We start from the raw sequence: 55233 nt of genomic DNA on the forward strand, positions 1-55233 counted from the left end.
GCTGTGGGATCCGTCGCAAATCTTTTATTTCAGAGTTTTATGGGCTCTGTTGCAATTTCTGGCGAAACATACAGGGAAGCCAGAGTGCATGGTCGTCGCTTATGCGACGAGCGCCTCGAACTGCTCGGCAAGTGAGAGGTCCGAATGACAGGCGTACTTCGCCTGTTGTTTGCGCATCATGTGGATCATCTCAATCCCGCCCAGGACCACTCGGGCACTCTGCGTTGATTTGAAACCGAGCATCGGACGAATGCGCCGTTTGATAGCGCGATGATCCTGCTCGATGCGATTGTTGAGGTAGGCACTTTGGCGGATCCTGATCGGCCTGAGCCGAGGTCTTGAACGATCCTGCAGACGGCTTTCAGCGTCACACAGCAGGATGGCTTCCCGGTTCGTCTGGCTACCGTCGATCACGATCCGCTCTGGACGACCGTGCCTCTTCAGCGCCTTGCGCAGAAAGCGTTTGGCCGCGGTGAGATTTCGCCTTTCGCTGAACCAGAACTCAATTGTGTCACCGTTGCTGTCGATGGCGCGGTAGAGATAACGCCACTGGCCACGCACCTTGATGTACGTTTCGTCGACGTGCCATCTGTTTGTGACCGGGCGCTTACGCTGGTTGAAGCGCTCCATCAGGAGCGGGGCATAGTGAATGGTCCAGCGATGGACAGTAGTATGATCGACAGAGACGCCGCGCTCGGCCATCATCTCTTCCAGATCCCGCAGGCTCAGGCCGTAAGCCAGATACCCTCGGACGCACAGCAGGATCACCGAGCGATCGAAATGCCTGCCCCTGAACACGCCACCCTCCACCGCTGAGACTTCCGGCAGAGCACCTGCAACTCTGAAACAAACGGTTTGCGACAGAACCGCGGCCACCAGCCCGTTGTTTGGTCCCCATCAGGCGAAAGTTCCCGCTCACTCGCTGGGCATGAACTCACAGCTACGGGAGTCATCGAAGGGAGTTTTCGCATTCAACTGGCCGGATCGGCGCAAGAGTTGGTCTCGGAAGCTGATGTTGTGATTATTGCGGTACCTGGCTATGGGCACCGAACGATTATTGATGCTGTTGTGCCGTTCGCGCGTGGGGATCAGCTTTTTATCATTAGCGCACAACTATCCCTCAGCGGCCTCTATCTGAAGCATAGCCTTACGGCTAGAGGTGTCGAAGCCGATGTCCTGATTTGGGGAACGACGGATTGTGAACATAGGACAATTTACGTGGCCTCTGACAAATAAGGCAACGTGTTTTGCTAGGGCCCGGACTCATAACCAGTAGCTGACGGTCGCCGCGATGCAGACGGCGGCGAGAAAGTTGACGGCGAGGCGGTCGTATCGCGTGGCGACGCGCCTGAAGTCCTTGAGGCGGCAGAACATGCGCTCAATGGCGTTTCGGTCGCGGTAGAGCACCGGTGAAAAGCAACTCTTCCAGCGGCGGTTAGCCTTCGGCGGGATGTTCGGCATCGTGCCATTCTCCTCGACCTGCCGGCGGATGGCGTTGCTGTCATACCCCTTGTCGCCGTGCAGAATGCGGGCGGCCGGCATTTGCTTCAGCAGGGCCGAGCCCGCCGTGCAATCGGCGACCTGGCCGCCGGTGAGCAGAAAGGCGATGGGTCGGCAGTCGCGATCGGTCAGCGCGTGGATCTTGGTCGTGCGCCCGCCGCGCGACCGGCCGATGGCCTGGTTCCGCTCCCCCCTTTTCCGCCCGAGGCCGAGCGGTGCGCCTTTACGGTGGAGGAGTCGATCAGCACCTGTGCCGGAGGCCCGCCTGCGCTCGCCAGGGCATGGAAGAGGTCGATCCAGACGCCCTTGGCGACCCAGCGGACATAGCGGTTGTAGATAGTCTGTACGCAATCGACAAAACGGCTCGCGTTCACCATTGGGGCCGGTTGGGAAGGCGTAGCGGATCTCCACCTCACCGTTGGTGACAACAACGCGATCAACGAGCAACTCGAGAAGAGCCCGCTTGCGGTCGAAGTTGGCCTTGGCCAATCCATCGCAAACGCGCTGGCAGAACTCTTCAGCATTATCCGCCAAACGCGCCGTCTCATGCCGATCGCGTGCATCAGCAAGGAGTTCCTGTTCTTGCCTCTCCAAAGCCTCCAAGCGGCCCTCGGTTTCCCGGCGCCGCCGCTCAAACTCGGCTAAGGGCACGACCCCACTCAAGTAAGCCTCGGTCAGGCGTTCGATCTGCTGGGTCAGGCTTATCCGGCCGCGCCGCAGGTTCTCCCGGCGGGCCTGCCATTCCTGCGGCAGCCAATGACCGCTGCGGGCTCGCCCCATGGCTTGCGCGATAACCTCTGGATGCTGCAGCACCTCACAGAGATCCTGCCAGACCAGCTCCTCCAGAGGCTTGGCCGGAATATAGCGCGCCGGGCAACGCTCACCAGGAACGAGCAGGCGCAACTGGGTCTTCGTGCGGCACAGATAGTAATCATAAGCTGGCGGCAACCGGCGGCCGGTGCAGGCACGCCGACAGCATCCGCAGCTGACAAGCCCGCGCAGAAGATACTGATGCACCCGGTTGTTACGTGGGGCCATCCGGCGGTTATACACCAGCCGTGCGGCGGCCGCATCAAACTGCTCCCGGCTGACGATTGCCGGAACAGAGGCCACCGCGATCCACTCTGCCACTTCGTTAGGCCGGCGCGTTCCTTTTGAGTGGCCGACAGGGCGCAGCGCCGAGTATCGCGTTTGCGGAGGACTGGTGCGCATGCGGTTGGCAAAGATCTGACCCGCATAGGCCGGATTGGTGAGCAGGCAACGCAAGGCCGAGGGGCTCCAAGCTGGACATCCCGTGGGCGAGGCAATGCCAAGTCGGGCCAGGCGCTGGATCAACGCGATCATGGTTGCGCCTTCGATGTACCAGGCGAAAAGATCACGCACGACGGCGGCCTCGGCTTCATCAATGCGCACGCCGGCCGGGTCTCGCGGGCGGCCGGGATCGAGACGGTAGCCGTAAGGTGGACGCGTCCACGGCAAAAGCGTTCCCGCCTTGAGCCGCCGCAGCCGGCCGCGACGCATGCGCTCGGTAATCAAGGTTCGCTCGTACTCGGCCACCGCGCCGCGGATCTGGAGGAGCAATTGATCATGCGGATCCTGGCTCATGGGCCGGTCGAGGAATTCGACCGTGGCACCATGCTTCTGAAGCTCCTCCACCAGCAGAACCTGATGAACGTAGTTGCGAGCCAGGCGGTCGGGACTTGTGATCAGGATGCGGTCCAGGCAGGCGCTTGCGACAGCATCGCGCAACCTGTCGAGCCCGGGGCGTTGCAGGCTGGAGCCACTGTAGCCATCGTCGCGAAAGATGGCCTCGGGGGCCAGATCTGTCCCTTGTGCGAGAGCGTAGGCTCGCAACCGTTCAATCTGCTGTTCAGTCGACTGACTTTGAACCTGGCGCTGTGTGGAGGCGCGGACATAAGCGGCGAGAATTAGCATGGGGGCTCTCCTGTGGGATCGGCTCGCCCCCGCCGTCCGGCTCGGGCTCGGCCAGGCGTGGCGTGTCCAGGAGCAGCTGGAAGGCACGGTCCCAACGCCGCTGCGCATCCGGGTGGTGGGCCCAGTGCCGTACGATCCTCCACGGTGGCTGGCGCATGATCTGCTCCCTGGGGGCGGGATGCCTCGGGAGCAGAACCCTGTTGGGCCGCACGTCGGCGGCAGGGGCTAAATGGAACCCGGCTCCATGTCAGAGCCAAACGGCCAAGCCGGACAAAGCAGAATTTGTCGTTTGTGAATCTACCATCTAAGTACAGCGTCGGAACTCATGTGGGATGTGCGCCAATGATGGTGCGCACTCTGTCCGGACTGTGATTGCAGTGTTCGAAGAAGGCTCTGGTGGCGGTGAGCAGGTCCTCCAGAGTGGCGAACAACTCGCAGTGCGTGACCTCGCGTCGGAACTGACGCCAGAGCATCTCAATCGGGTTGAGCCAGGGACTGTAGGTTGGCAGATATAGCAGCACGAGACGGCCCGCTGCGCCTCGCAGCACCGCCTCCACCTCCTCATCCTCATGCGTGCTGGCGTTGTCCCAGGCCACGTACACGGTCTTGTCAGGATGATGATCGAGCAGAGCCTGGAGCAGTTCCGCGACCTCCCGCCGGCGCTTGTGATGGCGGGTGATGATCAGGGTCTCGCCCGTGTGCCAGTTGACCGCCCCAAGGCCATAGCGGCGCGTCGGCTGCATTGGGGTCGGGATCATCACCTGCTGGCCTTTCGGGCTCCACATCGCCCGCAGGGTTGGATGCCAGCTGATGTTGAACTCATCAGCATAGTAAAACACCGCACTGGGCTTCAGCTCATCGCGAGCGTCTTCGACCGTCTTTTTTTGACGGCATAGTCGGGATCGGGGCTGGTGATGGTATGCTGCGGCCGGCTCAGCGCCATGCCACCGGCCCGCAACAGCCGCTGCACGCTGGGCACGCTCATCCTGAGGCCCGTCTCCTCGGCCAAGTGGTCGGCCAGCCGAGCCGCGGTCCAGAGGGAGAACGGCAGGCCCAAGGCACGTGGGCGTCGGCGCACAAGCTCCAACAGACGGATACGGTAAGCAGGCGTGACCTTGGGCGGCGTGCCCGCGCGCGGAGCGTCGGCCAGGCCGATAATACCTTCCGCCTCATAGCGGGCCAACCAGCGGCGCACCGTCTCCTCGTGCTGACGCACGATGGCGGCGATCTCGGCCGCGACGAGGTGGCGCTCGGCGCACAGCAGAATCATCAGGGCGCGGATGCGCACCCGCGGATCAGGGCTGGTGTGATAGAGGTGATCAAGCTCGCTCAGTTGCTCTGGGCTGAGCGCATCGAGGCGAATGGGACGCATGGCCGCCTCCCAGCTGCCCCCGCACCCCAACATACCACAGAACTTCCGACGCTGTACTTAGAGCGTCTTGCGTGGCCCGTAGTCGGGCGGCGCATCGATCCAGCGCCCGCCAGACTTCAGAACATGGACGATGCCGCTGATCACCCGGCGGTCATCAACGCGCGGCTTGCCCCTTGTATCAGTCGGCAAATGCGGCTCGATCCGCGCGAACTGCGCGTCCGTGAGCCAGAAGCGATCCCGATCCATCCGCGCTTCCTCCCGGAAGCCGTGAATCACACCGATTCGGAAAAGCCAACCGCTTTATGGGTCGGAACCCAAGCTGTGCTCGGCGAGGATTGCATGCTTCAATTGACGATACGTGCTACGTTGACCAAGCCGAGGCTGTTCCGGCTTACGGCCAGCATGTGCAGACCGGGAGGATACGATGACAACTGTCGTGGCAATCCATTCAGTGGGGAGTATGGACCAGTGGCTAAAGGGAAAAGACCGCGAGAAGCTGTTTCCGACTTTCTGCTCCAGTTACCGCCTATTCAAGCACGCTGATGGGAAGCGTGTTGCAATCGTCTGGGAAGGTGTGGACCTTGGCAAAATGAAGGCGACACTTGATAGTCCAGAAGGTGCAGCGGCGAAGGCTGCGGACACAGTGATCGATCCCATCGAGGTCTTCATTGAGGTTGAAGGCGGGAAGTGAAGGGAGCGCGCAATCAGCGCAAAAAGGCTTCAACCTCGCCGGGCTTCATTCCCGCTGCTCTATTCCTGGGGTCATCGCCTCTCCGTTTGTTCCGGTGGCCCTTCCATCTCTCCCTAAAGGCTTTCTCCCGGGGCGTTCCACCAGGAAGCAAGCGATAGCCGCCGATCACCCGGCGGTCATCGACGCGCGGTTTGCCCCTTGTCTCAGCCAGCAAATGCGGCTTGATCCGCGCGAACTGCGCGTCCGTCAGCAAGATCGGAAGCCGTGAACACACCGACCCGGAAGAGCCAACCGCCTAATGGGTCCGAACCCTAATTCCAGGCAGAAACTTTATAGTCTTCGAAGTGGAAAATGGTTTGTACGACTACTGTGGTGGGGGCTTCAGGCTCTACATCAATGGGACGGAATTACGAGGCGTACCAGGATCTGTTCCGGTTAATGAAGAAGAAGTTCGCACGTTGCTTGGCCGCTCGGGTGGGCGACTTTCCAATGCGTTGTGCTCAAGGCGAATTGTGGAAATAGACCTTGGAGCGCCTGTCAAGCCGCTACAACGGTTTCGAGAACTCGTTGGGTTGTGATCTCGAGAGCATGAGGAGTTGTGGGGCAGTTAGGCGGCTGCTCGATTCTAATCCCTGATATTGTCGTTCACCATGCCGGGATACCAGTGCTCGAATGTGGCACGCAGCGAGCCATCCAGGGCCCTGGTTCGCGTCTGCAACAACAGATAAGCTCCGCGCCGGCTCCACTGCATCTGCTGCTTCTTGGCAAAGCGCTTGCTGACAACCGCATTCACCGTCGCCTCGACAAAAGCCGAGGAGATCCGCGCCCCAGACTGGTAGCGCTCACCATAATTGATCAAGCTGGACTCTGTGCTGGCGATGTAGACCTGGAACTCCCGCATGGTCGTCCGGAACTTGCGCAGGTTGGGATAGCGACTGTCGATAGCTTCGAGCTCGAGCCGCAGGTCATCGATAGCCTCCTTTGCCCGGTAGGCGTTGCCGTGCCACAGGAACCACTTGATCCGGCGCAGCTCATCCAGAGCCGCCGTCCCGGCGTCCTTGTCATGGTGCACCAGACCCTGAGCAAACTGGCGCAAGACTGTGATCCGCATGGTGATGTGGAACCAGTCGAGCACGTGTTCGCTGCATGGGCTGATCCGCTCTGCGAGGGCACGCACCTCATCACCGCCGTCGGTGATAAAGGTCAGATCCTGATCGGCTTGGAAGCCCTGACGCCGGAGATGATCGATGATGCGGCGCTGCGGCTTGCCGTCATAGCCATGAACAAAGCCGATGTAGCGGGCCTCTTGTCGCTTTGCTCCTAAAGGCGACATAAGGAACTCAACAAAATCAATGGCAATCCTTTGCCGCTAAATGTGAGACAGCGTTTACAGGGGCGTGCGGCTGGCTGCGATGGAGATGGAACGGGACCTGACAGAGTTCGCCAAGGTCGCCTTGCTCCGGACCTATCACAAGGAAGCCCGTTTGCTCGCCACCGTCGATCGTATCGCGCCAGATACAGCACCGCGTTCACACGCAGGGATCAAAGAGCAGCGAACAAACCTGATCGGCATCTCGCCTTTAAGGGCAAAGAATGTCGCTTTTCGACATCCAACGCGACGAATCTCAAAGTTAAAGGCAAAGTGACACTCAGTTATGCGAGTACGTCGCATTGTAGTCTGCGTACGAGCACTCGACCTGATCCCACGCATGCGCGAGCGACAAGCCGAACTTGCGGGCCACATACAACGCCGCCTGCTCCATCCCGTCCTCGGTCTCCCGGAGGTACCACGAGGTCAGCTTATACGCCTCAATGATGTCGTCCTCAGGCCAGCCCTTGAGTTCGAGCTCAGGCGGCGGATTAACGGGGTTGGCGGCCGCACGGGTGTAGCCCTCCGGGTCTAGGGCCGGGATGTCCTTTGCGAGGCGCAGGGCCTCCAAGCTAATTACGGTCATCTTACTCTCCATTGAACTCACGGATCGCGGCATCGAGATCGGTCCGGGCTTTCTCGATCTCGCGCCTGCGATGCTCGAAGGCGGCCGTGATCCGCTCACGAAGATCGGACGTGACAGGGCGCTTGCCGGACATGATGAGCGACAGCAGGGTATGCGAGACACCCATTGCTGTTGCCATCTGGCGGACCCAGCGAGGGCCGTACATGCGGAGACCCGCCGCACGAATGCGGCGGGCTTCTGGTGAAAGGGCAGGGGCCTTGGTTGGCATCAGGCAGCTTCGTAGTTCCGGACAGCGTGCCCGGCAAGAGCTTCGATCCGGCGCTCGAGACCGTCGATGTAGCGAGCCAAAGCGACCGTGCATCCAAGGTCCGAGGCCATCCGGGCGATCCGCTTTTCCTCCTGAGCAGCGATCCGCGCTGCCTCACGTTCGGCCTCACGCTTGGCATGCCACCGATCCGAATCCCGAGAGATCCTCCGTAGTGCACGTTCGCTGCGAACATCGTTAGCTGCGATCAGGGCCACGGCGCGGATGTCGTAGTCAATAGATTGATCTTCGGAATCCTTATTCGGAGCTTCCGTCGGCTCCGTCGACTTCCGGTCAAACTGCAGCGTCACTTCCTTGGGTTTGCCGTCGACGACGTGGTCGGTGCGGACGGTGACCCGAACGAACTCATCTGCAGCAACATGCACGACTTCGAGATTGCGACGGCTGTTAACGGGGAGACTGGTCATCACCTCCCAAAGGGCGAAGTTTCTGACGGCCTGTTCAGCAAGGTTTGCGACCAAGCGGTCATCGGCAGACGGATATGAACCATCAACGAAGTCGCTAGTCGCGAGATAGTCATCAGCCTTGGCTTCCACCCCGAGCCAGATGACCCGGTCAGCATCGCCGACGGGGAAGGTCGCATCGCTGAGTTCAACAACGAATTCGGTGTCACTCGTACGAGCGACGGTCTCTACAAAGAACTTCTGCATGACAAATCTCCTCTGGCGGCTACTCCGCCTTTTGCTTGAGGGGTTGGAAGGCCCTCTCCAAAGAGCTCGAAAGCCCTTGGGGGAGGGCCGGGGCCGAAGCCACGGGGTATTGCTTAGGAGTTCTGCTCAGCCTCGGCCGTCGTGCAGTGGAGCCTGCGGATCTTGTCGTACCCCCACGATCCCGGCGTGCCGTTGTACCTGACGTAATCGTACAGGGCTTCGGTGCAGGGCTCGGCGACGAGGCCATCTTCCACGCCCTCATCGACCCAGTCCCTGGCATCCTTGAGCGCGACGGCTTCGGTGCGGCCGACGCCATAGATGGCGGTCTGGTTGTTCTTGTCTGCGCTCACGGCAACGAAAAACTGCGACATTGGTCTCTCCTCATCTCTTGGGCGGAACTGCCCACCGCCTGCTCGGCGGTCAAATCTTGAGGCAACAACCAGCTGCCTTGTAACCAATATCGGTTACACGAAAGCAAGTTGCTAGAGGGGTGAGAAAATTTTTCTCCAGACGCACATGTCGCAGATGTCAAATCACCGATTTCAGTTATGGAGATCCGGCACCCGCATAGACGGGTCTGGGGGCAGACAATGCATAGAATTCAAACCAAGCTCGCCGTCTGGCAGGAAGCCAAGGATGACGCCAATAAACTCGGCCAACATAACGAGGCCGTGATCGCTGGGACCATTATTGAGGTCCTCGAGAGGGCTCTCAAAGCAGACGAGACCACAGGGTGGGATCACTTCAACATCGTCCTGGAGGCCGCGTGCCGGGAGGCCAGCAATCCGGCGATCCGCAACTCCGCCAGGCAGCGCGGTCTCTTCAAAGCGATCGGCGAGCTGCAGGAGGTCCTGCCAAATCTGGCGGACACTCGATTCACAGCTGGCGATCTTGCAGATGTCACGCCGATGGTCGTAAAGTCCCCGGCGTGAAAACGCTTCGAGACCTCGCTACAATCTTATTCCGTGTCGACCCACCGCCGTCGGCACGGCTGTCCTATGTGCTCGGCGTCAGACAGCGGCAGACGCAATACTGGCTTTCAGGCCAGCACATTGCTCCGAAAGACGTCATTCAAATTGTCGAACATCAGATACAAGCCGTGAGAGAATTTGGTCTCGACGTGAAGGTCGCCGCCCTTGTTCGAGAAGCGAAGGAAGCCGGCATCAGCCCGCACGTCGTGGCTCATTATCTCGATCAGACTGTGGAAGATTTGAAGGTTCGAGATAACAATCCTTAAAGGAATGTAGTATTAATCTCTGGTGTGCAGTGAGCGCCTTTGCGCTCCTGTCGACGCAACGGAGCGAAAAATGTCTGCCGCCAATTCCGGCCGGCCGCGTGTCTGCGGCCCGATTCCGCCGATCCGACCGATACCCTCGCGCAATTACTCGATTTCTGCGATCGCGCCCGCGATGGCTGGGTACTCGACACCGCCGCTTTGTATGCGACGCTCGCGTTCTCGCGGGGTGATATCGGGACCGACGCCCTTTACTACGCAGAAGACATCCGTCCGCATCTGCCGACCGATTCCCTGCGAGCCGCGGCCGACCGGGTCATCCAGCAGCCAAATCCTGCAAGCGTGCGTCTTTTCGGGAAGGCGTGCCTCGCATGGCTCTATACTGTCGATGCTGCCAAGGCCGACAGGAAGGGTGTCGCCGTCGTCCCTGACGCTATTCAGCGGGTAGACCTGTATTCAGCTGCATGCGGGAATGTCGACGCGTGCCGGAGCGCGGCGGTCCACGCCTACGAGCACGCTCGGGTGGACAAGAATTCAGTCATGGTCGCGCGCTACGGTGCAGTCGCGATCGGTCTACTCGCACAAGCGCAAGCTATCGCAGACGGAGATCAGCCGATCAGATCAATGACGGGCACGGGATGGCTGCTGAAGTCGATCACCCGACTACGGCTTATCTCCGACGCGCTTGACGAGCATCGCGACGCCGCGAGGGCACTTTCGGGAACGCAGGACGACGATCCGGTCGCCGATCTGCTATCGGATATGCCAGATGCAGATCAGCCGCGGGCCCCGGACGTCCACGTGCAAGCCGACCTCGACGCCTTGCTTGACGCAGCGGCGGCCAGTCGTCCGGTCATTGAGCAGCAGCCCTTGCCGACGATCGTCGTCCTTGAGTCGCTTAGCCATCTACCCGAGAGCAAGAGCTCAAGCTCGCCGAACCCGCGCCTGGAGTTCGCGCCTATGGCTGGTATCTTTATGCCGCTCGCGGAGACGCCCGATCTGCAATCGGTGTCGCAGCAGCTGGTAGCAGAGATGCCTTGGGCTGAGGACGTGATCACGACGCTGCTGATGGATTCCGTCGGCTCAGCCGTGAGCCGTGTCCGAAATACGCTTCTCCTCGGCAAGCCAGGCTCTGGAAAGACCCGGCTTGCCCGCCGGGTCGGAGAGATCCTCGGCATGCAGCCGACAATCGTCCCGGCTGCTGGTGCTGCGGATGCGAGCTTTGGCGGGACAAATCGTCAATGGTCGACATCAAGGGCTTCGGTTCCGCTGCAGACGATCAAGAGAACCGGAATCGCCAATCCGCTCATTGTTCTCGACGAGATCGAGAAGGCGGGTGACGGCACACATAATGGCAACATGCTCGATGTCTTGATTCCGTTCTTAGAGACTGAGAGCGCGAAGCGGCACCACGACCCTTATCTCGAGTGTGCGGTCGATTTGTCCATGGCATGCTACATCGCAACGGCGAACGCCTCTTTTCGCCTCAGCGGCCCGCTGCTCGACCGCCTGAGAACTATCGAGGTCCCGCAGCTTCGGCGGCAGGACCTGCCAGTCGTCGCGAAGACAATCCTAAGCGAAATCCGGCAGGAGAGAGGCGAGGACGAGATTTGGTGTCCAGATCTCGACGGCGATGAGCTCGACATCCTTGCTAAGCAATGGCGAGGCGGCTCGCTGCGGCCGCTCCGCCGCATGATCGATGTCCTGCTCGCCGGACGCATGTCACTCGCGCCGAGGCACTAGGGAGGCCACGATGACCAATGATGCATACTATCATCGCGGTCCGGTCACAGTCTGCATGCCAGTGAGCTTCTTCTTTGATCGTGTCTTCAAGGAGATTGTCGGACCTATCGAGCGGCCATTCCGCGTCCTCGGCGTGACGTACGATCACGATCGCGACGAAGCAACCGTAGGTTACGAGCACCCGCCGACGGGGCCTCGGTCGTCGACGTGGCCGGAGCAGGTCATCGGCTATGCAGTCGATCGAACGATCGTCATCGAAGCGATTGCCAGGACGACCCGCGTCTACTCTCGGCGGATCAACCGAGCGACCGGACAAGTCATGCCAGTCCGTGATGACTGGGCGTCTGAGCTGCGGCACGATTTCCCGGCGTGGTTTGACCTGGAATTCGAGTGCTATGCCGGGTGGGCGGATCTCATTCGAGCGATGGCTGAGTGGGTCCACGAAATCGGTGTGCCACCGCGCTTTCGGTTTACACAGATCAAAGAAAAATTCGCTGGGTTGCGAGCGTATTCGTCGGGCATCGGAATGTCGCATGACGAGATCATACGTGCCCGGGGCGTGATCGCTGCTTGTGAAGTGGTCTCGTTCGGTCTCTGCGAGAAATGCGGCGAGCCGGGCAAGGTCAGAAAAACCGACCGCGGCTGGTTTTACACGGCCTGCGATCGCCACGTCTGATCTCTCTCGATCCTTGCATCCATTCAATCCATCCTCGATTCCTGAGGAGCATGACTCATGCGTATCTGGTTTATGTCCGACCTTCATAATCACTCGAGCTGGCCTTTTGTGCCGCCGGATCCCGCCCCTGATTGCGATGTTATCGTGATTGCCGGCGACGCTGGCGAGCAAATGTCACGCAAGTCCATTCCGTGGGTTGCCGAGACCTTCGGCCGATATGGTCTGCCGACCATCTACGTGCCCGGAAACCACGATTTCTATGGCAGCCACTTGATCCACGAGGTCCGCAAGGCCCAGCTGGTCGCAGAGCATTACGGCATCCATCTTCTCGCCACCGGGCAATCCGTAGTCATCGGCGACACTCGTTTTGTCGGTGCCACGCTTTGGACTGACTTCGACCTGGGCGGCTACGGTCACTTTGCTGAGCTCGAAGCAATGAAGTATCTAAATGACTACCGCTATATACGGACGGAGGCATATAGAAAGACTCTGCCAAAGGACACGGCCGCTCAGCACGTCGCTCAGAGATATCGCATCGAGCAGGTACTCGCTCAGCCATTCGAGGGGCCTACGGTCGTGGTTACGCATCACGCCCCGCTTGAGCGGTCATTGCAGCACGGGCGGGTCGAGAGCGAGCTGGATGCGGCCTATGCGTCCAATTTATCTCAGACGATCGAGCAGTATGCTCCCGAGCTCTGGATCCATGGGCACATCCATAGAAATCGTGACTACACGCACGATCGGACACGTGTGGTCGCAAATCCTCGAGGCTACCTGATTAACAGGCAGATGCGCGGCCGAGGCGAGAACAGGCCGGAAAACCCGGACTTCGATTCCGCGCTGGTCATCAAGGTCTAGCGGCCTGTCTGGCTGCCTGGGGCTCCACCCATCCCCTTTTGAGATCATTCAGGTGGGCGACGGACTCTGGGTAGTCATTCACGCTGGCTCGATCGTCGATGAGTGTTCCGGCATTCGCCGCATCCATCACGATCGAGCAGCCGGCGGCAATGTGAGCCCAGTGTGGCAGTTTGGATTCCGGGTCACGATCTTCGCCTGCTTTGAGAGCATTGAAATGACGCTCAATTGGGGCAAAGGTAATCCCGCAAGCGGATCGGCTTCTCACGCCAGTTGTGTCGGCCATACTTGATGGCATCGAAGTTCATGGCGGCCGCGATGTACAACTGAGCGATCGCGGGGACAGCCGAGAAGTCGATCTTCTGCCGACCCATCGCGGCTTTCGGGTTCTCTTCATTCATTTTCGATTCCGTATGCATGGACGCCCGTGAGATCCAACCGAACCTCTCGGGCCCGGTGGACAGGCTGGCCGTCGGACGTCGTGAACGTGGAATGCTGTTGGGGGTAATAGTTGACCAGAATCCCATCCCCGTTACCAGGCAGGTCTGGTCCATCGACGAATGTACCCCTCAAAGACATGAACGTATCGCTTGTTCTCCCGCAAGCCTCGTTCCTGGTCGCCCTGACAGACAACGAATTCAACGTCCCTCAGGAGGACCTCATCGGAATACCCGACGACGCGCTGACGATGGCGGATGCGGTAGCCGCCGCGGCTGAGATTGCGATGGGCGTCGATACGCATGTGGGTGAAATCCAGTTTTGGGCTACTTGGGAGGGCTAAGCGGGCGAAACACCGATCGCGTCAGACATTCTGAATTCCTCGAATTGCAAGGCTCTCAGGAACTTCACCCCGAACTTCCCCCAGCGCAGGGTAAAGTTTGTGGGGAAGGTCTGGGCAATCCGTGGGGATGTCGACGCAGCCGGTCGACGGCGACATCGATGGCGTCCTGGAGGTCGCACTCGCTCGCGATCCAGCCATCGTACCATGACGCCCGCTTGTGCTCGCCGCGGGCTTTGGCGAAATCGCGTTGGCGCGTGAAGCGGGCGACACGGTCCTCGGCTTCTTTGGACAATCTCAGCAGCTCAACGACGGCTTCACGATCGCTCATGCCACCCTCACGAAATCAGGAATGACATTGACTCGGTGGCGGCCGATCAGGATCCTGCGGTGTCGAGCCGCGACTACATCGGCATCAACGCCGACCTGCTCCGGAGCCAGCTACAAAATATCTCGGCAGCGTTCTGGAAGCCGGCCGCGCAGAAATCCTCTCCCAATTGGACGCGAGATGTGCCGAACGAAGGCCGGAGCGACTGACCTGGCCTCGAAAGTAGCTGTCTTTGGTTGATAGTGCCGGCGCTCGATCAGGAATACATCTTGCGCTGCCCCATGATGCTCGAAACAGATGCGGATTATTCAAAATTTCGCTTCGCCTTTATCCGCCAAATAGGCCCGCTAGTCTGGGCGTCAGCACCACTACAGCCGTGAGGATCAGTCCCAAGAATGCCGATACGGCTAATCTGTCGAGCAGCTTCAACTCCGAGTACCACAGGATAAGATTTATCAGCATTGACGCCTTCTCTAGGCTAATCGATAGGCCCTGGCGGAATCTGCTTCTGTCAAGCTGGCTCCATCCGACGTGCGCGCGGGCTCACCAGTCATCTATCGCCACTGACCGCTGGGTTCAAGCGATCCAAACTCTGCCCGCGGGGAAGGGGGAGGGGCTCAAGAAGGTCGAGGGCTTCTGCCAAGTCGTGGAGGAAGCCGTCGCGATCGGCCACAAGGATCTCGACCGGCTGATCCTCGCCCGCGAGCTGATGGATCGGGTGACGCGCACCGGCCGCGCGAACGCCAAGTTGTCGGAACTGGTGGATCTCTTCCTGTCCCGCCCGTCGGTGACGGTTCCGCTCGGGGCTAAGGTCCTCAAGATGACCCCCAAGGCCGTGGACTTGATGCTCGCTCAGCTCGGAGGCGCACTGCCGCGTGAACTCACCGGCCGCACCCGCTACCGCGCCTGGGGTATCGTATGATGGGGTTAGGGTAGCGCTTCCTGTCAATTGGCCCGTTTGGGAACTGGCCGATGCCAACAACATCTTGCCGGCTTGCATCAGGCGGATGGCGATTGAGGGCGGGACATCGGTGCGTACGGAGCCTGTGGAGGCGGTCGCACGGGCTTTTGACCCCATTGGGCTTCAGCCGCCGCGCAGTCCAGACGGTGCGGCCGGGGTGTCGCAGAAGGCAGAAGCAATCGGGAGTGGAATCTCCAGAGGCCCGGAGACCTTCATAATTACTGCGCGACAAGGCGAACCCCGCCACAGGTCATGATGAGAGGAGATCGATGCCGGCGTTCCGGTAATCCAACGCCGGGTCCTTGCGGGATCGATGGCTGAGCCTGGCATTCTCTTCCTTGAGGATCCATACGATCCTCGCCGTCTTTAGGATGTTCGCGATCGTCTCGAGCGTCGGCGTTCTGATCTGAAGGAGGCCATCGACGAGATTTGAGACAGGGGTGTAGTGCTCCCAATGAAAGATCGACCGGTCCGGGTCCTTCATTTTCTTTGGCTGGTCTCTCCATCGAAACTGCCGCAAGTCCGGAAGGCCCATTTGATCGGCACGTGCTTGTGCTGCGGCAGACACCATCGGCAGGACGAAGTTCTCCAGGTCCCGAGCCATCCATTTCAGGACCGTTCGGTAATGTGCGCGAATGGGCTCTGGGCAGTCTGACCTATGATACTGTTTGAGGATTTCTAGGATCGGGCCGGCCAAGTAGTCGGCAGCCGCATCGATGGGGAGAAAACTATCGCGCCCGGTAAGATTGATACGAGGGTTCATGTTCATGCAGGTCTCCGGATTGGCTGGGTGACACGTCTGAGCGACGCCAGTTTGAATTGTTCGGGAAGTGCGTTGGCTCTCGTGTTCGGCACGCAGCGCCAACACCGAGGAATTCGGCGGATCAGGTCAGCCCAGGGAGCGTTACAGATCACCCTTCCGCTGCTGGTAACGGTAGTGGAGCTCCCAGAAGTCAGCGTACAGGTCGTGTAGTCCATCATCGCGGACACTGTTTTTGAAGTTCGGATAGTCGATCTCATTGATCCGCCGCGTCACCAGCTCGGCAAATTCCTTCTTAGAGACGAAGACCCGGCAGGCGTAGTCGCGGTTCGGAATTTCAATGATCTCCGCGTCTGGGAGAAGTCGCTGCAGGTGCTCCCGCTTACGAGCGCGAACGCAAAGGCGGTTCGGATCGTCGCGATGCTGGACGGCGGAAACAAAGGCGTCGTTAAAACAGATCCACATGGACTGACTCCACTTATCATGAATGGGTTCTGGAATTTTGAGACGACAGCGAGCTGTCAGAGCTCATGCGAATAGCTCGCCTCGATCACGCGGCTGGTCCATGACATTTTATAACAACGACCACGCCACTTTTTGTTTCGGGCCTCCCGGCGTGACTCAAAGACGATTTCGTATCCGTCTTCGATTTCGTTTCCGATCCTTTTCGTCGGAATGACATTGAGAATGAGCCCGCCAAATTCGCTGAGTTCCGCCTTAGTGGGGTGCAGGTAGACCCAGCCACCGACGAGCTCGGCAGCGTCCTCATCAGAGATGATCCAGCATGAGGACCGGTGGGTGTGAGGTCGGTTTGGATCGCGGCTAAGACCCTTCAGACGGTTATTCTCGTCGCGCTTATTAATTAGGTGAATTGCTCTGGTCATGAATGTCTCTCTTAAAAATGGGTGGAGAGTTGAAAAGGGCACGAGTTTTGTCTCAGGCGGACGCGCCCATTTTCAAAGGGTTCAGGTAGGCGGAATCCGGCAGGTGGGATTATGCTTTATCCAACTCGGTCCTGACGAAATCGTCTGCTTCTTTATATGCGCGTGCACTCAAGCGTATGAGGATCGCTAGATTCCATCTTGTGAAGATTATGATGATTGGCACCAAGGCGACTGTGCCGAGGATCCAGGCAATAGCCCAACTGTCTGGTGGCGTAGTCCTTCCCGGGCCGCCGACGAGGCAGAGGAGCCCAGAGAAAAGCCAGACGCCGAACAGAGTGAAATATGCGGCCACGCGAGAAACAATAAACCAGAGCAATCTTGCAGTGATGATCAACCTAATACTCCACAAGCTGTTTGAAGAGATCGATTAGTCTCTGAGAGAATATTACCTCTCAGGACCCGCGATCATCGACGATCTCAAGTTCATCTGGGGAGCACCAGCAGAACCGCCGGCTCCGGTCCGTGTCGCGTTCAAATCCACCGTGGGATTGGTCAGGAGCAGGGCGGTCGCGGTTGATAGCCGGCGTGGTCGGCTTGCATGCACTCTCGGCATCGGTAGAGTGCGAGATCGTGTCTCCCTTGGGAGAGATGGGCTGGTTGTGTGTCATCAGAGGCGCCTCCGCTTGGTATGCTCAGGACCTACCCTAACTCCGAGGAGCCGGCACCTGGCGCTCGGACTTGTCCCAGCCAGCCGTGAGAGATTGAGGAACCCGATGCGGGAAAAATATGTCGGCTTCTATTGGACCCTTCCGATACATTGGAAGGGGTTCACGTCGCTATCCGCCGATGCAGAGGAAGCCGCAACTCAAAGCCGAACCATCCGGTATCAGCGCATTTGGATTCATAAGTGGGTAAAGGAAGAAGTGATCCGCCCCCATGGAGAGGTCCGGTTGGAATGTTAATGGAGTGATGGCCTTTCCGCCAGCACGGATGACGCAGTTGGTTGAGGGTTTGGCGCTGCTCGCACCGACATGGCCGGGACGAACACCTCTGGGGCCGGCGGCTTGTACCCGATGGATCCATGAGGCCTCAGAGTATTGTAGTGCCGTCGCCAACTCTCGATCACGATCTTCGCCTCCTTGAGCGAATAGAAGATCTCACCATCGAGCAACTCATCCCTGAGCCACCTCCGTCACGCCGATCGCGCGAACGGCATCGGCCACGGATTGGCCTTGTGAGACCATGACATCGACCTGGCGCAACTTGGCGACGATTTCTTCCGGCTTGTGGCGCTTCCTGGGCATTGTGGTCCTCCTGTCTGCCTCAAGACATACTTCAAGGTGGACCAGTTCAATGGGGGTGGATCAGTGCAGAGTAGGCCTGGAACCAGGACCAATGCACTAGGCATAGTCCTGACTCTTTGCCACTTGGGCTAGGATGAGCTGCGCCTTTGCCACAAGTGGGGGATCGACCATCGCGCCATCTACTCGAACTGCTCCCTCTGCTGCACCCGCAGCCGCTGCAACGACCTTCTCCGCCCACAGCCGCACCTGCGCATCGGGTAAGAAACCCTGTCGGATCGGCACGATCTGCGTTGGGTGAATCGCAAGCTTGCCCCCATAGCCGAGATCCGCAGCGCGACGGGCCTCCGTCTCCACCACGGCCGGATCGTCAAGGAATGTGGTTACACCATCCAGGGGCGAGGGTAGCCCCGCCAGCCGCGAACGCAGAACAATCTCGCTGCGGGCCAGCAGCAGCGCTTCCCAAGAAGATGAGCATCCGAGATCCACGCTGAAGTCTAGCGAGCCGAATGCCGCCACCGAAACACGTTGGGCCGATAGCAGTGATGGCAGTTCGGCAATCCCTCGCGCCGTTTCAACCAGCGGTATTACGGGAATATCTCTGCCGAGGCTCGTGTGGATCGCAGTAATGTCAGTCTCATTCTCGGCCTTCGCCAACATGACAGCAGATACCGACACACCCGAGAGCGCCGCAAGGTCGTCCGCGAACCAGGGGGTACTCCGCGCATTGACCCGAACGATCACTGGGACGGCCGTAATGCCGTGGGACTGAATGGCCTTGCGGGCCGAGTCCTTGAGATCCGGTGCAACGGCGTCCTCAAGATCAAGGATGACCGCATCGGCGCCGCTGGATGCGGCTTTGCCGAAGCGCTCAGGTCGACTAGCTGGAACGAAAAGGGGCGCTATCGGCGGTTGAATGTAGGATTTCATTTGGAAACTCTTTGCTTTTCCTGCCGCGATGACCTGGATCGCGAAAGCGCCGGACCTTCAGCAGCGTTGGCCGCCGAGGAATGCACCTCGTCAAACCTATTCATGGCTCCCGGCGGGATCGGGCACGGACGGGAGAGGGAGGCGCCGGAGCATCCGCGGGCTGAATTCCTGCCTCTGCGCTAAGCAGGCTGCTGATAGTCGCCGCCGTGTGCTTCAACGCTGGTAGCACGGCTGCGAGCTGCCGTTTGCGGTCGCCAGCATTCCTTAGGATGAGGCTGCTCATCGCCGCCTCAACACGACCGCCGACGAAGATCGGGACGGCGACAGCCCAAATGCGTGATTGATACACATCATCAAGATAGGATTCGTCGGCGAAGGCATACCCGGTCTTGCGGGCCGCGCTGATCCGGTCATGCAGGGATGTCCAGAGTGCATCCTCGGTGTCCCACCGGTCCTTGCTCTTCCGTAACCGGGAGAGGATCGTGTCCAGTTCGTCCTTGGGAAGATGGGCGAGATAAGCGATGCCGACACCAGTCGCCAGAAGTGGGATGCGGGCGCCAAGCCGACCCGGAATCGACATGCCGTTCGCACTACGATTCGTGTAAGCGATGACCATGGCGTCGCGCTCAAAGACGGCAATATTGGACGGCCAGCCGATTTCAGCGCGTAGGGCTTCGACATGGGGCTGAGCCAGCTGGACGAGACGGGAGGTGGCATCGAAGCCACGGCTCAGCGACTTGGTCCTAGCCGTGACGCCGAAAGCGGCGTCATCCGTCTGCCGATAGACATATCCGGCCTCGATCAGAGTTTCGATAATCCGGACGACCGTAGGCTGAGGCAGCTTCAGCCGCTTGGCAATATCAGCTGCCGAGATTGGGCCGCTCTCACTCACGACCTGCAGGACGTTGAGGCCGCGGATGATGGCTCTGACCGGCTCGAAAGAGGGCATGGGACCACTACTAGGTTTCTACACGGCGCGCTTCGCGCAGAGGCCCTAAAGCATACCTTACAATTTCTGCCTGCTCCATGTCATGTCTATCGATGGACCCGCCAGCCGGCACCGGCATCGCCGGACGCCCGGCGAAGCGGAGAGCTGACGCACAGGGAAATGCGTGGCGGACCAGTTGGTCTCGGACGAAAAGCCATCCGCCCTGGTTTTCCGGCTCCTCTTGGCACCAGACCCAGTCCCGAACCTTTGGAAAGCGGGCAAGTGCCGATCTGAGCTCATTGGCCGGGAACGGATAGAGCTGCTCGATCCGGACGAGGGCGATATCGTCCCCGAGCCCCAAGCTGTCGCGGCTCTGTTTCAGATCATAGAAGATCTTGCCCGAGCAGAGGACCACCTTCCTGACGCGCATTGGATTGGCGTCACTGTCAGGCATTACGGCACAGAAGCGTGTGTTACCTGTCATCTCGGCAAGCGATGAGGCGCAGGCCTTCTGGCGTAGGAGAGACTTGGGAGCAATGACGAACAGGGGCTTACGCCAAGGGGCGCGGATCTGCCGCCGCAGCAAATGAAAATAGTTCGCAGGGGTCGAAGGGTTGGCAACGATGATGTTGCCGTTTGCGCAGAGCTGCAGCAGCCGCTCGATGCGGGCGGACGAATGATCGGGACCTTGCCCCTCCAAGCCATGAGGCAGGAGCATGACAAGACCCGACATCATCTGCCACTTCGCTTCGGCCGAGACGATGAACTGGTCTACCGCGATCTGGGCACCATTCAGAAAATCGCCAAATTGCGCCTCCCATACCACCAGCCGGCCCGGGTCGGCGAGGCTGTGCCCGTATTCAAACGCGAGCACACCATACTCCGAAAGCGGGCTGTTGATAGCCTCGAAGGTTGCCCCATTGCGAGTCGCCGCCCGCACGGGCATCTCGACGGCCTCGGAGGACAGGTCGAACACGCTCAAATGACGCTGAGTGAACGTTCCGCGGACGCAATCCTGACCCGACAAGCGAACGGAAACACCCTCTGAGAGCAGCGACCCGAAGGCCAGAGCCTCTGCCGTGGCGAAGTTGATCCCGCTGCCGCTCTCAATGCTCTCAAGACGGGCCTTGTAGAAGTGGCTCACCTTGGGGTGTGGGGTGAGGTGGGGGGGGACCGATGAGATTGCCTGTCCGACCTCGACAAGGAGGTCTCGGTCTACGCCGGTGGTGACAGGGCCAAGGACGCCTTGCTCCTCAGCCTGAAGAACATCAACCCATTGGTCCTGAATCGTGTGTCGCCGGTTCGGCCAAAACGAGTCAATCGCCGTGTAGGCGCGGTGGAGTTCTTCCCGGAAGGCGACGGCCGTCTCCGTGGCCAACTCGATAGCGCGCGGCTCGGTTGCGGCGACCTTTTGGATGAGCTGGTCCCGCAGAGGCTCACGCGTATCGATCGTCTTCCACACATGGGGAAGCGTAAAGCGCGGCTCATCCAGTTCATTGTGACCATTGCGCCGGTAGCAGACCAGATCGATCAGGATATCGCGCTTGTACTTGTGACGCCATGCGATAGCCAGCTGCGCCATCCGTGCCACGGCAACCGGATCGTCACCGTTGACATGGAGCACGGGAACGCCGGTCATCTTGGCGATGTCGGTACAGTACAGAGACGACCGTCCCTCGGACGGCGTCGTGGTAAAGCCGACTTGATTGTTGACGATGAGGTGTACCGTTCCGCCAACGTTGTAGCCTGCGAGGTCTCCGAGCTGGAGGAGTTCCGCAACCAGACCCTGGCCTGAAAATGCTGCATCCGTATGCAGGAGAAGACACAGCACTTTCTCCTGGTCCTTCGCAACGGTTTGCTTGGCCCGGGCAAGGCCTGTCACGACAGGTGCCACGACAATGAGATGGGATGGGTGCGGTGCAATCGTAACCTTGAGAGCGTGTTCATCGAAGCGGATCTCATCGGCATGCCCCAAGTGGTAGGGCACGTCGCCGGTGAACGACGCGCCCCCCTTCGTCAGATCACGTCCCTTGATTTCTGCGAGCAGCATCGCAAGAGGCTTGCCGATAACTGTCGCGAGTGTGCTGAGGCGGCCGCGGTGCATGCCTCCGATGACGGCTTCGTCGAAGTTTGTCGCGGCGGCCTCCCGCAGGATCTCGCGAATGGCAACCGCAGCCGATTCGGCGCCCTCGATGCCGAAGCGCTTCTTTGTCGGGAATTTGATACGCACAAACGATTCGAACTCGTCCGCCAGGGTGACGGCCTCGAGCGTGCGTGCGAGCAAGTCGGGGTCAGCCGGCATCAGCATCGCCCGCTCGAACGCCTCGAAAATCCAGGTTCTGGCCTCTTCGTCGTCAATGTGCGCGGCCTCGATGGCTGCGGTGCCAGCATAGATTTCTGTCAGCTTGGAGACTAGGTGGTGGAGGAGGCCGCGCTGGCTCTGCCCGCCGAGGCGGTACGACGCCTCTCCGCTCTGCTCTGTGATCTGGCTCCGCAACCGGGACAGCAAACCTATCTCGGTCCGAGGTGTCAGACCGAGCGGATCGAGATTCGCTTCGCGGTGGCCATAGGTCCGGAAAGCTTGGACGAGATCCTCGGCAAGGCGGGCTCCCGATCCTGCCGTATCGGTCGTACCCTCATCCGCAATGCCCTCGAAATACAGTCTCCAATCAGCGGGAACCGATGAGCGATCACGCCGGTAACGTCCATAAAGTTCAAGAAAGAAAGCGTTGTCGCCGCTGAGGGGCAGATCCATGAGCACACCGGAACATAGACAGGGAAAAAGAACCAGGCAGGTCTTCCCTGCCTGGCGTTATTAATGGTCATTCACTCTTGAGCCGAGGAGCGTTGACATCAGCGAGGTCGCACCAAGCATCGAGCAGCGCCGAAAAGTCCTTTCCTCCGAAGCCTCTTGAGCGGGCGAGCTGCAGGCATTCGCGAGCTGCTGCTCCCATGGCGAGAGGGACCTTCATCGCAGCGGCAGCCGTGAGGGCGATCCCCAGATCCTTGTGGGCGAGGTCAATCTGAAAACCGGGCTCAACATCTCCGACGAGAACCTTCACAGGAAAGTTGGTCTTCAGGTGTCCGTTGTTGGCCGTGGTGCCGTTCAGAACCTCGATGGTCTTCTCCACATCAAGGCCGAAACGGGTCGCAAGCGTCAGGGTCTCCGCGTTGAGCTGGCAGGCAGCAATCGCGAGATAGTTATTCACGACCTTCATCCGGATGCCCGTGCCGACCGTGCCGCAATACTGAATGGTCGAACCCATGGCTTCCAACATGGGCTTGATTCGCTCAAAGGTTGCGGAATCTGCGCCGACCATGAAGAGGCACTCGCCTCGGTCCGCATGGCTCGCCAGTCGGCCGACCGGAGCGTCCGCGAAAATCATACCGGCAGACGCGACAGCCGCAGCAATCTCGTCGGTAGCGAGCGGGTCAATCGTGCTCATGTCGACGACGATGGTGCCGGGTCGGGCATTTGGGATGATGTCTTTGATGACGACATCGCGCACATGCTGCGAGGCGGGCAGCATCAAGAAGATGATCTCGGCCTCCCGGGCGACATGTGCAGCGGAGTCGGCTCCCTGTCCGCCGAGTTCCGCGAGCGCGGCGATCCCCGCAGGAATCATGTCATAGGATAGGGTCGAGAAGCCTTTTCTTTGCAGATTCGAGGCCATGGGGCGACCCATACGGCCGAGGCCAATAAAGCCGATTGTGGAGTTCATGGGCGTTTCCGATTGTTATCTTGATTGAGGGGGATCTCGCCGCATCAAGCGGCGAGATAGCTGGTCTTCACCATGGTGTAGAACTCGACCGCATAGCGGCCCTGCTCGCGTGGGCCATAGCTCGACATCTTCCGGCCCCCGAACGGAGTGTGGTAGTCCACACCCGCGGTCGGCAGATTCAGCATCGTCATCCCGGCCTGGACATTAGCCTGGAAGTGACGGGCATATTTCATCGAAGTGGTGACGATACCGGCCGAAAGCCCATACTCAGTGTCGTTTGCGACCGCGAGCGCCTCGTCGTAGTCCGCCACTCGGATGATTGACGCAAACGGGCCGAAAATCTCCTCACGATTGATTTGCATCGTGTTCGTGGTGTCGGCAAACAATGTGGGCGCCAGGAACCATCCGCGGGTTGAAAGCTGCAGCGGGTTCCCGCCCGATGCCAGTCGCGCGTTTTCCTGTTTTCCGATCTCGACGTACTTGAGGTTCTTCTCAAACTGACTCTCGTCGATTACGGGGCCAACCTGTGTTTCCTTGTCGAGTGCCGGTCCGATCCGCACCTTCTCCAGACGGGTAGCGACTGCCTTCGCAAAGGCGTCGTGAATGCCAGAGGTCACAATGAGGCGGCTGGATGCCGTGCAACGCTGGCCGGCCTGGAAGTATGCGCCATTGACGGCCAAATCAGCCGCGAGATCGAGATCCGCGTCGTCAAGCACAACGAGCGGATTCTTGCCGCCCATCTCGAGCTGGCAGCGAACCATTCTTTCCGCGCACCTCACTGCGATTCGCCTGCCGGTCGCCGCAGAGCCGGTGAAGGAGACTGCATCGGCACCTTCCACGACCGCCGCGCCGACTTCAGGACCACGGCCAATCACCATATTGAAGACACCCGCCGGGACGCCCGATGCAGCCACGATCTCTGCAATCGCAGCGGAGATACCCGGCGTCTTTTCCGACGGCTTCCAAACAATGGCGTTGCCGAAGGCCAGCGCCGGGGAGATCTTCCAGAGGGAGACCGCGATCGGAAAGTTCCAAGGCGTGATGAGGCCGACGACGCCTACCGGCTCGCGGGTGATCTCCACGTCAACTCCGGGCCTGACCGAGCCCATCTTCTCACCGGGAATGCGAAGGGCCTCTCCGGCGAAGAAGCGGGCGATGTGGCCGGCGCGGACGACTTCGCCCAGCGCGTCGGGGATCGTCTTGCCGCCTTCGCGCGCCATGATCTCGGCAAGCCGATCCTTCTGCTCAAAGATCATGCGGGAGATCGCATCAAGAGCCATCGAGCGCTGCTCAATGGTTGCCCCGCGCCAAGCGGGCTGAGCGCGGCGGGCTGCAGCGAACGCTGCGTTTACGTCGGCTGCCGTGGCCATTCCATATGTGCCGACCACCTCATCCAGATTCGACGGGTTGCGGATTTCCAGCGTGTCGCTGCCGCCGGTCCATGTTCCGCCAATCAGATTTTTTTCGAGAAGCATGCTGGTTCTCCTGCAGATGTCTATGGGGCTGGTCTGCTTGAGTAGGCTGATTTGCCGGAAGCCGACCTAACGTAAGAAACCCACTAGCAGCTTCTATCGAATGATGCTAGTTTTGAATTGTCAATTCACACAGTGAATAGAGCCCGATTGAGACGCCATCTCAGAAAAAGGGTTATGGGAGGACGACAATGAAGAGACGTAACTTCTTAAAGGGTGCCACTCTTGCTGGCGGTGCTACGGCGATCGCCGCACCAGCCATTGCGCAATCGGAGCCGGTCATCCGCTGGCGCTGTGTTTCGAGCTTTCCGAAAAATATCGATGTTCTCTATGGGTGCGCCGAGGTGATGTCGAAGGCGCTCGCAGAGGCGACCGACAACAAGTTCCAGATCCAGGTTTTCGCAGCAGGTGAGGTCGTCGGTGGCCTTCAGGCGCTCGATGCGACGATCAACAATACCGTCGAACTCTGCCACAGTGCTTCGTATTACTACGTCGGTAAGGATCCAACCTTCGCGTTTGGAACCCACGTGCCCTTCGGCCTTAATACGCGACAGCAGAACGCGTGGATGTATCATGGGCAGGGCAAGGAGCTGCTCGAAGCGTTCTATCGGGAGCACAATGTCGTGGCGATCCCAGGCGGCAACACCACGACCCAGATGGGCGGCTGGTTTCGCAAGGAAATCAACTCCGTTCAGGATCTCAGGGGATTGAAGTTTCGTATCTCAGGCCTTGGCGGCCAAGTGCTCGCTAAGATTGGCGTTGTCCCGCAGCAGGTTGGTGGCGGTGATATCTACCCTGCATTGGAGCGTGGAACAATCGACGCTGCCGAGTTCAATGGTCCTTACGACGACGAGAAGCTCGGGCTCTACAAGGTCGCTCCCTACTACTATTATCCAGGCTTCTGGGACGGCACATCCATGCAGCACTTCTTTATCAATGCTGGCGCTTGGGAAAAATTGCCGAAGCACTATCAAGCGGCGCTTCGCTCTGCTGCGGCTCTGTCGAACATCGATAGCATCGCACGATATGACGTCCTGAACCCAAAGGCCTTGCGCAGCGTCGTTGGAAATGGTGCCCAATTGCGAGCATTCCCGAACGAAGTCGTGGACGCCGCCTATGATGCCTCGAAGGGACTCTACGAGGAGCTTTCGGGTAAGAGCACGTCCTTCAAGAAGATGTATGAGAGCATGCTGACCTTCCAGCGTGAATCGGCTGTGTGGAACCAAGTGTCGGAATACGCATACGACACGATGGTCATGCGCTCACTCCGCCGCTGATCCAAACCGCGGGGCGGGAGAGTTCCCGCTCCGCTTGCCTCTGTGTAATTTGGTACGGCAATCCGGGTGAAGCAATGTACGATCACCTTAAAACCCTGCGCGTCGTCGAAGGAGCATCCTTCATTGCGGCGCCCTCGTGCGGTCTTCACTTGGCCCAGCTTGGAGCCGAGGTGATCCGGTTTGACCAAATTGGCGGTGGTCCCGACTTCCACCGGTGGCCCCGCATCCCCGGTGGGCCAAGCCTCTATTGGGAGGGCCTAAACAAAGGTAAGAAGTCGATTGCGCTCGACCTGACGCGTCCTGAAGGTCGTGAACTCGCAATACGTCTTGCGACTGCGCCCGGGGAAAATGGTGGGATCTTCCTAACCAATTATCCAGTCGACGGCTTTCTGTCACATGAAGAGTTGAGTGTGATCCGCCCGGACCTGATCACGGTAAGGATCATGGGCTGGCCAGATGGGACGCCGGCAGTGGACTACACGGTCAACTGCGCAATCGGCATACCGGACATGACAGGTCCCTCGTCTGTCAACGGGCCGGTAAACCATGTTCTTCCGGCCTGGGACCTGCTCACAGGGGCATATGCGGCTTTCTCCCTGCTCGCAGCGGAGCGGCGGCGGCGGGAGACCGGTCAGGGCGAGGAGGTACGCGTCCCTCTCGGCGACGTCGCCATGGCAACACTCGGCAACCTCGGCCAAGTCGCCGAGGTGCTCATCGGCGGGAACGATCGGCCCCGCACGGACAACGATCTTTTCGGTGCATTTGGACGCGACTTCGTGACCCGCGACGGCCGCCGCCTGATGATTGTCGCGATCACCGCCAAGCAGTGGAAGGGGCTCGTTCGCGCCTTGGGTATCCAGGAGCAGATTTCCAGCATGGAAGCCGAATTGGGCTTGTCCTTCGCTACAGATGAAGGACTGCGCTTCGAGCACCGCGACAGGCTGAACCCCATCGTGTCCGCAGCCGTCGCCCGCAGAGATTTCGGCGAGCTTACGAGCGCTTTCGATGCTGCAGGCGTATGCTGGGGACCTTACCGCACCCTCAAAGCCGCCCTGGAACAGGACGAACGCCTCTCCCCACGTAATCCCATGTTCTCGGAAGTCCAGCATCCGAGCGGCCATCGTTATCTGACACCGGGATATGCGGGCACCATGACCGGTCACAGCCGTCAGACTCCAGCCTGCGCACCACAACTCGGCGAGCACACCGAGCAGGTGCTCGCCGAGGTTCTGCGGCTAACCGGTGGTGAAATTGCAGATCTTCACGACCGCAGGATCGTAGCCGGTCCAGCGTAGTAGGGGCTACGAGGAGATCAACGAGATGTCAGCGGAGCGTCTGATCACCGGCGGGATGATCGAGGAATATCGGAGTTATATCGGCAGCAGCCAGAAGGCTGTGCAGCTGATCGATGCTGCCAGTCTCGCGCGCTTTGCTGTCGCGGCAGGATCCTCTGCGGACGAAACCCGTGTAACGGTGCCTCCAATGATGCACTGGGCGTACTTCCTCCCCGTGGTAGCCACGGAAGATCTCGGCGAGGATGGGCACTACCGGCGCGGAGGATTTATGCCTCCCGTTTCTCTGCCGAGACGAATGTTCGCGGGAGGGCGGACTGAGTTCCTGTCGCCTTTGCAAGTTGGCGCAGTGGCGTCCTGCGTTACGACAATCCGGGATGTCACACACCGGGCGGGGCGCTCCGGCGAACTCGTCTTCGTGGAAGTCGAGCGGCGGATCGAGCAGGAGGCTCGCACCTGCCTCATCGAAACCCAGGCGATTGTGTACAGGCAGGCCGGGGGCTCACCTACGGTCTCCCCGGCACCAACACCCTTAAAAGGCAACGTTTGGCAGCCAAATACCGTCGAGCTTTTTCGGTTCTCCGCTGTCACATTCAATGCCCATCGCATCCATTACGATCAATCCTACGCACGGGACATCGAGTCCTATCCCGACCTCATCGTGCATGGGCCGTTTACGGCGATGAGATTGTGCCTGTTGGCCTATCAGGGCGAAGAGCGTCCCATGCGCTCATTCAGCTTCAGCGCGCAGGCTCCGCTTTTTGTCGGTCAGCCGGTGCGCCTGCGGAAGGAGGAGGTCGATGACGGCTACGACCTTTTCGCCGACCGCTGCGACGGCGCCATCGCCATGAAGGCTAAGGCCACCTTCTGATCAGATAAACGAGAGAAACCTATGCACATCCACGCGATTCACCCGCTCACCCATGACAACGTCGTGGATTTTGCAATCAGCGCGGCAGCCGCCGCCCGCCGATATCGCACCGCCGCAGAGCAGACTGCCGCCCTGGAGCTCATGGATCAGAATGGCCGCATCAACCCTCAGATCCTCAACCAGGAACAGCGCAAGCTGCATGGGCTCGCATGGATCGCCACCACGGTAGAGACGCTGGCTCAGACAGCATCCTGGGCGAGCAGCCTCAAGAATGTGGGAAGGCTCGGAAAGACCGAGGCGCTCATTGTCATGATCGGCTTCGGCGAATACCTCGGGCAGCTCGTTGGCGGCCTGCCGATGAGCCCGAACGAGATCGTGCGACCGGGCGAGCTGGGGCTTACCGCCGACGCGGCGGCCCTCCAGTCAGATCCCGCAGTCGCGGCCTTCTTGGCCTCCGGCAATGTGGCCGCCAACCGCGCATCACTGGTGGCCGAAATGCGCGAGGAGCATGGCCCGGCCGAGACGCTCGGTGACGACACCTTGGATATGATCCGGGATCAGTTTCGCCGCTTCGCGGCCGAAAAGATTGCTCCGCAAGCGCATGAGTGGCATCTCGCCGATGCCCTGATTCCAGATGACATCGTTGCCGAGATGTCGGAGCTGGGGGTGTTCGGCATCTGTATCGACACGGAGTATGGAGGCCTCGGTCTCGGAAAGCTCGCCATGTGCGTCGTAACCGAGGAGCTGAGCCGAGGTTGGATTGCTGCAGGCTCGCTCGGCACGCGCTCGGAGATCGCGGGCGATCTCATCGCCAGTGCTGGAACCCCGGAGCAGAAGGCCCATTGGCTACCGCTGATCGCTTCAGGCGAGGTCCTGCCGACTGCGGTCTTCACTGAGCCGGATGCCGGTTCCGATCTTGCGAGCCTTCGCACCCGTGCCACGCCTACATCGACAGGCTGGCGGATTGACGGCAACAAGACCTGGATCACCCATGCATCACGCAGCGATCTCATGACGATCCTGGCGAGAACGGACCCCTCCAAGCCTAGCCATGATGGACTGTCTATGTTCCTGGGGCCGAAGCCGCGCGGGACAGACACGGATCCATTTCCCATCGAGACCATGTCGGGCGGTGAGATCGAAGTCCTCGGCTATCGCGGAATGAAGGAATACGAGATTGCCTTTGACGGGTTCGCTCTGGGGGCGGAGGCGCTTCTTGGAGGAGTAGAAGGGCAGGGCTTCAAGCAACTGATGCAGACCTTCGAGGGCGCCCGCATCCAGACTGCAGCCCGTGCGATCGGCGTGGCATGGAAAGCCCTCGACCTCGGATTGCGCTATGCGCTTGAACGGTGCCAATTCGGGAAGCCACTCGTGGAGTTTCCACGAGTCTCCGACAAACTTGCGCTCATGACTGTCGAGACCGTGATGGCTCGCGAGCTCACCTATTTCGCCGCGCGGGAGAAGGACAGTGGCCGTCGCTGCGATGTTCAGGCCGGGATGGCGAAGCTTCTGGCCGCCAGGGTTGCGTGGACCAATGCGGACACGAGCCTCCAGATCCACGGCGGGAACGGATATGCTCTGGAGTACGAGATCAGCCGTGTTCTCTGCGACGCACGGATCCTGAATATCTTTGAGGGAGCCGCCGAAATCCAAGCCCATGTCATTGGCCGCGGCCTCCTGGCAGGGCGCCGTGAAACTAACGCGGCCGCCTGATTAGAGGCATTTGATATGAGCTTATTGATCTCACAGGATATGCGTCGCGGCACGAATCCGGCTCAGCCGAATTTCGGGGTGGCTCTTAACATGCTCCACGACCTGCTGGGTGAGCGCCTCTCAACGGCGGAGGCCGTCCGGCTGCAGCATGCCCATACGATCAACTGGATCCCGCCACAGCCGCCCGATGCCGTCGTCTTCCCGACGTCCACTGAAGAGGTTGCACGGATCGTCAGTATTTGCGCCGAGCACCGCGTGCCGATGATTCCCTTCGGGACAGGATCGTCGTTGGAAGGACACGTCAATGCCCCCTATGGCGGCATTTCCATCTCCACGCGCGACATGAAGAGAATTCTCGCCGTTCATACAGAGGATCTCGATGTCACTGTTGAGGCGGGCGTCACCCGTACACAGTTGAATAGGCACCTGCGCGACACCGGATTGTTCTTCCCGATCGATCCCGGAGCAGATGCATCCCTTGGGGGAATGGCCTCGACACGGGCCTCAGGAACGAATGCAGTCCGCTACGGGACGATGAAAGACGCTGTGATCGGTCTTACGGCCGTTCTGCCCAACGGACAGGTCGCCCATACGGGAGGGCGGGCTCGCAAATCGTCCGCGGGCTACGATCTGACACGGCTTCTCGTCGGGGCGGAGGGAACGCTCGGGATCATTACGGAACTGACCCTTCGCTTATACGGGATCCCCGAGGCGGTAGCTGCTGGAATCTGTCCGTTTCCGTCTCTCGAGGCCGCTTGCAATGCCGTGATACTCGCGATTCAGAGCGGTATTCCGGCGGCTCGGATAGAGTTGCTCGATGAGGTTCAGATTGGGGCATGCAACAGGTACTCCAAGCTGACATTGGCTGAACAACCCACTCTCTTCCTAGAGTTCCATGGAAGCCAGGCTGCGGTTGCCGAGCAGGTGGCGTCCTTCGGGGCCATTGCAGAGGAACTCGGCGGACAGTTCCAATCGGCCGACCTGCCGGAGGAGCGCTCCAAACTTTGGCAGGCGCGTCATGATGCACACTGGGCTGCCCTTGCGCTCCGCCCCGGCTGCAAAAACATCACCACCGATGTGTGTGTTCCAATCTCACGGCTTGCCGAGTGCGTGACTCTGACAAAAGTGGATATTGAGCAGTCAGGCCTCGTCGCCCCGATCGTGGGCCATGTCGGGGATGGTAACTTCCATGTCCTGCCGTTGCTCGACCTCACCGACCCTGACGAGATAGAACGCGTGAAAAGGTTTGTTGACAGGCTTGTTGAACGTGCTCTTGCCATGAATGGAACCTGCACCGGTGAGCACGGCATTGGCCAAGAAAAGCAGAAATATCTCGCCCAAGAGGTGGGGTCTGTAACCCTATCGATGATGCGGTCTATCAAGCAAGCGCTCGATCCGTTGAACCTGATGAATCCCGGTAAGGTCATTGCAGTCTGAAAGTGTGACCTAGGTGTTTAGCCTCAGGCGGTAGTATGTTGGATCGATGACGAACCGCTGCGGCTGCCCGCTCTGTTTTGCAGATGTATTCTTCCGGGGTGAGCCCGCGTAAGGCTTTGAGCCTTCAGCCATGGCTGTAGGCATCCCGGAGCAGCTGCAGGGGATGCCGAAGCTGGTCATGGTTGTCTTAGAGCTGGCGCTTAAATGGCGCTTCCTATCGGTACGGTTCATCTGCTCGACCTGACTACTGGTCTAGGAGATGGCTTGGCTTCGTTATTCTGTGCTCACTCCGTCCTGCTTATAGGCATATACGTACCGGAGACCGATCCGAGCATACGATGAGCTGCTGGGTGGGCCGAACTCGACTAACTCACAAGTCGCGGCAGGCGTGGCACGCTGTCAATGAGTTGACGCGTGTAATCATTCTGCGGGTGGGCGAAAACCGCTTCAGTTGTTCCGTGTTCGAGCACTTTGCCTTGGTTCATTACAATCACGTGGTCGCAGATGTGACGGACAACAGCTAGGTTGTGGGAGATGAACAAATAGGTGAGATTCAGTCTCTGCCTAAGTTCTTGCAAGAAGGTGATGATCTGGGCCTGCACAGAGACGTCGAGCGCCGAGGTTGGCTCGTCGAGCACGAGCAGACGAGGCTCAAGTGCGACGGCACGAGCGATGCAGATACGCTGCTTCTGACCACCGGAAAGTTCGTGCGGATAGCGATACTTGAAGGTCTTCGGCAGACTGACAATGTCGAGAAGAGCGTCGATCCGTCGTTCGAGCTCGATGCCCCGCAGCTTCGTTTGAATCAGAAAGGGCTCGGCAAGAGCGCTGTGGATTGTATGACGCGGATCAAGGGCCGAATGCGGGTTCTGAAACACGATCTGCATGTGTCGGCGCATACGACGAAGCTCCTCGCCGGACTTAGCCGTCAAGTCACCTCCCTCAAACATGATGCGTCCGGCCGTGGGCTCGATCAGTCTCATGACGAGACGTGCGACCGTCGACTTGCCTGACCCTGACTCGCCGACGATGCCGAGGACATCTCCGGCGTTCACGCTGAGCGAAACGTCATCGACGGCGCGGAACTCTTTGCCACCCGAGACGAAAACCTTCGTAAGCCCAGTGGCTGAGAGGATCGACCCGTCATCGGTGTTAACGTCAGTCGAGGGCATGGTGACAGGCGACAACATGGTCGGCTCCAATGCTTGTCATTGCAGGCTTCTTGCTCGTACAGATCGCCGTCGCACGGGGACAGCGCGGATGAAAGCGACAGCCCGAAGGGGGGTGGATCAGGTTGGGGATCGTGCCAGGAATGGCTTCGAGGCTCTGGTGATCGCCCTCGATGTCAGGCAAGGCTGCCAGCAGGCCTTGGGTATAAGGATGGCGCGGCCGTGTTAGGATGTCGTTCGTCGTTCCCTGCTCGACAACGACACCCGCATACATTACGGCGACACGCTGAGCGATGGCGGCGATCGCCCCCACATCGTGGCTGATCATCACGACGGTGAGACCGAGGCGGTGCACAAGATCGCGCAAGAGATCCAGGATCTGGGCCTGGATCGTTACATCAAGTGCCGTCGTGGGCTCGTCAGCGATCAGAAGCTTGGGCTCACCGGCGAGCGCCATGGCGATTAGGATGCACTGGCGCATGCCTCCCGAGAGCTGATGCGGATAGCTGGCCTCAACCCGTTCCGGATCGCGGATTTGCACCTGCTCCAAGAGCTCGCGGCAACGGCGGCGGCGCTCTTGGCGCGAGAGGGCAAGTTTACCCAAGGCGCGAGCGTGCGCCACTAGGACATCCGATAATTGACGCCCGATCGTCAGAAGCGGGTTGAGATACGTCATCGGATCCTGGAAGATCATCGAGATCTTCACGCCACGGATCCGGCGCCACTCTGCCTCATTGAGCTCGTCGAGCGGCATGGAGTCGAACGTCATTCGACCACTGGTTCGCCGGGCTCGCTGTGGACCGATGCCGAGGATGGAACGGGCCAGAACCGTCTTACCGCATCCGCTCTCGCCGACAATGCCTAGCGTCTCGCCCTGGGCAAGGGACAGGTTGATGCCATCCAGCACCTTCAGGGTACCGTCGAAGGTGGGAATATCGAGATGGTAGTTCTCGATGCTGAGCAAAGCAGTCATCGGCTGCGGCTCCTTGGGTCGAGGATGTCACGCAGCCCATCGCCGAGAAGGTTAAAGCCTAGAACGGTCAGGAAGATGGCAAGACCTGGAAAGAGAGAATACCACCACCAATCGGGCATGTAGGTACGGGCCACAGAGATCATGGAACCCCACTCAGGAAGGGGCGGTTTGGCACCAAGGCCGATGAAGCCGAGGCTAGCGGCCGAAAGGATCGCCATGCCCATATCCATGCTGGCTTTAACGATGATTGGCGTCAGGCAGTTCGGCAGGATGTGCCGCCGCAAAATCCACGGGGTGCTCGCACCGAGGGCCCGTGCAGACTCCACGTAGAGCTCCTCTTTCACGGAAAGGGTCTTGGACTCGACGAGGCGCACATAGCCTGGCCACCACACCAGGGAGAGAGCGATCACGCAATTGGTAATACCAGGACCGAGCGCCGCTACGATGGTGAGCGCGAGCGCAAGGCCCGGAACAGAGAGGAACAGGTCCGTTACTCTCATGATCGCCGCGCGGATAAAACCGCCATGATAGCCCGCGATAATGCCAAGTGGCACTCCGATACCAGCACCGACTCCGGTGATGATGAGCCCAATCCAGAGAGAGGTGCGAGCACCCACGATGATGCGAGACAGGATATCGGCACCCATCTCATCCGTACCGAATGGATGGGCGGGACTTGGCGGCAGCAGGCGCTGGCTGAGAGTGACAGCGCCTGTGGTGTCCTCCGGGTAGGGTGCAAGCACCGGTCCGAAGATGGCGAGGATCAAAAACAGCAGCACGAGCGCAAGGCCGAGCATGGATGAGAAGCTGCCGGTAAAGAGATGCGCGTAGAGACGCCATTGCCGGACCGTGCTTGCGTGACGCTCGCGGAACGACGGAATTTCCGGCGCTGCGGCGGGAAGATCGGCTGACGTCATCGTGCACTCCTCAGGCGAGGATCGATCCAGGCATCGCCGGTGATGTTTCCACCTTTGCTCCCTTAGCCACCATGTTTGGCCACTGTTCCGGCCGCAGATCCACCTTGATATTGAGGGGAGCCAGGTTGTCGAGCAGAAGCAAACCGATGCGGCGAGCCTCCTCAAGGCCAGCGACGTGATAGTATTCAAGCGTCACACCGCCTTGGGGGTGCTGTGACTTGGCAAGAAACTCCTTGGCCTTAGCAAGGTCCTTGCGGGGAACAGACGGAACGCTGATGTGGCCGCGGATCGCATCCGGAAACGGGCTCGTTTGGAGCTTGGCCGCTCCGTTGTAGATCTGAACGAGGCCATCGTAGTCGAGCGCATAGGCAATGGCCTTGCGCAGGTTCTTGTCAGCAGTGGGACCCTGCTGGGTGTTGAATTTGATGCTGAAGGTTGTCATGCCAGGGTAATCCTGGATCGTGACGCCGCGCTGGCGGGCCATCTGCACGTAGTCGTCTGGCGTGAGGCCTTCGACGATGTCCGCCTCGCCACGCTGGAGCGACGCCTTCTGCGCGGCCGGCTCGCGGATGATGCGGTAAATCACGCCGCCCGGCCGATTGGCTTCGCCCTGCGGCCATCCCTTCCAGTAGTCGGCGACCGCCTCGACCTCGTAGAGAACGTCGGCATTATCAACCAAAGACAGCTTTTCCTTTCCAGCTAAGGTTTTGCGTGAGATTCTGATCCCGTGACTGATGATCGGATCAGGAGGTCGGGATGGAGGCGTCTGTACGTGAGGTGCTGGCGAGGATTACCACCGTTCCGGACATGGTCAGAGCCTTCCAGGACGAGGATCGTTGCCGGTCCTTGCTCGAAGCGATGGTCTGGCCCAAGGGACGGATTTGCCCCGCCTGCGGCTATCGCCGCTCCATCACCCTGATGGGCCGGGAGAATGGAAAGCGAGCCCGACCCGGGCTCTACCAATGCTCGAGCGGCACCTGCCGGTCTCAGTTCACGGTCACAACCCGCACGCCTTTGCATGCAACGAAACTCCCGTTACGGACTTGGTTGTCGGGCTTGTGGTTGATGCTGCAGTCGGACAAGGGCATCTCCTCGATCCGCTTGGCCGAAGCCCTCGGTGTCAGCCAGCCGACGGCCTGGCGCATGGGGCATGCCCTGCGTTTGATGGTCGGGCGCGAGCAGGCCCTCGATGGTGTGATTGAGATCGACAGCGTGTATCTGGGTGGCAAGCCGCGGCGGGAGATGAACTATTCTCCACCCGGCCGTGGACGCAAGGGCCAACCGAAAACCCTGAAAACTCCAGCGCTTGTGGCTGTGCAGCGGCCGCCGGATGTGAGTGTCGGTGCACCCGCTGGTGAAACACGAGCCGCAGTGATCGAGGATCTGTCCGAGTCCGAGGCCGATCGGGTTCTTACAGAAGCTGTTGACCCTAAGGCACATCTGATGAGTGATGAATGGAAAGCCTTCGTCTCCATTGGCACTGGGTTTTCGGCGCATGACACCGTCCACCATAAGGCTCGCGAGTATGCCCGCGGCCCGGTTCACATCAATTCAGCGGAAGGCTTCAATGACCGGATACGCCGGACCGTCTCAGGCGTGTTCCACCACATCAGCCTGCATCTGGCGGATCTGTACTTCAACGAGATCGGCTTTCGCTGGTCGCAGCGAGTGGTCACCGGTCAGGCGCCGCGACGAACGCGGAAAGGACGGCAGGTCACCAAGACCTTATGGACGAGAATACCACCTGCCCTGCAGCTCGCAGCAGTGTTCCGCTCGGCTATCGGACGCGAGATGCGGCGGACCAAAGCCGGCGGGATCGACCTTCTCTCGAAAGTTGCTGTCTTTGGTTGATAATGCCGGTTGGCACGAACGCCAGTAGGGTGCGGCTCACTTCTCTCGAGCACAGGATTTGCGATGACCACGGATAAGGCCAAGGCGGTCGAGACCGCCGTCAGCCAGATTGAACGCGCCTTTGGCAAAGGCGCCATCATGCGCCTGGGATGCGATCAGGTCATCGAAGTCGAGACGGTTTCCACCGGATCGCTCGGCCTCGATATCGCACTCGGCGTTGGCGGTCTGCCGCGCGGCCGGATCATCGAGGTCTATGGGCCGGAATCGTCGGGTAAGACGACGCTCGCGCTCCAGACCATCGCCGAGGCTCAGAAGAAGGGTGGCGTCTGCGGCTTCATTGACGCCGAGCACGCCCTGGATCCCGTCTACGCCCGTAAACTCGGTGTCAATCTGGACGATCTTCTCGTCTCCCAGCCGGACAATGGCGAGCAGGCGCTCGAGATTGCAGACACGCTCGTCCGCTCGGGCTCTGTGGATATTCTCGTTATCGACTCGGTGGCGGCCCTGACCCCGAAGGCCGAGATCGAGGGCGAGATGGGCGAGAGCCGTCCCGGGCTTCAGGCCCGCCTGATGAGCCAAGCGCTGCGCAAGCTCACCGGCTCGATCAACCGCGCCAACACGATGGTGATCTTCATCAACCAGATCCGCATGAAGATCGGCGTCACCTATGGCAGCCCGGAGGTGACGACGGGCGGCAACGCACTCAAGTTCTACGCCTCGGTTCGCCTCGACATTCGCCGGATCTCGACCCTGAAGGATCGCGACGAGCCGATCGGCAACCAGGTGCGGGTGAAGGTGGTCAAGAACAAGGTCGCTCCACCGTTCAAGCAGGTCGAGTTCGACATCATGTTCGGCGAGGGCATCTCCAAGATGGGCGAGCTGATCGACCTCGGGGTGAAGGCCAACGTGGTGGACAAGTCCGGCGCTTGGTTCTCCTATGACAGCCAGCGCCTTGGCCAGGGCCGCGAGAACGCCAAGACCTTCCTGAAGGACAATCCCGAGATTGCAGCTGAAATCGAGAGCAGGATCCGCCAGAATGCCGGTCTCCTGATCGCAGACCTGCAGGGCAACGATGATGTGGGCGCATCCTCGGATGCGGCTTAAGGCCTTCCCGGACGGAGAACGCCAAGTGCTCCTGTCGGGAGGCACTGCTCCATTGCCTGAAACAGTAAAAGGCCGCCGATCCGTAGGCGGCCTTCAAATTATCCGAGATTTTTGCGGTGCCGTCATGCTGCCTGGGAAGTAAAATGAAAGCATCTCCCGCCTTCTTGAAGGCCGGAGAGCCGATGCCGGCAAGTGGTATATAGCCCGGTTTCGCGGGCACTGCCGTATTTTTGCCCCCATCGCGGCTAAACAGGCCCATCTAAACTGAACAATAAGGAAGGGGCAATCATGACAACTCAGTCCGCAGATATCACCATTCCTGAGACGTTTCTGGAATATGAGGGAGTAAAGATCTATCGCACGTACCAGTTCGATGATCCCGGCAGCTATCCACCCTCGCCCCACATCTTCACGACCGCTCCAGATGGAACCTACGCTTCCGACCCCTTCCGCTTTGACATTCGCACTCTGACTGTTCCAGCGGCATCGGCCAACGAGGGCGGCGTGCGCGCTGGAGAAGAGACTGCCGTCGCGGCCGTGTTGGAGCAGGCCATCGATCGTGGCATGCTCGCGACACCAGATGCCAGCTCTGGGTTTCGCCGACCGGTTCAGGTTCATCAGCACGCCTGGTGAGGGCTACCTCGCCAGCCTCTCCTCATATGAGCGAGAGGCCGGCACCTCTGCAGGCGAGTGGCATACTTAAAGACCGATCTCCCACGCTGGGCAGAAAAAGGCCGCTCAATAGCGGCCTTTTTCAGAACTTGAGTCGCTGATGCTGTCAGGCCGCCTCGGCGACAGGGGCAGAACCCGCCTCATCCATCGCCCGCATGTAGACGTCCAGCAGGGTCTCGTGCTCGTCGCGCTCGTCCTGATCCTGCTTGCGGAGCTTGATGATCTCCTTGAGGATCTTCACGTCGAAGCCCTCGCCCTTGGCCTCGGAGAAGATTTCCTTCTTGGCCTCGTTCAGCTCCTTGATCTCGTTCTCGATCTGCTCGATGCGCTCCACGAACGAGCGGATCCGATTGCCCGGAATTCCAACGACGTCACTCATGGCTTCTCCTTTGCGGTACGGAGCCGGCACTATCCGGCAACGGAGTAAGCGCCCCGTTAATCCGGAGCAGCAGTCGCACAGGAAGAGACAAAAACGGAGTTGCCGGAAACAAACATACTCCGGATGTCTCACGACTCCATCGCACAAAGCGCAGGCGCTGGGCCCGTCCGTGGAGTTCTGCAGCGGAGAACACTCGTGAATTGCGCGATGAATCTTCGCCATTTGAATCCACATTTAAAAGTTGTGTCGCGTTTGGATGATCCGATCATGAGAGCACGAAGGACCACCACGAATACTTTCATGACGTGTCGAAGGGAGACTACGAAGCAGACCGGAACCGCTCGAAGGCCGTGATCTTTTGCGTAAATGGCTCCACATTCCTGCGATAGATCTCTTGCCGTAGAAACGTCAGCTCTGCCTCATACGTATCCTCGCCAATTTCGATGAACCAGGATTTGGGGCGGCCGTCCGTGCCATCGTTCCAGCGGTAGCCCCGCTTCTTCAGTTCATCCTTCATGTCGAAGGGAGAGCCTTCCGCCCAGATCCGCAGCAGGGTTTTGCGCGCTGAGGTCAAAAGATGGGACATGGCGCAACCTGCATTCCCGGGGAGGGGAGACGCCAGGACTTCCAGAAGGGCATGGCAGTCCTCGATGGCCCGATGACCCTGATGGAACCAGCCGCACTGCGACAGCAGATATCCCAGCTTTGAGCCCTCGAAGCCGAATTCCGACCAGGACACCTCGGCATGCGAGCAGGCCCATGCCTTCCGGGCAAAGCCGTGCGCCAGGCGCTCACAGAAGGGGCGGTCGAAGCGGGCATTGTGGGCAATCACCAGATGGGCCGGCTGGATGAACGCCTCGACGGCATCGAGATCGATCGTTTGCCCTACCACCATGTCGGGCGTGATCCCGGTCAGGCGCGTGATCTCAGGCGTGATCGGGAGCGACGGCTCCCGCAGGGCGTTGAAGGTGCCGACGACATTGCCGATGCGGCCATCCTCGTCATACGAGAACACCACCATGCCGATCTCGATGACCTCGTCCCGGGTGTGGTCGAGACCTGTGGTTTCGGTGTCCACGATGACGGCCAACTTTTCGCCCGGAACTGCGTTGCGGGATGTGGCCACGGAACGGGGCAGAAGGCGGCGCAGCACGCGGTATTGCCCACTTGCCTCCAGGGCCTCGACCGCAGCCTCGAAGTTGGCAGCATCCAGCCGAAACGGACGCTTCTGCCCTGGCTTCACCTCGATATCAGAGGTGAAGGGCTTCCGGATCGGCGCCGCCGTCTCGTCCAATCCAAGAAACAGATCCGCCTGTCCTTGCATTCAGTCCCCCGCAGCAATGCTGCCCCCGTTCATGAAGGTCAAAACCGTAGGGGCAAACTGGTCGCCATAAGGTTAAGGGCTGTTCAACGTCTCTTCGGCATCTTGCTCGCGCGCCCTGAGACTGCGAACGGTGGCTGCGCAACTGACGATGAAACCAATGGGACGGTGGATCTGAAATGTCGGATTGGCGAGACGAGAAAAACCAGACGGCGCGGGCCCGGCTGGAGAAGCGCCTGTCCGAGCACTTCCCTGTATGCGTTCTGTCCCACGCACTCAGACAGCCGCTGATCCCGCCCACGCAACGTCGCGCCATGGAGTCGTATTGGCGTCACCGGCCGCTTCTGGCGGATCGATTGGCGCGCGCACTCGCAGCCAAGAGTGGGCAGCCTGCAGGTTGGCAATGGCGTCTCGGTTCCAGCAAGGAAGAAGGGTTGCCGCTGTCGTTCCGCACCCCGCCATCACCCTACCGCGAGCCTGCATTCTCGCGCGGGCCAGCGCATTGCTGCGTCTGCGGGCAGCCTGTCTACCGCTTAGGATGGCATCGTGATCTTTGGGGTGACGGCAAGTTCAACAAGAATACCACCTGGCATGCCGCCTGCGTCGTGGCCTGGCAGTTCTGGACCGCACCGAGCGATCATCTGAGGATGCTCAAGCTGCGCCAGAACCGGAAATGCGCGACGACCGGACGTCGCCTGCTGAGAACGGCCGAGGTGGACCACCGCGTTCCGCTCTTCGCTGTTTGGTTCCAGCATCGTTCGAAGCCTTGGCCGGAACTGCTGACCTTCTGGGGCGCGCGCAACCTCCAGGTCATCAACAGGGCGGCTCATGTCGAGAAATGTGCGAAGGAGTCAGCGCAGCGATCAGAACGACGGAGAACCACGCTCTCTTCCAATAAGGGCATGATGGAAAATTCCTCGTCATAGAAATTGCTCCTGGTCGGGCAATGTCACGCCAGGATCTGCCAATGGCTCGGGCGCATGCCTCAGGTCTGGTTGAAGATGCAAAGCAGACCTTGGGAACACACGTTTGGTTGGCTGCTTTTGACCCACTGCTGACATTCCGATCGGCTCGGTGAATGCGACTGGCAAGCCGGTATACCAGCGCTACTTTACTGAGAGGCCCGGCTCCAAACGATGGAGGCATGGACGGTTCTCCACGCTGCGAGTCCTTTGATGACATGCCCCGGTTGTGGTTTCGAACTGGCATCAGACCTCGCCTTCTGCCCGCGGTGCGGTCGCCGGCAGCCGACACCGTGTCTGACGTGTGGCTTTCCGTGCGAGCCTGACTTTGCGTTTTGCCCTCGTTGCGGGGCTGCCCAGAAGGCAAGTTCCGCCCAAGCGGCTCTTGGCCGAACTGGAAGGGCACCCGGCGGCATTGCGCCGCCCGAAGCCGGACAGATCGAAGCTGCTCCGACAACAATGCGGGATGTGCCGCGTAGGGAAACCGATCGAAGGCAAGTGACCGTCCTTTTCGGAGATCTCACCGGATTTACCTCGCTAGGCGAACGTCTCGACCCTGAGGAGGTGCGAGCGTTTCAGAATGCGCTATTTGAGGCACTCGGCCAGGCGATCACCCACTATGGTGGCTTTGTCGCGAAGTTCCTGGGTGACGCTGTCCTCGCTTTCTTCGGGGCGCCAGTCGCTCATGAGGACGATCCTGCGCGAGCTCTCCATGCGGCGCTCGACATGTTGTCCTGCTGCGCGGTGCTGAACGAGCAGTGGGAGGCGCGTCTTGGCCAGCCGGTGATCCTGCATATCGCAGTTCACACCGGACCAGTCGTAGCCGGCAGCCTCGGAGAAGCTGGCAGCTCGGCCTACGACGTGACAGGCGATACTGTGAACACGGCCTCCCGTCTTCTCGAAGCGGCAGCGCCGGGGACAATCCTGGCTTCGGAAGCCACCTATGCCCTCACTTGGCATCGCTTTGCCTTTAGGACGGCCGGTGAACTGACTTTGCGCGGCAAAACGGGGCCGATGGCGGTCCACCATCTACTCAGTGTGCTGACCGAACCGCAGTCGGCGCGCGGGCTTGCCACTCACGGGCTTGCATCCCTGATGGTCGGGCGCGCTGACGAGTTGGAACAGCTCCTCGCGGCCTTCGACCGGATGCAGCAGGATCGGGCACAGGTTGTTAGCCTCGTCGGCGAGGCTGGCACGGGCAAGTCGCGGCTAATCTCGGAGTTCCTGCAACGGCTGGAGGGCGATGGTAGGCTTGCCGGCACGGCCGTCCGCCGGGCCGACTGCTCGTCCTTGGGCGAGCCGCCCTATGGTGTCTTCGCGGCGCTTTTTCGCGAGGGCTATCAGGTGGGGCCAGGCGACTCGCTCCGTGTGGCGCGGCAGAAGCTAGCAGTTGGTCTCCGCTCGCTCGGAGCCCCGGCCGAGATAACAGAGGCCATCGTGCCGGTGCTGAGCTACTTGCTCGCAGTCGAGGAGGCACGCCAGAGCGAACTGGATCCCGAGCAGCTCAAGCGCCAGATTGCGCTGGCCGCGCGCACGCTGGTCGAGCGGCGCCTTCAGCAGACGCCGGTCCTGATAATTGTGGAGGATCTTCATTGGGCCGATGCGGCATCGGTGGATCTGCTGCAAGACATTGTCGACCACTTGGCGGATCGGCCTTTGATGTTGCTGGTCTCGCATCGCCCCGACGCACCTCTCCACCTCGTCACCCAGGTGTCTCAGAGCATCATCCGGCTCGCTCCACTCTCTCGTGAAGAAATCCAGGCGTTGGTGACTGGCCTTTTCGGTCAGATCGAAGAGGCCGCGCTTGCCAAGGTACAGCATTTGATTGCAACGCGGGCTGGGGGTAACCCGCTGTTTGCTGAAGAGATCGTCCGCAACCTCGTGAGCATGGGAGTGCTCCTCCGCCAGGGCGATCGTTGGACGTGTACGCGGGCTTGCGACGCGGTGAATATTCCGCCGACATTGCACGGGCTCCTTCTCTCCCGTGTCGATTGGCTTCCTGCCGATGCTCGGCGCCTGCTCCAGGAAGCTGCCGTGCTGGGACTGGTGTTCGAAGAGGCGCTACTCCACGCTATTGCGACTGATAAGACGAGCACTGAGGCCACTCTCGAGCGGCTCGTAGCCTCGGAGATAATCCAAGAAGTCGGGCCCGGCCGTGAGGGCAAGAGATACCGTTTCGCGCATGCGCTCATGCACGAGGTCGCCTACGAGAATCTGCTCCTCTCTCGCCGGAGCGAGTTGCATGAGCGGGCGGGGCGCGCGCTCGAGAGCGCTGTCGGTCCTCAGCCTTCGCAGCTGAGCGATCTCGAAGCGCTGGGCCACCATTGGAGCCTTGCTCCAGATCAGCATAAGCCCAAGGGTGCGCACTACCTTATAGCGGCCGGCGACCGGGCCCGCGCGGTTTACGCCAACGCTGATGCCATCCGCCATTACCAGCGCGCCCTGCAGACCCTTGCTGGTCGGACCTGCGATGATCAAGCGCATGCAGTGCGGGAGCGACTCGCGGATCTGCTGGCCCTCACCGAGCAGCGGACCGAGGCTCTTGCGCACTATGAGGCGGTCCGGCAGACGCTAGAGGCGACCGGAGATCGCGCGGGCACTGCTCGCCTGCATCGCAAGATCGGGGGGCTGTACTGGGAATCCGGAGATCGGGAGCGTGCCCATGCCTTCTTCGCGTTAGGGCTCGAGAAGCTGGGTGAGGACGGGAGTCACATCGAGCGCGCAGAACTCTTTCAGGAACTCGGCCGGCTTGCGTTTCGGGCTGGCGACAATACGGGCGCAATTGCCTGGGCCGAGCGTGCACTCATAGAAACAGCGAGGGCGGAAGAGCTCACAACCGACCCTGAGCGCATCCCTGAGACGGCGGCTACGCGGGCGCAAGCCTACAACACGCTAGGCGTGGCGCGTGCCCGTACGGGCCGTCTCAATGATGCGGTCGGTAAGATCGAACAGAGCATCGAAATCGCTGAGACCCATGACCGACCGTGTTGCATGGATCGGTTGGTGAACGCACTCCGCCCACCCGATACCTTTGGGTTAGGCGATGCGGACGGACTTCGGACGCCCAAGCTCAAGCATTTGGTTCAAAGCATGAATGGCGATGGTGACCTCCGTCCTGCGACGCTGGTCCGTCCGTGAGCGCAGGGCGTTTCCAATCACTCGTTTGAAGCGGCTGATAGCCGACTCCACCAAGGCACGACGAGTATACCCGGAAGTCTTCTGCCAGCCGATGCGTCCATGCGCATGGATACATTGGAGATGCCGATCGCGCTGGGTTGGAGCTGTCTCCACATGCCCGCTCAGCACTGCCGTTGATCGTGGTGGAACGCTCACGTCGGCATCAGGATGACGTTGGACAACGGTACCGTAGATGTCCTCCCGATCGTAGGCGCCATCGCCTGTGAAGGAGGCGAGTGGAGCTGCGATCTGGTCGAGCAACGCTTCGACCTGTGCGCCATCATCGTCATCATGGGGCGTCAACTCTGACGCGAGGATCTGTCCCGTCGCCGCGTCAACCCCGATGTGCAGCTTGCGCCAGGATCGGCGCCTGCGGCTCCCGTGCTTCTCGATCAGCCACTCCCCGGGCCCACCGAGCCGCAGGCCTGTGCTGTCCACCAGCAGGTGAACGCGTCCTCTGGAGCTCGGACGTGGCTTTGGGACCTCCAGGGTTTCGGCGCGGCGGCTCAGGGTCGAGTGGTCCGGCACCGGCAGGTCCAGACCGAGGAGTTGGAGGACCGAGCCGATCAGACCTTCGGTTTGGCGCAGTGCCAACCGGAACACCGCCCGCAGGGTCAGGGCTGTCTTGATCGCTAGAGCTGAGTAATGGCGTTGACCGCCTCGTGTCGTGCGCGGCTCGGCCCGCCAGGCGGCAATCGCCTCCTCAGAGAACCAGACCGTGAGGCTTCCGCGCTGGCGCAGGGCTGCATCGTACTCGGCCCAGTTTGTTACCCGGTGCCGCTGTTTGGGAATGTAGTGACGGCGAGCGGCATGAGCCTTGAAGGGCACGGTAGAAATCCGGATCAGAAGGGCGCAGTCCTCCTATGCCATCCAGCTTCAGCTGCCAAATCGCCTATCCATGCAACAAGGCGGCGCGACGGTACCGACTTCCGCTGGTCCAACAAGGAGGGACTGCCGGCATGAGATCGTAGACCAAGAGATCCGCCGACCGGCGGAGTGATGTCCCTTGTCGGGACGAGGCAGCAGCCATCGCGCGGGCACTGTTGCGGCCATGACTTCAGACACAGATGAGGTCGACCGCGAATGCAACATGGCGAGGCTGACGCTTCCGACCCCATCATGCGGCAGCCCATGCTGACCCCGGAGAGAACCATGACCCGACAAGTGATATCAGCCAGACATACAAAGACGCCGCTCCAAGGGCTTGACCCAGATCCCCGGAATAAGAGAACAGAGCCGCCAAACGGGCACCATCCAGACATGACGATGTCGTCCCAACGATCAACCCTTTCAATGTTCGCCAAGCCCCTGATCTTTCTCATCCCGCAGGACCTGTCTCCAGCCCCAATGCAGCAGCGAAGGATCATCGCTGTCGACACCGTGGGTCAGCAGGATATCGTGGATCTCGCCGAGGCGGCTCAGTGTTGCCGGACCGCGCTTGAGACCGATGATCACCATAAGGATCTCGATCATCAGCAATTGAACGACATAGGCGTCACTCCCGACACGCATGGTCGCATCGTTGGGAACGTCGACGCCGAGCACGATATCTGCCATCGCGGCGAGGGGAGCGTTCGTCTGGGTCAGAGCGATAACCGTCGCACCCCGCTCTTTGGCGACCGCGACAGCCTCCAGAAGGGTAGGCATGCGGCCGATAAAGGAAATGGCGAACAGCACGTCCTCCTCTGACTGCATGGCGCCTGCGACAAGTTGCAGATGAGCGTCAGAGAACGCGTTTGCCGTGATGCCGAGGCGGAACAGACGCGCCTGCATGTCGACGGCAAGGAAGTTCGAGGTCGCCCCGGTTCCGAAACAATCGACTCTGCGAGCGCGATGCATGGCTTCGGCTGCTCGCTCCACATCAACCGGAACAATCTGGTGCTGCCAATCGGCAAGTACCGAAGTGACGCTGCCGACGACATTGCGAACGACGTCTGCAGTGCTGTCGCCCGGAGTTACGCTTCGATGCAGGTAGGGAGCACCGACGGCTAGAGCGCCTGCTAGCTTCAGCTTCAGATCGCGCAACCCGTCGCAACCAACCGTGCGGGCGAACCGTACGATGGTGGGGGCGCTGACGCCCGCCTTTGCCGCGAGTTCCTCCACGTTGGCCTGCATGGCCCAGTGTGGGTTCTCCAGGATCATTGCAGCGATGCGGCGCTGGCCGTCCGACATGGTGTCGATGCTGGTATTGATCGATCGCAGAATGTCCGAGCCAGCATCTGGCGACACGCTGGGGAGAGGATCGGCGTCAATCATGCCGCAGCAGGCCTTTCGTCATTTGCCATGTCATAGTGGCAGGCGAATTTATGATCACCCCCTGCCGAGCGCAGCTTCGGAACGTTGCGTGCGCATTCCTCCGTCGCCATCGGGCACCGGGTACGGAACACGCAGCCTGACGGAGGGGCCATGGGAGAGGGAATATCGCCCGTCAGCATCCGACGGATCTTCGGTGCGTCCGGGTCGGCTTTCGGCGAAGCTGCGAGAAGGGCTCGCGTATAGGGGTGGCGTGGTCGCGACGCAACGTCTATCGCCGACCCTATCTCCATGATGCGGCCGAGATAGAGCACCGCGATGCGGTCGCACATCAGCTCAACGACATCCAGATCATGCGAAATGAACAACATCGCCAAGCCGAAGCGTTGCCGGAGATCCTGCATCAGGTTGATCACCTGGGCCTGAACGGACACGTCGAGCGCGGAAACCGGCTCGTCCGCGACGATCAGCTTCGGCTCCACGGCCAGGGCGCGGGCTATCCCGATACGCTGACGCTGGCCGCCGGAAAATTCATGCGGGAAGCGCGACATGTGTGCGGCGGGCAGGCCGACGGTCTCCAGAAGCTCTCCGATCCGCTCGGTGCGCCGGATTCCGGTGGCGAGGCGATGAGCATCGAGTGCCTCGCCGATGATGTCGCGCACACGCAATCGTGGATTCAGGCTCGCATAAGGATCCTGGAAAACCATCTGCGCGTTGCGGCGGAGCGCTTTCAGCTGCCGTTCTGGACGGTTCGAGATGTCCTCGCCCTCAAACCGGATCATGCCGGAAGTCGGATCGATGAGCCGCAGGACAAGGCGGCCGATCGTGCTTTTGCCCGAGCCGGACTCGCCGACCAATCCCAGCACCTCGCCCGGGGCGACATGGAAGCTGACATCCTCGACTGCGCGAACGAGATGCGGCGCCCGGCCGAAATGTTTCGTCAGGCCTTCGACGGCCAGAAGCGGCGAAGCGCTCATGCGGGGATCTCCCTCCATCTCAGGCAGCGCACGCTGCGATCCATCTCGGTTTCCAGCAGGACCGAGTCCACGCGGCAGAGATCGGTCGCGTGGCCGCAGCGCGGTGCGAAGGCGCAGCCGTCACCGACCTTGCCGATCGAGCCGGGAATCGACTGCACCACACGGCGCCCGTCCTCTCCACGCTGGGCGCGGGCTGGCAGGCAGTTCAGCAGTGCACTCGTGTAGGGGTGCCGTGGCGTGCGGAAGATCTCTCCAACCGAACCGGTCTCGACCACTTGCCCGGCATACATGACGGTGACCCGGTCCGCGATTTCAGCAACGACCCCGAGATTATGCGTGATGAACAGCACGCCCATGCCGATCTCCCGCTGCAGCCTTTGGATGAGCGCGAGAATCTGGGCCTGAATGGTGACGTCGAGCGCCGTCGTCGGCTCGTCTGCGATGAGCAGCGACGGATTGCAGGACATGGCCAGCGCGATCATCACTCTCTGGCGCATCCCTCCCGACATCTGGTGCGGGTACTCGTGGACGCGTCGCCGGGCGTTCGGGATCTCCACGAGATCGAGCATCTCCTCGGCCCGCTTGAGAGCGGACGCATGTCCGAGCCCCATGTGCAGGCGAACGGATTCGGCGATCTGCTCGCCCACGGTCAGAACCGGGTTGAGGCTCGTCATCGGCTCCTGAAAGACCATCGCGATCTCCGCGCCGCGCAGCCTGCGCAGGTCTGACGAGGGCAGCGCCGCGAGGTCGACAGTCTTTCCGGACCGCTGGCGGAACAGAATTTTTCCTCCCGAGACACATCCAGCCGGGCGAGGAAGCAGGCCCATGGTGGCAAGGCTCGTCACGGATTTCCCGGAGCCGGATTCCCCGACGAGAGCAACGGTTTCTCCCGGCACGACGGAGAACGTCACTCCACGAACCGGGGTAACCTCTCCGTCTTCGGTGCGAAAGCGGATTTCGAGATCCTGGATCGAGAGGAGAGAAGGCGTATCCATGCTCATAGCGCCTTCCGCAATTTAGGATCGAGCATATCGCGCAACCCGTCGCCGACGACCTGCAGGGAAAGGGCAGCCAGCACAATGGCGAGCCCCGGGAAGAGCACCACCCAAAAAGCCTGGTCTGCATATTGCTGACCAGAGGCGATCATGGTCCCCCAGGTCGGCAGCTCCGGTGGCACGCCTGCACCCAGGAAGGATAGTCCGGCTTCGGCCAGGACGGCATAGGCGAAAATGAACGTCGCTTGCACCAGAACCGGCGAGGCGACGTTCAGGAGGATATGCATGGACAGGATCCGGCGTGTCGAAACACCCAATGCGCGGGCAGCCTCGACGAACGGCAATTCGCGGATCACCAGGGTCGATGCGCGCACAACACGGATCACCCGCGGCGTGTAGACAATGGAGAGAGCCAGCACAACGTTGAAAGCGGAGGCTCCAAGGACTGCCACCAGGAAGATCGCCAGCAGAATGTCGGGCAACGCCATCAATGCATCGACGACCCGCATGATGAGACCGTCAAGAGACCGGAAGTAGCCGGCCAGGAGCCCGAACAATGTGCCGAACGTCATCGACACCAGCACCACGGCAAACCCGATGCCGAGTGACGCGCGGGCACCGTAGATGATGCGGGAGAGAATATCCCGGCCGAACTCGTCGGTGCCGAGCCAGTTCAGCTCGCTCGGCGGCTTGAGGCGGCGAATGACCTTGATCGCCGTCGGCTCGTAGGGCGCGATCCATGGAGCCAGGAGTGCCATCAGCATGGTGACGCACAAAACGATGAAAGCGATGAAGACGAGCTTGCGCCGGAACATGCGGCGCAAGAACAGACGAAGAGAAGACTGTTCCATGATCAGTACCGCACGCGAGGGTCGACGAAGGTGTAGATGATGTCGATCAGGAGATTGATCAGCACATAGATACCGGCGACGACGATGAGTGCCCCCTGGATGACCGGATAGTCGCGCCGCAGCACGGCCGACACCACGAGGTTTCCGATGCCCGGAAGCCCGAACACGGTCTCGGTGACAATGGCGCCACCGACCAGCAGGGCCGCCGTGAGACCCACCACGGTGATGATCGGCACGAGTGCATTGCCGAAGGCGTGGCGCAGAACCACGCGTGCTTCGGACAGGCCCTTCGAGCGTGCGGTGCGGACATAGTCGTCGCTCAGCACGTCGAGCATGCTGGCTCGTGTGAAGCGGACAATCAGGGCCGAGTTGACGATCCCGAGAACAGTGGCTGGTAGCGCCAGATGAAGGATGCGCTCCATGAACGGTGCGCCTGGCTCACCATAGCCGGCGACCGGGAACCAGCCGAGCCGGACGGCGAAAAGCTGAATGAAGATGAGACCAAGCCAGAAGCTCGGGACATTCGCCGCCAGCATGGCGAGACCGCTGACGATCTGGTCCACCAGACGCCCGCGCCACACGGCCGAGGCAATACCGGCCGGAATGCCGACCAGCGCGGCGACGGAGACGGAGAAGAGGGCCAGGAAGAAGGTGGGCTCCGCACGCTCTGCGATAGCCTGGATGACAGGGCGCTGCAGGAAGATCGACTGGCCGAGATTGCCGGTCGCGATCTCCTTGAGCCACAGAATGAACTGCACGAGGACAGGCTTGTCGAGCCCGTAGACCTCCCGCAGCCGCGCAATGTCTTCCGCGGTTGCCTGATCGCCCAGCATGAGCGCCGCCGGATCTCCCGGAGCGAGCCGGGTGAGGAAGAAGACCATCGTCGCCACCAGGAACATGACGACGATGAGGCTGCCAAGACGACGGCCGAGCTTGAGCCACATTGCTTCCTGCTCCGGGAAGGAGACAGAGACGATGAATCCGTCTCTGTCGTTGGTCTTTCGGGGAAAGAGTTCGCTTACTTGGCGATCTCGACGTTCCAGAAGGCCGGCCATGGCATCGGCGTATAGCCCTTCATCTTCGCCGATACGCCGCTCAGTGATGCGAAATTGCCAACACGGATGTACGGAACCTCGTCGTAGACGACCTGCTGAACCTTACTCCAGAGAGCGCCGCGCTTTGCAGGATCAGGTTCGCTGTTGAAGGCTGCGAGCGCCGCATCCTTTGCGGGCGTCTTCCACCAGCCCGGAGCACCGTCGCCGAGTTGCGGCGGCGACAGCATGGGCTCCGGCAGGAACGCCGAGTGGGTGATGTAGACGTCCCACAGGGCCGGATCGCCACGGCGCTGGATCAGGGTGGCCCAATCGACCACGTCGAGCGTGACATTGAAGCCGGCCGCCTTCAGTTGCTCGGCCATGACGAGCGCCATGCGGTTATGGAAGTCATATTGCTTGGAGTTGAGGATGCGAATGGGGGCGCCATCGTATTTGGCCTCCGCCAGCAGCTTCTTGGCACCTTCTGCATCGCCCTTGTTGTACTTGTCGGTACCGGCGGCGGAGTAGAAGGGGGACCCTTTCGGGAAATGCTCGCCGGCGACCTGATAGAATTTCGGATCGCCGAAGCCCGCGAGCAGAAGCTCCTCCGCATTCAATGCCATCTGGAGCGCCTGACGGACCTTCGCATCCGCCAGCGGGCCCTGCTTGGTATTGGTCGGTATATAGGGGAAGCCGTAGGGCATGGTCACGACGGCCGTGACGCCGGAGGCCGAAGATACCTTCTTGTTGCTCTCGACGGGAAGCTGGTCGGCGAATTGATACTGGCCCGCGACGACGCCCTCGACGCGCGTGTTGGCGTTCGGAACGGGAATGAAGCGCAATTCATCGATCTTCGCTTCGCGCTTGCCTGCATAGCCGCTCGCAGGCTCGCTGCGGGAGGCGTAGGCATCATGCTTCACCAGAACGACGTATTGATCCGGCTTACGCTCGCGGAATTTGTAGGGGCCTGTGCCGATGAACTCGACGAGGGGATTGGCGATGGACTCCTTCGCCATGATGGCGGCGAATCCGGAGGGAAGCGCAAGGTGCGCCAGCAGCGCCGGCTGGACTTCCGTCAGAGCAATTTCGACCGTCGACGGCCCTTTCGCGGAGATCGAGGCAATGCTCTTGGCGAGTCCCTTGCCGCGCGGGGTCATCTCGACCCAGCGCTTGAGAGAGGCAACGACGTCTTCAGCGTCGAGATCGCGTCCGTTGTGGAGCTTCACACCCTTGCGGATCTCGATCGTGTAGGTTTTGCCGTCGGCGGAGATCTTCGGTATCTCGGCAGCCAGCATGGGCTTGATGGCCCATGCGGCGTCGAAGGTGAACAGCGGTTCGTAGACATGCTGCATGATCAGGCCGACGAGATCGGCCGTGGATACCATCGGGTCCAAAGATTGCGGCTCGCCGACCATGGCAAGATTGGCGCTGGTCGTCGCCTGCGCCCAAACGAGGTTCGGCGCGAACATTACTGCTGCGGCCATTCCGGTTGCAGCAAGGCCGAGCCCGCGCGTCGTGAGCGTGCCCGTGCGATCCTGACGATCTTTCATGCAGTCCTCCATCGATATCCACCCAACGTGTTCCCTTATGTTTCAGATGGGTGTTGATGAAAATTTATTAAGCTGTTTGGTCGACTGTCAATTCCCTTGACCCGAAATAGTGCTGGTTTTACGCCTTGTCACTCACGGTCTGGGCCGGGCGCTTGTATCAAAGCAGGCAGAATGTGTAATTTACTTTCATCGCTCGTGATGGAGCCAGAGAAGGATCTTTCCGGATGAGTTTTGATCTCGTTCTGCGGGATGGGCATGTGATCGATCCATCTCAATCGATCGACCGGGTGACCGATGTCGCCTTCCTTGGCGGGAAGGTCGTTGCGGTGGGCGATCATCTTTCCGAGAACGCTCGCGTGGTCGAGGATGCGAGCGGCAGGATCGTCACGCCAGGGCTGATCGATCTTCATACTCATGTTTACTGGGGCGGCACGTCGCTGGGTGTCGATCCCTTGGTGCTGGCTCGCGGCGGATGCACGACCCTGGTCGACACGGGAAGTGCCGGCCCCGGCAATTATTCCGGCTTTCTCGAGCACGTGATCAAGCCCTCGCCGGTGCGGATCATCGCCTATCTCAATGTTTCCTTCGCCGGAATTTACGGCTTCTCCAAGCGCGTCATGGTGGGAGAAAGCGGTGACCTGCGGCTCATGGCACCGATCGATGCCGCCGAAGTCGCCGAAGCGAACCGCGATACGCTCGCCGGCATCAAAGTTCGTGTCGGCTTCCACGCCTCGGGCAATTCAGGAATTGTTCCGTTGGATATCGGCCGTCAGGTAGCCGATCGCGTGAACATGCCCATGATGGTGCATATCGACCATCCGCCGCCGACATTGCCGGAGGTCCTCGAGCGCCTGCGTGAAGGTGATGTCCTCACCCATTGCTTCCGGCCCTTTCCGAACACACCCGCAACCTCGGACGGCAAAGTGCATCCGGCCGTGCTGGACGCCCGTCAGCGGGGCGTTATCTTCGACATTGGACACGGCATGGGGTCTTTCTCCTTCCAGACGGCACGGATCATGCTGGACAACGGCTTCCTGCCGGACTGCATCTCCAGCGACGTGCACGCTCTGTGCATCGACGGGCCTGCCTTCGACCTGCTGACCACGCTGTCGAAGTTTCTCTGTCTGGGCATGCCCCTGACCGAGGTGATCAAGGCGGCGACCGAAAATCCAGCCAGGGCTCTCAGGCGTCCGGAGCTCGGTAGCTTCAGGCCTGGCAGCGCCGGCGACGCCTCGATCCTGGAGCTTCAGGATGGCACCTTCGATTATGTGGATTCGGTGGGCGAACATCTTTCCGGAACAATGCGTCTCGCGGCACGAGGTGTCGTGATCAACGGGCAGATGTGGCACGAAGCGTAAGAGGAGATTTGATGATGACACCTGAAGAGAAGCTCGCCGCATTAGGCTTGAAGCTGCCGGATGCTCCGGTGCCGGTGGCCAATTACGTGCCTTACCGCCGGGTCGGCAATCTGCTCTACCTCTCAGGCCAAGGGCCTAAGCGCGCCGACGGCACGTACCGGCCGGGCCGGCTCGGGCGCGATGCGACCATCGAAGAAGGCTACGAGGATGCCCGCCTGACCGGGCTCAACCTGCTGGCCGTCGCCAAGTCGGCCATCGGCGAGTTGAGCCGCATCGAGGCGGTGGTCAAACTGCTTGGCATGGTCAATGCCGAACCGGACTTCTCCGACCATTCCAAGGTTATCAACGGCTGCTCCGATCTGCTTGTCGAGGTGCTGGGCGAGGCCGGGCGGCATGCCCGTTCCGCCGTGGGCATGGGCTCGCTGCCCAATCGCATGACGGTCGAGATCGAAGCCATTCTCCTCATCCGCGACTGATTAGGAGCCGTCATGAGCATTCAGGCCCTCAAGGAAGAAGTTGCCCGTCAGTTCGGGACGCCAGCTGTCGTCATTGATCTTGATGTGGTGGAGCGGAATATCGCGCGGGTGCAAGCCCTATGCGATGCGGCGGCTGTGGCCAATCGCCCTCATATCAAGACCCACAAGAGCCCGGTGATCGCCGCCATGCAGCGGGACGCGGGCGCGCGGGGCATCACCTGTCAGAAGATCGGCGAAGCCGAGGTCATGGTCGAAGCCGGTCACGACGACATCCTGATCTCCTACAACATCCTGGGCGAGGAGAAGCTCAACCGCCTCGGCCGACTGTTGGCGCGGGCCAAGGTCACGGTCGCGGCCGACAATCCGGTCGTCGTGGCAGGCCTGCCGCAGGCCGCCGCGATCGCCGGGTGCAATCTCGACGTAGTCGTGTAATGCGACACCGGCCGCAAGCGGGCAGGGGTCGAGACCGTTGTCGAGGCTGTCGCGCTGGCCAAGGACATCGCGTCCCGGCCGGGGCTCTCGTTCGCCGGGTTCATGCTGTATCCGCCGGAGGACGCCATGGCCGAGACGCAGGCGTTTCTGGATGCCGCCACCGCCGGCGTGAGGGAACTCGGCCTTGAGCCGCGCATGGTATCCTCGGGCGGCACGCCCAACCTGCTCAATCTCGGCAAAATCAAAGGTGCAACCGAGCACCGGGCCGGGACGTCGGTGTTCAATGCCCGCATGATGCTGACGGCTGGCGTGGCGCGGCTGGAGGATTGCGCGCTCACCGTCTATGCCACGGTGGTGAGCCGGGCCGGGCCCGAGCGCGGCATTCTCGATGCCGGATCGAAGACCTTGACGAGCGACACGGGCGGGCTCGAGGGGCATGGCCTGATCTTGGAGCACCCGCAGGCCAGGATCGCCCGCTTTGCCGAGGAGCACGGGTTCCTCGACCTCTCCGCCTGCAAGGACCGGCCCAAAGTTGGAGACATCGTCCGCATCGTGCCGAACCATGTTTGCGTGGTGGTCAACATGGTAGACCGCTTGGTCACCGTGCGGGGAGATGAAATCGTCGGTGAACTGCCTGTCGCTGCCCGCGGGCGCCTGACCTGAACCGGCGACAAGAGGCCTCATCGAGAACGGTCGGCACGTTTCCGGATCGCAAGCCGCTCCGATGTTTTTCGATGCATTTTCTCCTCGGCTTCGCCGGAAGATGCTCGGGTCCTATGAAAGCTGCGCACCGGCGTCCCGACAGCATCGTCCCAGGGCATCAAGGACTGCCATTTCGTCGATCCGTGTTCCGTGGCGCTGGAGGCAGGGAACGACGATGCTGGCGACCGCATGACCTGCGGGTCCGATGATGGGGCAGGCGATATCCGTCACGGCGACGATGTCCCGGCTCGGCGCAATCTGATAGCCGCGGGCCCGGATCTCTGCAAGTTGCCGGCGGGTTTCAGGGATGTCGAGCATGCGCTGCGCATCCTCCGACGCCTCCCGCATCAGAAGATGCAGCCGATGCTCCGGCTGGAACGCGAGGATGAGTTGGCCGGAATTGGCCTCCAAGGCCGGACGGCCGTAACCGAGTCTGATCGTGACGCCTGCGTCGAGATATCCTGCTGTTGTTGCCACGACAACCGTTTCG

The 55233-nt window shown here is 60.5% G+C and carries 54 protein-coding genes and 9 pseudogenes (1 of these 63 only partly in view); 23 read left to right on the forward strand and 40 right to left on the reverse strand.

Annotation, left to right across the window (positions count from 1 at the left end):
- Nucleotides 1-99: 99 nt before the first annotated feature.
- The 3 genes and pseudogenes from ACUXUR_RS23560 to ACUXUR_RS23570 form a co-directional block, all read right to left on the reverse strand.
- Nucleotides 100-798, reverse strand: a complete 699-nt coding sequence (locus ACUXUR_RS23560) for an IS6 family transposase (protein ID WP_445504851.1) — start codon at nt 796-798, stop codon at nt 100-102.
- 465 nt (nt 799-1263) lie between these two features.
- Nucleotides 1264-1844: pseudogene (locus ACUXUR_RS23565) on the reverse strand (IS5 family transposase); the annotation flags it as partial.
- Between the two features lie 487 nt (nt 1845-2331).
- A pseudogene (locus ACUXUR_RS23570) lies at nt 2332-3543 on the reverse strand (recombinase family protein); the annotation flags it as partial.
- Here ACUXUR_RS23570 and ACUXUR_RS23575 point away from each other — a divergent pair.
- Nucleotides 3434-3664, forward strand: coding sequence for a hypothetical protein (locus ACUXUR_RS23575; protein WP_445504790.1), 231 nt, complete (start codon nt 3434-3436; stop codon nt 3662-3664). The pseudogene ACUXUR_RS23570 and the gene ACUXUR_RS23575 sit on opposite strands and share 110 nt — an antisense overlap.
- Before the next feature lie 94 nt (nt 3665-3758).
- Here ACUXUR_RS23575 and ACUXUR_RS23580 read toward each other — a convergent pair whose 3' ends face one another.
- The 3 genes and pseudogenes from ACUXUR_RS23580 to ACUXUR_RS23590 form a co-directional block, all read right to left on the reverse strand.
- The gene (locus ACUXUR_RS23580; protein ID WP_445504852.1) at nt 3759-4289 is read right to left on the reverse strand and encodes an IS630 family transposase; all 531 of its coding nucleotides are present in this window, start codon (nt 4287-4289) and stop codon (nt 3759-3761) included.
- Nucleotides 4286-4807 (reverse strand): helix-turn-helix domain-containing protein, encoded by a 522-nt coding sequence (locus tag ACUXUR_RS23585; RefSeq protein WP_445504791.1) that lies wholly within the window; start codon nt 4805-4807, stop codon nt 4286-4288. The genes ACUXUR_RS23580 and ACUXUR_RS23585 overlap by 4 nt, the downstream gene beginning before the upstream one ends.
- A 60-nt stretch (nt 4808-4867) precedes the next feature.
- Nucleotides 4868-5053 (reverse strand): annotated as a pseudogene (locus ACUXUR_RS23590) (transposase); the annotation flags it as partial.
- Between the two features lie 178 nt (nt 5054-5231).
- Here ACUXUR_RS23590 and ACUXUR_RS23595 point away from each other — a divergent pair.
- Nucleotides 5232-5498 (forward strand): hypothetical protein, encoded by a 267-nt coding sequence (locus ACUXUR_RS23595; RefSeq protein ID WP_445504792.1) that lies wholly within the window; start codon nt 5232-5234, stop codon nt 5496-5498.
- 157 nt (nt 5499-5655) lie between these two features.
- Here ACUXUR_RS23595 and ACUXUR_RS23600 read toward each other — a convergent pair.
- The 6 genes and pseudogenes from ACUXUR_RS23600 to ACUXUR_RS23625 form a co-directional block, all read right to left on the reverse strand.
- A pseudogene (locus tag ACUXUR_RS23600) lies at nt 5656-5754 on the reverse strand (transposase); the annotation flags it as partial.
- Nucleotides 5755-6123: 369 nt separating this feature from the next.
- Nucleotides 6124-6804: pseudogene (locus ACUXUR_RS23605) on the reverse strand (ISKra4 family transposase); the annotation flags it as partial.
- Nucleotides 6805-7147: 343 nt separating this feature from the next.
- Nucleotides 7148-7453, reverse strand: coding sequence for a hypothetical protein (locus tag ACUXUR_RS23610; protein WP_445504793.1), 306 nt, complete (start codon nt 7451-7453; stop codon nt 7148-7150).
- A gap of 1 nt (nt 7454) precedes the next feature.
- Nucleotides 7455-7721: a hypothetical protein gene (locus tag ACUXUR_RS23615; protein WP_445504794.1), complete on the reverse strand. Its 267-nt coding sequence runs from the start codon at nt 7719-7721 to the stop codon at nt 7455-7457.
- On the reverse strand, nt 7721-8428 hold the full coding sequence (locus ACUXUR_RS23620; RefSeq protein WP_445504795.1) for a hypothetical protein: 708 nt from the start codon (nt 8426-8428) through the stop codon (nt 7721-7723). The genes ACUXUR_RS23615 and ACUXUR_RS23620 overlap by 1 nt, the downstream gene beginning before the upstream one ends.
- 113 nt (nt 8429-8541) lie before the next feature.
- Nucleotides 8542-8799 (reverse strand): hypothetical protein, encoded by a 258-nt coding sequence (locus ACUXUR_RS23625; protein WP_445504796.1) that lies wholly within the window; start codon nt 8797-8799, stop codon nt 8542-8544.
- Between the two features lie 219 nt (nt 8800-9018).
- Between ACUXUR_RS23625 and ACUXUR_RS23630 the strand changes: the two genes are divergently transcribed.
- The 5 genes from ACUXUR_RS23630 to ACUXUR_RS23650 are packed head-to-tail and all read left to right on the forward strand — an operon-like array spanning nt 9019 to nt 12939.
- The gene (locus ACUXUR_RS23630; protein WP_445504797.1) at nt 9019-9360 is read left to right on the forward strand and encodes a hypothetical protein; all 342 of its coding nucleotides are present in this window, start codon (nt 9019-9021) and stop codon (nt 9358-9360) included.
- Nucleotides 9357-9665, forward strand: coding sequence for a hypothetical protein (locus ACUXUR_RS23635; RefSeq protein ID WP_445504798.1), 309 nt, complete (start codon nt 9357-9359; stop codon nt 9663-9665). Before ACUXUR_RS23630 ends, ACUXUR_RS23635 begins: the two co-directional genes overlap by 4 nt.
- A gap of 39 nt (nt 9666-9704) precedes the next feature.
- Nucleotides 9705-11405: an AAA family ATPase gene (locus ACUXUR_RS23640; protein ID WP_445504799.1), complete on the forward strand. Its 1701-nt coding sequence runs from the start codon at nt 9705-9707 to the stop codon at nt 11403-11405.
- A gap of 10 nt (nt 11406-11415) precedes the next feature.
- Nucleotides 11416-12081, forward strand: coding sequence for a hypothetical protein (locus tag ACUXUR_RS23645; RefSeq protein ID WP_445504800.1), 666 nt, complete (start codon nt 11416-11418; stop codon nt 12079-12081).
- A gap of 57 nt (nt 12082-12138) precedes the next feature.
- The gene (locus tag ACUXUR_RS23650; RefSeq protein ID WP_445504801.1) at nt 12139-12939 is read left to right on the forward strand and encodes a metallophosphoesterase; all 801 of its coding nucleotides are present in this window, start codon (nt 12139-12141) and stop codon (nt 12937-12939) included.
- On the opposite strand, the gene ACUXUR_RS23655 is transcribed toward ACUXUR_RS23650, so the two are convergent.
- The 4 genes from ACUXUR_RS23655 to ACUXUR_RS23670 all read right to left on the reverse strand — a co-directional run bounded on the left by ACUXUR_RS23655 (nt 12929) and on the right by ACUXUR_RS23670 (nt 14045).
- A complete protein-coding gene (locus ACUXUR_RS23655) occupies nt 12929-13234 on the reverse strand; it encodes a dATP/dGTP diphosphohydrolase domain-containing protein (protein ID WP_445504802.1) in 306 nt (101 codons plus the stop codon). The genes ACUXUR_RS23650 and ACUXUR_RS23655 overlap by 11 nt on opposite strands.
- Entirely contained in the window at nt 13161-13337 is a 177-nt protein-coding gene (locus ACUXUR_RS23660; protein ID WP_445504803.1) for a dATP/dGTP diphosphohydrolase domain-containing protein, read from the reverse strand. The genes ACUXUR_RS23655 and ACUXUR_RS23660 overlap by 74 nt, the downstream gene beginning before the upstream one ends.
- A gap of 131 nt (nt 13338-13468) precedes the next feature.
- Complete coding sequence (locus ACUXUR_RS23665; protein ID WP_445504804.1) at nt 13469-13678, reverse strand: hypothetical protein; 210 nt, start codon at nt 13676-13678, stop codon at nt 13469-13471.
- Between the two features lie 103 nt (nt 13679-13781).
- Nucleotides 13782-14045, reverse strand: a complete 264-nt coding sequence (locus ACUXUR_RS23670; protein ID WP_445504805.1) for a hypothetical protein — start codon at nt 14043-14045, stop codon at nt 13782-13784.
- A 35-nt stretch (nt 14046-14080) separates the two neighbouring features.
- Between ACUXUR_RS23670 and ACUXUR_RS23675 the strand changes: the two genes are divergently transcribed.
- Both ACUXUR_RS23675 and ACUXUR_RS23680 read left to right on the forward strand, forming a co-directional pair.
- The gene (locus tag ACUXUR_RS23675; protein ID WP_445504806.1) at nt 14081-14251 is read left to right on the forward strand and encodes a hypothetical protein; all 171 of its coding nucleotides are present in this window, start codon (nt 14081-14083) and stop codon (nt 14249-14251) included.
- Nucleotides 14252-14418: 167 nt separating this feature from the next.
- Nucleotides 14419-14964 (forward strand): helix-turn-helix domain-containing protein, encoded by a 546-nt coding sequence (locus ACUXUR_RS23680; RefSeq protein ID WP_445504807.1) that lies wholly within the window; start codon nt 14419-14421, stop codon nt 14962-14964.
- A 289-nt stretch (nt 14965-15253) separates the two neighbouring features.
- On the opposite strand, the gene ACUXUR_RS23685 is transcribed toward ACUXUR_RS23680, so the two are convergent.
- From ACUXUR_RS23685 to ACUXUR_RS23730, 10 genes and pseudogenes are all read right to left on the reverse strand, one after another.
- Nucleotides 15254-15871: a hypothetical protein gene (locus ACUXUR_RS23685; protein ID WP_445504808.1), complete on the reverse strand. Its 618-nt coding sequence runs from the start codon at nt 15869-15871 to the stop codon at nt 15254-15256.
- Nucleotides 15872-15907: 36 nt separating this feature from the next.
- Nucleotides 15908-16228: a hypothetical protein gene (locus ACUXUR_RS23690; protein WP_445504809.1), complete on the reverse strand. Its 321-nt coding sequence runs from the start codon at nt 16226-16228 to the stop codon at nt 15908-15910.
- Nucleotides 16229-16284: 56 nt separating this feature from the next.
- Nucleotides 16285-16647: a hypothetical protein gene (locus tag ACUXUR_RS23695; RefSeq protein ID WP_445504810.1), complete on the reverse strand. Its 363-nt coding sequence runs from the start codon at nt 16645-16647 to the stop codon at nt 16285-16287.
- 958 nt (nt 16648-17605) lie between these two features.
- Nucleotides 17606-17830 (reverse strand): annotated as a pseudogene (locus tag ACUXUR_RS23700) (integrase core domain-containing protein); the annotation flags it as partial.
- A 4-nt stretch (nt 17831-17834) separates the two neighbouring features.
- Nucleotides 17835-17951, reverse strand: a pseudogene (locus ACUXUR_RS23705) (IS3 family transposase); the annotation flags it as partial.
- A gap of 96 nt (nt 17952-18047) precedes the next feature.
- Nucleotides 18048-18878: an HpcH/HpaI aldolase/citrate lyase family protein gene (locus ACUXUR_RS23710; protein WP_445504811.1), complete on the reverse strand. Its 831-nt coding sequence runs from the start codon at nt 18876-18878 to the stop codon at nt 18048-18050.
- Between the two features lie 100 nt (nt 18879-18978).
- Nucleotides 18979-19827, reverse strand: coding sequence for an IclR family transcriptional regulator domain-containing protein (locus tag ACUXUR_RS23715; protein WP_445504812.1), 849 nt, complete (start codon nt 19825-19827; stop codon nt 18979-18981).
- A gap of 10 nt (nt 19828-19837) precedes the next feature.
- On the reverse strand, nt 19838-22561 hold the full coding sequence (locus ACUXUR_RS23720) for a 2-oxoglutarate dehydrogenase E1 component (RefSeq protein WP_445504813.1): 2724 nt from the start codon (nt 22559-22561) through the stop codon (nt 19838-19840).
- A gap of 67 nt (nt 22562-22628) precedes the next feature.
- Complete coding sequence (locus ACUXUR_RS23725) at nt 22629-23528, reverse strand: NAD(P)-dependent oxidoreductase (RefSeq protein WP_445504814.1); 900 nt, start codon at nt 23526-23528, stop codon at nt 22629-22631.
- A 44-nt stretch (nt 23529-23572) separates the two neighbouring features.
- Complete coding sequence (locus tag ACUXUR_RS23730; protein ID WP_445504815.1) at nt 23573-25003, reverse strand: aldehyde dehydrogenase family protein; 1431 nt, start codon at nt 25001-25003, stop codon at nt 23573-23575.
- 188 nt (nt 25004-25191) lie between these two features.
- Between ACUXUR_RS23730 and ACUXUR_RS23735 the strand changes: the two genes are divergently transcribed.
- From ACUXUR_RS23735 to ACUXUR_RS23755, 5 genes are all read left to right on the forward strand, one after another.
- On the forward strand, nt 25192-26277 hold the full coding sequence (locus tag ACUXUR_RS23735) for a TRAP transporter substrate-binding protein (RefSeq protein ID WP_445504816.1): 1086 nt from the start codon (nt 25192-25194) through the stop codon (nt 26275-26277).
- 74 nt (nt 26278-26351) lie between these two features.
- Nucleotides 26352-27572, forward strand: a complete 1221-nt coding sequence (locus ACUXUR_RS23740) for a CoA transferase (protein WP_445504817.1) — start codon at nt 26352-26354, stop codon at nt 27570-27572.
- A gap of 25 nt (nt 27573-27597) precedes the next feature.
- Nucleotides 27598-28440, forward strand: a complete 843-nt coding sequence (locus ACUXUR_RS23745; protein ID WP_445504818.1) for an HTD2 family dehydratase — start codon at nt 27598-27600, stop codon at nt 28438-28440.
- A 21-nt stretch (nt 28441-28461) separates the two neighbouring features.
- The gene (locus tag ACUXUR_RS23750) at nt 28462-30153 is read left to right on the forward strand and encodes an acyl-CoA dehydrogenase family protein (RefSeq protein ID WP_445504819.1); all 1692 of its coding nucleotides are present in this window, start codon (nt 28462-28464) and stop codon (nt 30151-30153) included.
- Between the two features lie 15 nt (nt 30154-30168).
- The gene (locus ACUXUR_RS23755) at nt 30169-31590 is read left to right on the forward strand and encodes an FAD-binding oxidoreductase (protein ID WP_445504820.1); all 1422 of its coding nucleotides are present in this window, start codon (nt 30169-30171) and stop codon (nt 31588-31590) included.
- Nucleotides 31591-31955: 365 nt separating this feature from the next.
- On the opposite strand, the gene ACUXUR_RS23760 is transcribed toward ACUXUR_RS23755, so the two are convergent.
- The 4 genes from ACUXUR_RS23760 to ACUXUR_RS23775 are packed head-to-tail and all read right to left on the reverse strand — an operon-like array spanning nt 31956 to nt 35328.
- Nucleotides 31956-32792: an ATP-binding cassette domain-containing protein gene (locus tag ACUXUR_RS23760; protein ID WP_445504821.1), complete on the reverse strand. Its 837-nt coding sequence runs from the start codon at nt 32790-32792 to the stop codon at nt 31956-31958.
- Complete coding sequence (locus ACUXUR_RS23765; RefSeq protein WP_445504822.1) at nt 32749-33732, reverse strand: ABC transporter ATP-binding protein; 984 nt, start codon at nt 33730-33732, stop codon at nt 32749-32751. Before ACUXUR_RS23765 ends, ACUXUR_RS23760 begins: the two co-directional genes overlap by 44 nt.
- Nucleotides 33729-34649, reverse strand: coding sequence for an ABC transporter permease (locus ACUXUR_RS23770; RefSeq protein WP_445504823.1), 921 nt, complete (start codon nt 34647-34649; stop codon nt 33729-33731). Before ACUXUR_RS23770 ends, ACUXUR_RS23765 begins: the two co-directional genes overlap by 4 nt.
- A gap of 10 nt (nt 34650-34659) precedes the next feature.
- A complete protein-coding gene (locus tag ACUXUR_RS23775) occupies nt 34660-35328 on the reverse strand; it encodes an ABC transporter substrate-binding protein (protein ID WP_445504824.1) in 669 nt (222 codons plus the stop codon).
- A 77-nt stretch (nt 35329-35405) separates the two neighbouring features.
- Here ACUXUR_RS23775 and ACUXUR_RS23780 point away from each other — a divergent pair, with 77 nt between their 5' ends.
- The 3 genes from ACUXUR_RS23780 (at nt 35406) to ACUXUR_RS23790 (ending at nt 38237) form a co-directional block, all read left to right on the forward strand.
- A complete protein-coding gene (locus ACUXUR_RS23780) occupies nt 35406-36500 on the forward strand; it encodes an IS1595 family transposase (protein WP_445504825.1) in 1095 nt (364 codons plus the stop codon).
- Between the two features lie 63 nt (nt 36501-36563).
- On the forward strand, nt 36564-37604 hold the full coding sequence (recA, locus tag ACUXUR_RS23785; RefSeq protein WP_445504826.1) for a recombinase RecA: 1041 nt from the start codon (nt 36564-36566) through the stop codon (nt 37602-37604).
- Nucleotides 37605-37892: 288 nt separating this feature from the next.
- Complete coding sequence (locus tag ACUXUR_RS23790; protein ID WP_445504827.1) at nt 37893-38237, forward strand: hypothetical protein; 345 nt, start codon at nt 37893-37895, stop codon at nt 38235-38237.
- Nucleotides 38238-38382: 145 nt separating this feature from the next.
- Here ACUXUR_RS23790 and ACUXUR_RS23795 read toward each other — a convergent pair whose 3' ends face one another.
- Both ACUXUR_RS23795 and ACUXUR_RS23800 read right to left on the reverse strand, forming a co-directional pair.
- The gene (locus ACUXUR_RS23795; RefSeq protein ID WP_445504828.1) at nt 38383-38655 is read right to left on the reverse strand and encodes a DUF2312 domain-containing protein; all 273 of its coding nucleotides are present in this window, start codon (nt 38653-38655) and stop codon (nt 38383-38385) included.
- 319 nt (nt 38656-38974) lie between these two features.
- Nucleotides 38975-39979, reverse strand: a complete 1005-nt coding sequence (locus tag ACUXUR_RS23800) for a 3'-5' exonuclease (RefSeq protein WP_445504829.1) — start codon at nt 39977-39979, stop codon at nt 38975-38977.
- A gap of 176 nt (nt 39980-40155) precedes the next feature.
- Between ACUXUR_RS23800 and ACUXUR_RS23805 the strand changes: the two genes are divergently transcribed.
- The 3 genes and pseudogenes from ACUXUR_RS23805 to ACUXUR_RS23815 all read left to right on the forward strand — a co-directional run bounded on the left by ACUXUR_RS23805 (nt 40156) and on the right by ACUXUR_RS23815 (nt 44076).
- Nucleotides 40156-40902 (forward strand): hypothetical protein, encoded by a 747-nt coding sequence (locus tag ACUXUR_RS23805; RefSeq protein ID WP_445504830.1) that lies wholly within the window; start codon nt 40156-40158, stop codon nt 40900-40902.
- Between the two features lie 249 nt (nt 40903-41151).
- Nucleotides 41152-41277, forward strand: a pseudogene (locus ACUXUR_RS23810) (double zinc ribbon domain-containing protein); the annotation flags it as partial.
- 159 nt (nt 41278-41436) lie between these two features.
- A complete protein-coding gene (locus ACUXUR_RS23815) occupies nt 41437-44076 on the forward strand; it encodes an ATP-binding protein (RefSeq protein ID WP_445504853.1) in 2640 nt (879 codons plus the stop codon).
- On the opposite strand, the gene ACUXUR_RS23820 is transcribed toward ACUXUR_RS23815, so the two are convergent.
- From ACUXUR_RS23820 to ACUXUR_RS23850, 7 genes are all read right to left on the reverse strand, one after another.
- The gene (locus tag ACUXUR_RS23820) at nt 43975-44943 is read right to left on the reverse strand and encodes an IS5 family transposase (protein ID WP_445504831.1); all 969 of its coding nucleotides are present in this window, start codon (nt 44941-44943) and stop codon (nt 43975-43977) included. The two genes, ACUXUR_RS23815 and ACUXUR_RS23820, sit on opposite strands and share 102 nt — an antisense overlap.
- 462 nt (nt 44944-45405) lie before the next feature.
- On the reverse strand, nt 45406-46371 hold the full coding sequence (locus tag ACUXUR_RS23825; RefSeq protein WP_445504832.1) for a MurR/RpiR family transcriptional regulator: 966 nt from the start codon (nt 46369-46371) through the stop codon (nt 45406-45408).
- A complete protein-coding gene (locus ACUXUR_RS23830) occupies nt 46368-47345 on the reverse strand; it encodes an ABC transporter ATP-binding protein (RefSeq protein WP_445504833.1) in 978 nt (325 codons plus the stop codon). The genes ACUXUR_RS23825 and ACUXUR_RS23830 overlap by 4 nt, the downstream gene beginning before the upstream one ends.
- A complete protein-coding gene (locus tag ACUXUR_RS23835) occupies nt 47342-48340 on the reverse strand; it encodes an ABC transporter ATP-binding protein (protein WP_445504834.1) in 999 nt (332 codons plus the stop codon). The genes ACUXUR_RS23830 and ACUXUR_RS23835 overlap by 4 nt, the downstream gene beginning before the upstream one ends.
- 2 nt (nt 48341-48342) lie before the next feature.
- Entirely contained in the window at nt 48343-49191 is an 849-nt protein-coding gene (locus ACUXUR_RS23840; RefSeq protein ID WP_445504835.1) for an ABC transporter permease, read from the reverse strand.
- A 2-nt stretch (nt 49192-49193) separates the two neighbouring features.
- On the reverse strand, nt 49194-50135 hold the full coding sequence (locus ACUXUR_RS23845; RefSeq protein ID WP_445504836.1) for an ABC transporter permease: 942 nt from the start codon (nt 50133-50135) through the stop codon (nt 49194-49196).
- Between the two features lie 74 nt (nt 50136-50209).
- Nucleotides 50210-51775 (reverse strand): ABC transporter substrate-binding protein, encoded by a 1566-nt coding sequence (locus ACUXUR_RS23850; RefSeq protein ID WP_445504837.1) that lies wholly within the window; start codon nt 51773-51775, stop codon nt 50210-50212.
- 224 nt (nt 51776-51999) lie between these two features.
- Between ACUXUR_RS23850 and ACUXUR_RS23855 the strand changes: the two genes are divergently transcribed.
- The 3 genes and pseudogenes from ACUXUR_RS23855 (at nt 52000) to ACUXUR_RS23865 (ending at nt 54704) form a co-directional block, all read left to right on the forward strand.
- Nucleotides 52000-53133, forward strand: a complete 1134-nt coding sequence (locus ACUXUR_RS23855; RefSeq protein WP_445504838.1) for an amidohydrolase/deacetylase family metallohydrolase — start codon at nt 52000-52002, stop codon at nt 53131-53133.
- A 14-nt stretch (nt 53134-53147) separates the two neighbouring features.
- Nucleotides 53148-53609, forward strand: a complete 462-nt coding sequence (locus tag ACUXUR_RS23860) for a RidA family protein (protein ID WP_445504854.1) — start codon at nt 53148-53150, stop codon at nt 53607-53609.
- A gap of 12 nt (nt 53610-53621) precedes the next feature.
- Nucleotides 53622-54704, forward strand: a pseudogene (locus ACUXUR_RS23865) (D-TA family PLP-dependent enzyme).
- A gap of 111 nt (nt 54705-54815) precedes the next feature.
- Here the strand turns inward: ACUXUR_RS23865 and ACUXUR_RS23870 are convergent.
- Nucleotides 54816-55233, reverse strand: partial view of an IclR family transcriptional regulator gene (locus ACUXUR_RS23870; protein ID WP_445504839.1) — the 3' portion only. 380 nt of this gene lie beyond the right edge of the window; 418 of the gene's 798 nt are visible here — the last part of the coding sequence; its start codon lies beyond the right edge, outside the window; its stop codon occupies nt 54816-54818.

It is taken from the genome of Microvirga medicaginis (assembly GCF_052658925.1).

Excerpts from the sequence above, each read along its gene's own strand:
- ACUXUR_RS23575 (WP_445504790.1), top strand. The coding sequence starts at position 3,434 with ATGGGGGCTCTCCTGTGGGATCGGCTCGCCCCCGCCGTCCGGCTCGGG.
- ACUXUR_RS23585 (WP_445504791.1), bottom strand. The coding sequence starts at position 4,807 with ATGCGTCCCATTCGCCTCGATGCGCTCAGCCCAGAGCAACTGAGCGAG.
- ACUXUR_RS23595 (WP_445504792.1), top strand. The coding sequence starts at position 5,232 with ATGACAACTGTCGTGGCAATCCATTCAGTGGGGAGTATGGACCAGTGG.
- ACUXUR_RS23610 (WP_445504793.1), bottom strand. The coding sequence starts at position 7,453 with ATGACCGTAATTAGCTTGGAGGCCCTGCGCCTCGCAAAGGACATCCCG.
- ACUXUR_RS23615 (WP_445504794.1), bottom strand. The coding sequence starts at position 7,721 with ATGCCAACCAAGGCCCCTGCCCTTTCACCAGAAGCCCGCCGCATTCGT.
- ACUXUR_RS23620 (WP_445504795.1), bottom strand. The coding sequence starts at position 8,428 with ATGCAGAAGTTCTTTGTAGAGACCGTCGCTCGTACGAGTGACACCGAA.
- ACUXUR_RS23625 (WP_445504796.1), bottom strand. The coding sequence starts at position 8,799 with ATGTCGCAGTTTTTCGTTGCCGTGAGCGCAGACAAGAACAACCAGACC.
- ACUXUR_RS23630 (WP_445504797.1), top strand. The coding sequence starts at position 9,019 with ATGCATAGAATTCAAACCAAGCTCGCCGTCTGGCAGGAAGCCAAGGAT.
- ACUXUR_RS23645 (WP_445504800.1), top strand. The coding sequence starts at position 11,416 with ATGACCAATGATGCATACTATCATCGCGGTCCGGTCACAGTCTGCATG.
- ACUXUR_RS23650 (WP_445504801.1), top strand. The coding sequence starts at position 12,139 with ATGCGTATCTGGTTTATGTCCGACCTTCATAATCACTCGAGCTGGCCT.
- ACUXUR_RS23655 (WP_445504802.1), bottom strand. The coding sequence starts at position 13,234 with ATGCCATCAAGTATGGCCGACACAACTGGCGTGAGAAGCCGATCCGCT.
- ACUXUR_RS23660 (WP_445504803.1), bottom strand. The coding sequence starts at position 13,337 with ATGAATGAAGAGAACCCGAAAGCCGCGATGGGTCGGCAGAAGATCGAC.
- ACUXUR_RS23665 (WP_445504804.1), bottom strand. The coding sequence starts at position 13,678 with ATGCGTATCGACGCCCATCGCAATCTCAGCCGCGGCGGCTACCGCATC.
- ACUXUR_RS23670 (WP_445504805.1), bottom strand. The coding sequence starts at position 14,045 with ATGAGCGATCGTGAAGCCGTCGTTGAGCTGCTGAGATTGTCCAAAGAA.
- ACUXUR_RS23690 (WP_445504809.1), bottom strand. The coding sequence starts at position 16,228 with ATGTGGATCTGTTTTAACGACGCCTTTGTTTCCGCCGTCCAGCATCGC.
- ACUXUR_RS23695 (WP_445504810.1), bottom strand. The coding sequence starts at position 16,647 with ATGACCAGAGCAATTCACCTAATTAATAAGCGCGACGAGAATAACCGT.
- ACUXUR_RS23710 (WP_445504811.1), bottom strand. The coding sequence starts at position 18,878 with ATGAAATCCTACATTCAACCGCCGATAGCGCCCCTTTTCGTTCCAGCT.
- ACUXUR_RS23715 (WP_445504812.1), bottom strand. The coding sequence starts at position 19,827 with ATGCCCTCTTTCGAGCCGGTCAGAGCCATCATCCGCGGCCTCAACGTC.
- ACUXUR_RS23720 (WP_445504813.1), bottom strand. The coding sequence starts at position 22,561 with ATGGATCTGCCCCTCAGCGGCGACAACGCTTTCTTTCTTGAACTTTAT.
- ACUXUR_RS23725 (WP_445504814.1), bottom strand. The coding sequence starts at position 23,528 with ATGAACTCCACAATCGGCTTTATTGGCCTCGGCCGTATGGGTCGCCCC.
- ACUXUR_RS23730 (WP_445504815.1), bottom strand. The coding sequence starts at position 25,003 with ATGCTTCTCGAAAAAAATCTGATTGGCGGAACATGGACCGGCGGCAGC.
- ACUXUR_RS23735 (WP_445504816.1), top strand. The coding sequence starts at position 25,192 with ATGAAGAGACGTAACTTCTTAAAGGGTGCCACTCTTGCTGGCGGTGCT.
- ACUXUR_RS23740 (WP_445504817.1), top strand. The coding sequence starts at position 26,352 with ATGTACGATCACCTTAAAACCCTGCGCGTCGTCGAAGGAGCATCCTTC.
- ACUXUR_RS23745 (WP_445504818.1), top strand. The coding sequence starts at position 27,598 with ATGTCAGCGGAGCGTCTGATCACCGGCGGGATGATCGAGGAATATCGG.
- ACUXUR_RS23750 (WP_445504819.1), top strand. The coding sequence starts at position 28,462 with ATGCACATCCACGCGATTCACCCGCTCACCCATGACAACGTCGTGGAT.
- ACUXUR_RS23755 (WP_445504820.1), top strand. The coding sequence starts at position 30,169 with ATGAGCTTATTGATCTCACAGGATATGCGTCGCGGCACGAATCCGGCT.
- ACUXUR_RS23765 (WP_445504822.1), bottom strand. The coding sequence starts at position 33,732 with ATGACTGCTTTGCTCAGCATCGAGAACTACCATCTCGATATTCCCACC.
- ACUXUR_RS23770 (WP_445504823.1), bottom strand. The coding sequence starts at position 34,649 with ATGACGTCAGCCGATCTTCCCGCCGCAGCGCCGGAAATTCCGTCGTTC.
- ACUXUR_RS23780 (WP_445504825.1), top strand. The coding sequence starts at position 35,406 with ATGGAGGCGTCTGTACGTGAGGTGCTGGCGAGGATTACCACCGTTCCG.
- recA (WP_445504826.1), top strand. The coding sequence starts at position 36,564 with ATGACCACGGATAAGGCCAAGGCGGTCGAGACCGCCGTCAGCCAGATT.
- ACUXUR_RS23790 (WP_445504827.1), top strand. The coding sequence starts at position 37,893 with ATGACAACTCAGTCCGCAGATATCACCATTCCTGAGACGTTTCTGGAA.
- ACUXUR_RS23795 (WP_445504828.1), bottom strand. The coding sequence starts at position 38,655 with ATGAGTGACGTCGTTGGAATTCCGGGCAATCGGATCCGCTCGTTCGTG.
- ACUXUR_RS23800 (WP_445504829.1), bottom strand. The coding sequence starts at position 39,979 with ATGCAAGGACAGGCGGATCTGTTTCTTGGATTGGACGAGACGGCGGCG.
- ACUXUR_RS23805 (WP_445504830.1), top strand. The coding sequence starts at position 40,156 with ATGTCGGATTGGCGAGACGAGAAAAACCAGACGGCGCGGGCCCGGCTG.
- ACUXUR_RS23825 (WP_445504832.1), bottom strand. The coding sequence starts at position 46,371 with ATGATTGACGCCGATCCTCTCCCCAGCGTGTCGCCAGATGCTGGCTCG.
- ACUXUR_RS23830 (WP_445504833.1), bottom strand. The coding sequence starts at position 47,345 with ATGAGCGCTTCGCCGCTTCTGGCCGTCGAAGGCCTGACGAAACATTTC.
- ACUXUR_RS23835 (WP_445504834.1), bottom strand. The coding sequence starts at position 48,340 with ATGGATACGCCTTCTCTCCTCTCGATCCAGGATCTCGAAATCCGCTTT.
- ACUXUR_RS23840 (WP_445504835.1), bottom strand. The coding sequence starts at position 49,191 with ATGGAACAGTCTTCTCTTCGTCTGTTCTTGCGCCGCATGTTCCGGCGC.
- ACUXUR_RS23845 (WP_445504836.1), bottom strand. The coding sequence starts at position 50,135 with ATGTGGCTCAAGCTCGGCCGTCGTCTTGGCAGCCTCATCGTCGTCATG.
- ACUXUR_RS23850 (WP_445504837.1), bottom strand. The coding sequence starts at position 51,775 with ATGAAAGATCGTCAGGATCGCACGGGCACGCTCACGACGCGCGGGCTC.
- ACUXUR_RS23855 (WP_445504838.1), top strand. The coding sequence starts at position 52,000 with ATGAGTTTTGATCTCGTTCTGCGGGATGGGCATGTGATCGATCCATCT.
- ACUXUR_RS23860 (WP_445504854.1), top strand. The coding sequence starts at position 53,148 with ATGACACCTGAAGAGAAGCTCGCCGCATTAGGCTTGAAGCTGCCGGAT.